The organism is Pseudomonas sp. TH39(2020), assembly GCF_016650715.1.
GTDB classification, from domain to species: Bacteria; Pseudomonadota; Gammaproteobacteria; order Pseudomonadales; family Pseudomonadaceae; genus Aquipseudomonas; species Aquipseudomonas mandelii_C.
This window is the reverse complement of the sequence record NZ_JAEKFF010000003.1, coordinates 228,235-285,905: the sequence shown is the minus strand read 5'-3', so window position 1 is coordinate 285,905 and position 57,671 is coordinate 228,235. Positions and strand designations below refer to the sequence as shown.

Here is a 57,671-nt window from a genome sequence, read left to right as displayed (position 1 = left end):
GCTGACGCTTCAATCAGCTCTCGCAACGATGCAACTGCGCTTCTCCCCTGCCCTTGAATAATGTTTAGGCCAAACCACGCCCAATTGATTTGCGGCGAGTGTTTCAGGCCCGGCACACCGATTTCAGTTCGCTTTACCGACGAGGAAAACAACAATGTCTCAAACCACCGACCGTCTCTGGGGTGCTCGCTTCAAAAGCGGCCCGTCCGAAGCCCTGGCGGCCTTGTCCCGTTGCCCCGAGCGCTACTTTCGCCTCACCCCGTATGACCTCGCCGGTTCCAAGGCGCATGCCCGTGAATTGCAGCGCGCCGGGCTGTTGAACGAACAAGAAGCCCACACCATGCTTGACGCTCTGGAGCGCATCGGCGATGACTTCCGCGCCGGCAGCATCGCTCCGACCCTGGACGACGAAGACGTCCACACCTTCATCGAACGCCTGCTGACCGAACGCCTCGGCGCCCTCGGTGGCAAGCTGCGCGCCGGCCGTTCACGTAACGACCAGACCGCCAACGACCTGCGCCTGTTCCTGCGTGATCACGTCCGCACCCTGGCCGTTGAAGTCCTGGCCCTGCAACAAGCGCTGGTGGATCAGGCCGAGCAACACATCGAAAGCATCTGCCCGGGGTTCACTCACCTGCAGCAGGCCCAGCCGATCGTTTTCGCCCACCACTTGCTGGCCCACGCCCAATCCATGCTGCGTGACGTGCAACGCCTGGTGGACTGGGACAATCGCACTTCGCTGTCGCCACTGGGCGCGGCGGCCATGGCCGGTTCCGCCATCGCTCGCCTGCCTCAGCAGTCGGCCAAGGAAATGGGTTACAGCGGCGTGTGTGAAAACTCCATCGACGCCGTGGCCAGCCGCGATCACGTTGCCGAGTTCCTGTTCATTGCCAGCATGCTCGGGATCAACATTTCCCGCCTCGCCGAAGAGTTCTGCCTGTGGTCATCGCGGCAATTTCGCTGGGTCGCGCTGGACGATGCCTACGCCACTGGCAGCTCGATCATGCCGCAGAAGAAAAACCCGGACATCGCTGAGCTGGCCCGAGGCAAGGCGGGTCGCTTGATCGGCAACCTAACCGGGCTGCTCTCCACGCTCAAATCCCTGCCACTGTCGTACAACCGCGACTTGAGCGAGGACAAAAACGGCGTGCTCGACAGCGTCGATACCCTGTTGCTGGTGCTGCCAGCCATGGCCGGGATGGTCGCGACCATGAAGGTCAACGTCGAAGAGCTGCGTCGTCAGGCGCCACTGGGCTTCACCCTCGCCACCGAAGTCGCCGACTGGCTGGCCATGCGCGGCGTGCCGTTCAAGGAAGCCCACGAAATCACCGGTGCGCTGGTCCAGGCCTGCGAGAAACACGACATCGAATTGTGGGAAGCCTCGCCGGCGCTGTTGGCCGAAATTGATCCGCGCCTGACCGCAGAAGTGCGCGAGAGCCTGACCCTCGAAGCCGCCATCGCCGCCCGCAGTGGCTGGGGCGGCACCGCACCGCAACAAGTTCGCGAGCAGATCGGCCGGTTGAAAACCGCCCTGGCCGCGCAACACGAATGGACCGAGAACTATCAAGGTTTCCGGCTCTGAGCCAGGACACAAAACCTGTGGGAGCGAGCCTGCTCGCGAAAGCGGTGTGTCATTAAACATTGATGTCGTCTGACACGACCTCTTCGCGAGCAGGCTCGCTCCCACAAGGGAATGTGGTTGGCCTGAATGAACAAGTGTACGGAGAAACAACATGAGCCAGACTCAGGCAGAACGACTCCAGGCGGAGCGCAAACTGGCGGAAAACCAGTTCGATATCACCCAGTACCACCATGTGCCACGGCGTTACTACGGACGGATTTTCTTCGCCACCGTGATCGTCATTGCGATCCTCGGGTTGGTACGGGCCTTCGCCGAAGGCAAGATCGAGTGGTCTTACATCGGCCAGTTCCTCACGTCCCAGGCGATCATGTGGGGTTTGCTCAACACCATCGTCATGGCGGTGCTGGCGATGGTGCTGGGCATTGTGTTCGGGGTGATCACGGCGATCATGCGCATGTCGGCCAACCCGATCCTGCGCTACGTGGCGGTGACCTACACCTGGCTGTTTCGCGGCACGCCACTGATTCTGCAACTGCTGTTGTGGTTCAACCTGGCGCTGATTTTCCCCACCATTGGCATCCCCGGCCTGTTCGAAATGGACACCGTGAGCCTGATGACGCCCTTCGTGGCCGCCCTCCTCGGCTTGAGCATCAACCAGGGCGCCTACACCGCCGAAGTGGTGCGTGCCGGCCTGCTGTCGGTGGACACCGGGCAGTACGAAGCCGCCAAGTCGATTGGCATGCCGCGCCTGCAAGCGTTGCGCCGGATCATCCTGCCGCAAGCCATGCGGGTGATCATTCCGCCGGTCGGCAACGAGTTCATCGGCATGGTGAAGATGACTTCGCTGGCGAGCGTCATCCAGTACTCAGAACTGCTCTACAACGCGCAGAACATCTACTACGCCAACGCCCGGGTCATGGAGCTGCTGATCGTCGCCGGTATCTGGTACCTGGCCACGGTCACCGTCCTGTCCTTCGGTCAAAGCCGTCTGGAGCGTCGTTTCGCTCGCGGCGCCGGCAAGCGTTCTTGAGGAGTTCAACATGAGAAACATCGTCAAGGCCGTGAGCCTGAACAAGTACTACGACCAGTTCCACGCGCTCAAGGACGTCAACATCGAAGTCGAGCAAGGCGAAGTGCTGTGCATCATCGGCCCGTCCGGCTCCGGCAAAAGCACCTTGCTGCGTTGCATCAACCAGCTGGAAAAAATCGACAAGGGCGGCCTGTGGGTCGATGGCGAACTGGTGGGTTACCGCGTCGTCGGCAACAAACTGCACGAGCTCAACGAGTCGCAGATCGCCCGTCAACGCCTGTCCACCGGCATGGTGTTCCAGCGTTTCAACCTGTTCCCGCACATGACCGTGCTGCAAAACATCATCGAAGGGCCGTGCCAGGTGCTCAAGCGTTCGCCCAAAGAGGCGCACGAAGAAGCCGTGGAATTGCTCGCTCGTGTCGGCCTGGCCGACAAGCGCAACAGCTACCCGATCGAACTCTCGGGTGGTCAGCAACAACGGGTGGCCATAGCCCGCGCATTGGCCATGCGGCCCAAGCTGATGCTGTTTGATGAACCCACTTCGGCACTCGACCCGGAACTGGTCGGTGAGGTGCTGTCGGTGATGCGCGACCTCGCGCAAACCGGCATGACCATGATCGTCGTCACCCATGAACTGGGCTTCGCTCGCGAAGTCTCCAACCGCATGGTGTTCATGGACGGCGGGCAGATCGTGGAGGCTGGAAGCCCCGAAGAAATACTAATAAGTCCGCAAAACCCGCGCACCCAAAGCTTCATTTCTGCCGTTCGAACCTAAGCGCCGTTTGGCGCTCACAACACTCATAAGAGAACGACCATGAAGAACCTAGTTATTCCAGCAGTACTCGCCGGCGTTATGGCTTCCGGCTTCACCTGGGCCGCCGAACTACCGGCCAGTATCAAAGCAAAAGGCGAGGTCGTGGTAGCGATCATGCCGAACTACCCGCCGATGGACTTCAAGGACCCGGCCACCAACACCCTCACCGGGCTCGACTACGACCTGGGCAACGCCCTGGCCGAACGTCTGGGCGTGAAGATCAAATGGCAGGAAACCGGCTTCGAGCAAATGATCAATGCGCTGACCACCGACCGCGTGGACATGGTCATGTCGGGCATGACCGACACCGCCGAACGTCAGGCCAGCGTGACCTTCGTCGACTACTTCACCAGCGGTCCGCAGTTCTACACCTTGCAGAAGAACAAGGATTTCAACGAGATCGTTGATTTGTGTGGCAAGAAAGTCGGCACCAGCCGCCGCACCACCTTCCCGGCGGAAATCGCCGAGTGGAGCAAGGCCAACTGCGAAGCCGCCGGCAAGCCTGCGATCAACGTGATCGGCACCGAAGGCTCGGCCGATGCCCGCGCACAATTGCGTCAGAGCCGTATCGACGCGGCCATGCAGGGCAGCGAGACCTTGTCCTACCTGAAGACTCAGGAAAAGGACATGTACAAAACCGTGGGCCTGCCGATCTCCAAGCAGTTCACCGGGCTGGGCGTGAGCAAGAAAAAGCCTGAGTTGAGTGAGGCGGTGAAGGTCGCTTTGCAGAGCATGGTGGATGACGGCAGCTATCAGGCGATCCTGAAGAAGTGGGATCTGGAGTTGGGTGCGATCAAGACTGTGACCATTAACGCCGGGAAGTAATCCGGCACCCAAATCCATTGTGGGAGCGAGCCTGCTCGCGAAGGGGCCCTGTCAGTCAATATTGATGTTGAATGACACACCGCATTCGCGAGCAGGCTCGCTCCCACAGGGGTCGGTGTTTATTTATAAATAGTTGGAGCGCCACGATGTCCTCCTCGCCACAACCCACCTGGCCCAACCAGCACAAAGCCTGCCTCGCCCTGGCCTTCGACCTCGACGGCCCGACCGGCGATGCGATGCTGAATGGCTCGATCTGGCGCAAACCCGAGTACTTCGGTTTCGGCGGTTACGGCCCTTACCGGGCCTTGCCACGAATCCTCGATGTGCTCGATGAGTTCCGGATCCCGACGACGTTCTTCGTCCCGGCCTGGGTCGTGGAGAACTGGCCGAAACAGTGCCAGGCGATTGTCGAGCGCGGGCATGAAGTGGCCTACCACGGCTACAAACACGAATCCTTTTACGCCCTGACGCTGGAACAGCAAAAGGACGTGATGAAGAAATCCCGCGAGATGTTCTGGAAGCACCTGAGCATCCGCGCCGAAGGCTTCCGCACCCCGTCCGGCGACTGGCGGGCCGAAACCCCGGCAATGCTGGTGGAAGCCGGCGTGACCTACTCCAGCAGCATGCGCGGTGATGACCGGCCGTACCTGGTGAAAGTGCCGGGCCACGACACGCCGCTGGTGGAAATCCCCGGTCGCTGGGAAATGGACGACTACGCCTCCCTCGCCTACACCCGCGCGCCGGACTTCCCTTCCGGGCTGGACCGCACCGCCAGCTATGCGCTGACCCTCGATAACTGGTGCCGCGAATACGACGGCGCCATGGACGAAGGGTTGTGCCTGACCACCCTGTTCCACCCCAAGATCACCGGCAAACCGGGACGCATCCTGCTGCTGGAAAAACTCTTCGAACACATGCGCCAGCGCGATGACGTGTGGTTCGCCACCTGCCGCGATGTCGCCCAGTGGTGGCTGAAGGAGCATCACCATGGCTGATTCCACTGTCTGGCCCAAAGGCTACCGCTGCGCCGTGGTACTGACCGTCGATTACAACGACATCCACGGCATTCTCACCCAGGCCCCGGAGGTCGCCGGGCGCGACAAGACGCTGTCGGTCTGGCGCTATGGCACCCAACGCGGCGTAAACCGTTTGCTCGGTTTATTCGAAGAACTGGGGGTTTCCAGCAGCTGGTTTGTTCCCGGTATCGTCGCCGAGGAAAACCCCGGGCACATTCGGGCAATCCAGGCCGGTGGACATGAGATTGCCTGCGCTGGCTATCGCCATCAGCACTACGACACCCTGAATCTCACAGAGCAAAGCGCCGAGATTGCCAAAGGCTGTGAGGTGTTGACCGCGCTGACTGGCCAGCGTCCAACAGGCTTTCGCATCCCGGCCGGCAACGGTGCGCCGGGCTTCATCGAAGCGTTGAAGGATCACGGCATTCGCTGGTCATCGTCGTGGCGCGGCGATGATTTGCCATTCGCTCATCCGACGGCATCCGACGTCATCGAGTTGCCGTTGCACTACGAACTGGAAGACGAACCCTACTTCGCCTTCAACCTCAGCCCGGCCGTGCCGCCGGCGCAATCGCGGATCGCTTCTTACAGTCACACCCTGGGCAACCTGCAAATGGACTTTGCCGGGTTTCACCGGTTCGGGTTGTGTTATGTGCTGCGGCTGCACCCGGAGATCATTGCGACACCCGGGCGGATTGGCGTGTTGCGCGAGTTGCTGGAGGGGATTCAACAGCACGATGACGTATGGATTGCCACGGGCGCTGATGTCGCTCAGTGGTGGGCTGAATCGGCGCTTCCGGTGACTGAGGACCATCCGGCGACTGTGTATGAGCGGCATTATCGGGATTACCTTTCATGAGTGAGCGAATGCAGCGACTGGCGCAGTTCTGCGTCGACACCCGATTCGAAGACTTGCCGCCCGCACTGGTGGCACAAGCCAAGCGGCACATACTCGACACCTTCGGCGCGACGCTGGCCGGGGCTGGCAGCGATGTCGCGAAACAGGCACGCCAGGTGTTCGAGGGTGAAGGCGGGAGCACACTGATCTGGGGCACCGATCAGCGAACCGGCGCGGCTCAGGCCGCCATGCTCAATGGCGTCGCCGCCCATGCCCTGGAACTGGACGACACCGGTGGCTGCGACCATTCCGGCGCAGTGGTGCTGCCCGCGGTCATGGCGGCGGTGTCGATGTCTGGAAAACCGGTGAACGGCCGGGCGTTGATCACGGCCGTGGTGATCGGCTACGAAATCGGCCGCCGGGTGCTGGAAGCCTGCGGCAGTTATTCAGCCCACAACGGCGCCGGCTGGCACTCCACCGCCACCTGCGGCGTGTTCGGCGCGGCGGCGGCCAGTGCGCGAATTCTCGGACTGGATACCGCGCAAACCGTCTCGGCGCTGGGCATTGCCGGCAGTTTCAGTGGCGGGTTGTGGGCGTTTATCCACGACGGTTCGCACAGTAAAAAACTTCACAGTGGTCGTGCCGCCGAGGGCGGATTGCTGGCAGCACGATTCGCCCAACAAGGCATCAGCGGACCGACTCGGTTATTCGATGATGTCTGGGGCGGGTTTCTGAAAACCCTGGCCGGTGTGAACGCACAACCCGACGCGCTGGATGCCGAACTGGGCGTTGTATGGAAACTCGCTCGCTGCTCGATCAAACCTTACGCGGCGTGCCGCGGAACGCATTCGGCAATCGATGCGCTGGGCTTGTTGCTGGATCAGCTGCAGGTCAACGCGGATCAGGTCGAGGATGTTCGGGTGTCGTTGTGCGGGTTTCTGCAGGACATGTGCGGCGGTCGCGACGCCAGCACCCTGGCGGCGGCGCAGATGAGCCTGCCGTATGCCCTCGCCGCGCGGCTGGTCCATGGACATTGCCGGTTGCAGGCATATGACGATGAACAACGAGCCGATCCACGGATTGCTCACTGGATGTCGCGCATCCGTCTTGAAGTGGACCTGCAACTGTCAGAGGATGGCGAGCCCGTCGTCAGCCTGCGGACCGTGGACGGTCGGCAGGCGAGCCTGTGTGTCGACCCGCCACTGGGTGCCCCGCGTAATCCGTTGAGTGATGCGGCGCTGGAAGAGAAGTTTTTCAGTCTGGCGGTGCGGGTGATGCCGCGGGAGCAGGCGCAAGAACTGCTTGAGCAGTTGTGGCGAATTGAAGAATTGGAATCTATAGAGGCTCTGGGTGCATGGCTTGGGGGCTTGGGTGGTCGTTAAAACCACCCCTCACCCCAACCCTCTCCCCAAGGGGGAGAGGGAAAGGGGGCTGATCTTCATGCTCTTCAAACCTGAGTTCGACTCGGAATTCCAGGTCGGTGTAATTCGAAAAACACCTCGATCAGTCCCCTCTACCCTCTGGGGAGAGGGTTAGGGTGAGGGGTGGATCCCAAGCCAAATACCAAAATAAGGACATCCGCACCACCGTGGCCACTTACTCACTCGTTATCCGCCGGTTGATGATCGTTTCGCTGACCATCGTCGTCAGCCGCGCCATCACCAGCCCGTTGCTCACGTTGTTCCTGAGCAACAAACTCGGCCTCAACCAACAGGATGTCGGCTTGCTGCTGGGCATCGCGGTGTTCATCGCCACCCTGCTCGCTCTCTATGGCGGTTACATCATCGACCGCCTCGAGAAACGCCGACTGCTGATCCTCGCGATGCTCTCCAGCGCCATCGGCTTCGTGCTGCTGACCTTCGCCGACAACCTCTACCTGACCACCGCCACCCTGGTGATCACCGAAACCGCCTCGGCGCTGTTCCTGATCGGCTCGAAGGCAATCCTCAGCGAAAACCTGCCCATGGGCCAGCGCGCCAAGGCGTTTTCCCTGCGCTACACCTTGACCAACATCGGCTACGCCACTGGCCCGATGCTGGGCGTGGTGATTGCCGGTGTGTATCCGATTGCACCGTTCCTGATCGCCGGCGGCATCGCGTTCTTCAGTATTTTCCTGATGATCGGAATACCGAAGGACTCGGCGCCGACACCCGCCATCGGCCAACCGCAGAGTTTTCTCAAGACGCTGGTCACCCTGAAAAACGACCGCACGTTGATCATGTTCACCTGCGGCTGCCTGCTCAGTACCGTGGTCCATGGCCGCTTCACCCTGTATCTGTCGCAATACCTGCTGGTGACCCACGACTCCAAACGGGCACTGGAAACCATGGCCGCCCTGCTCGCCTGCAATGCGATCAGCGTGATCTTGCTGCAATACCAGATCGGCCGTTTCCTCAAACGCGAACAATTGCGTTACTGGATCGCGGGCGGCACCAGTCTGTTCATCGTCGGGTTGATCGGTTTCAGCCTGGCCGACAGCCTGGTGTCGTGGTGCGTGGCCATGTTCATCTTCACCCTCGGTGAAATGATCATTTACCCCGCCGAATTCCTCTTCGTCGACACCCTGGCCCCGGAAGAGCTGCGCGGCAGCTACTACGGCGCGCAAAACCTCGCGGCCCTCGGCGGCGCCCTGAGCCCGGTGATTTGCGGTTTCCTGCTGATGCACACCCCCGCACCAACCATGTTTTATGCCCTGAGCGCGCTGACCGCCATGGGCGGTTTTCTGTGTTTCATGAGTGGTCGCCGAGTGGCCTTACAGCAAAATTAATGCACTAAAACTGCATTAATATGAATTTGTCAGCATCAGGAATGGACGGCACACTGTGTCCCGTTCCTCCCCCAATAGTTGGAACAACTTCAAGGGCTTTCTGGGTATCCCAGCTAAGCCTTTTTTTTGCCTCGTTTTTTTCAACGGATCGTCTGCCTCATGTTCGCTCGCTGGTTTCCTGCCGCCATCAACACCCGCCCCTCCGAATGGAGCCGCGCCGCCATCGGCATGTCCTTGGGCACGATGTTCAGCGTCTGGCTCTGCAGCCAGGTATTCGGCATGCCAGTGGCGCAGCATCTGATCGGTCCGCTGGGCGCATCGGCCGTGTTGCTGTTCGCCGTGTCCTCCGGTGCCCTCGCCCAGCCCTGGTCGATTCTTGGCGGCTACCTCAGCGCCGGGGTGGTTTCGCTGCTGGTCGCTCACGTGCTCGGACGAACCCTCGGCAGCGCTTGCCTGGCGGCCGGCATGGCGCTGATTCTGATGTGCTGGCTGCGTTGCCTGCACCCACCGGCCGGGGCCTTGGCGCTGCTGTTGGTATTGGCAGACCCGGCGACCATTGCCCTGGACTGGAAAGCCCTCGGCCCAGTGATGCTCAGCGGATCGACCATGCTGCTCAGCGCCCTGGCCTACAACAACCTGACGCGCATTCGTTACCCAAAACGCGCCAGCGAACCAGTGTCCAGGGTGCCGGCCGACCACCCGCCCACCGACAACCAGGCGATCACCGCCCAGGACCTGAAACTGGCCCTGGCGGACATGGAAGCCTTCTTCGACGTCACCCCTGAAGACCTCGAACAGCTGATCCATGCCAGTGAGTTGCATGCCAAACGGCGCAGTATTGGTGAAGTCCTTCGAAGCAGAACCTGACAGCGCCCCGGTCCTTGTAGCAGCTGCCGAGCCTGCGAGGCTGCGTTATGGCAAAGGATTGATCAGGCTGCGGACAATTGCCTTGCAGGCACTGCCAGACTCACCGCGCGCACCGATGAACCGGCACTCAACCCCAAACTCCTCGCAGTCTGTGCATCGACTATCAACGTACCGGCAGCCACCCGAGCCGGTGCCGCGGTAATCCGGCACTCGGCGAATTGACGGTTATGAATCAGGTAAGTCGCCGCCTGCTCCCCCGGAGTGCCGATGCTCAGTTGTAGCACCTGACTGTCACGCACCGCGCGGATGTCGCCGGTGGCGCATTCGATCAGCGGGCCGCCATCGAAGATGTCGATGTAGTCGCGGTGCTCGAATCCTTCGGCCTTGAGCATGCCCAACGCCGGTTCGGTATTGGGGTGAACACGACCGATGACCGTTCGCGCCGCTTCCGGCAACAGGCAGGTCGGCAGCGGAAACTTGGGCATCAGCTCGGCGATGAAGGTCTTGTTACCCAGCCCGGTCAGGTAGTCGGCATCGGCAAAGTCCATCTTGAAGAAGTGCCGGCCCAGGCCTTCCCAGAACGGTGAAACGCCCTCTTCGTCCGAGTAGCCGCGCATCTCGGCGATGACTTTCTCCCCGAAATACTGACGAAATTCCGCCAGAAACAGGAACCGTGCCTTGGACAGCAAGCGCCCGTTCAGACCGCTGCGGTGATCGGCATGCAGAAACAGCGAACACAGTTCCGAATGACCGGTCATGTCGTTACCGAGGAACAATGTCGGCAGCTGCTGATTGATCCCGAGGTTTTTCGAGGCCGCGACAAACAGGCCCAGCCGATAGTTGTACCAGGGCTCACGCAGGCCGACAGCACCGGCCAGTGCGCAAATGCCGATGGCTTCATGCTGGTCATTTTCGAGCACAAACAGGTAATCGGCATCGGCGCGCTTGGCCTCGCCTGCGAACGTTTTCGCGGCCCACTCCAGACGCTGACGCAGACGCCCCGCGTCGGCCGGCAAGGTGGTCAAACCGGTTCCGGCGCTATGGGCCAGGGCTAACAGTGCCGGCAGGTCTGCCGGTGTGGCTGGACGAACGATCATCGCATTTACTCCTGGGTTGCCAGATGTTTGGACAGAAAGACCTCGGCCAACATGCAGCGCGCGCTGCCGCCGCCGATGCGTTCGATGGTGTCGATATTCACGGGGAGTGGCGTGGTGTGGGTTTCGATCAGGCGACGCTGAGCGGCATCCAGCGATTGCCAGGCCGTGCGCGACATCACCAGCAAGGGTTCGCCCGCAGCGTTGTGGACTTCCAGCATGTTGCCGGCGAAAGATTCCAGTTGCGCCCAGTTCAAGGCAATCACCTGCTTGCCGCTGTCTTCCAGGCGTTTACGCAGGGCCAGGCGTTCGACCGGCTGAGTGACCGACGCCAGGCACGCTACGGCCAGGCGCGTGCCGACACTCATCATCACGTTAGTGTGGTAAATCGCGACGCCCTGGCGGTCCACTGCATTGAATGCGCACAGCTCGTAACCCAAATGACTGACCACCTGGTCCAGGGCACGGGTATGGGTGCGGGTGGAATAACCGGCGTAGCAAATCCGCTGCTGACGATCCAGCACCATGCTGCCGGTGCCTTCGAGGAACACTTCCTGCTGTTCGAGGCTGGAAAGGTCCAGCAACTGCTCGACCCGGTACTCGTCCCTCAGCCAGTCGAGCACGCCTTTGTCACGCTCCAGACGCCGGTTGTGGCCCTGCATCGGGTACAGCACCAAGGTGCCGTCGGGATGGCTGCTCCACCAATTATTGGGGAAGATCGAATCCGGGGTATGCGGTGCTTCGCGGTCGTTGTGCACCATGACTTCGACGCCGTGGCTGCGCAGCGCGGTAACGTAACCATCGAACTCTTGCAGGGCCTTTTGCTGAACGTCTTCGCTGACGTCGGCCGGTTGCTGGAAACGGTTGTTCGCCGCCGTGTCCTGATTGAAGGAGAAACGTGTCGGGCGAATCATCAAAACGGTATTGGTGGTTTGCATGGGCACAGATTCAATGAGGGTTAAGAGGTACTCATTGTCTGTTTCGCAGGTTGAAAAACCCGGTTGATAAGTGGCTGCGGCGTGATGAAAACGGCTGAAAAACGTGTGTGGCTCAGCCGATTCGGTGAGTGCCGAAAAGCAAAAGATCGCAGCCTTCGGCAGCTCCTACATAGACCGCGTGAAAACCCGATCCTGTAGGAGCTGCCGAAGGCTGCGATCTTTTGATCTTGATCTTGCTTCTATTCCATCGTGGTCTTGACCATCGCCAATTCCGGATGGCTGACCAACTTGTCGATGTGCAAATCCGGGTCATCGAACCAGACTTCGGTCAGCACCCGATAGTGCTCCATGTCCCGGCAACGCATGCGCAAGCTGTAGTCGAACGCACCGCTGATCAACCGACATTCCAGCACCTGCGGGCAGGCGCGGACCTTGGCTTCGAACGCCTTTTGTGCCGCCCGCCCACTCTGGTTCGACAACGCAACCAGTACCAGCAACGACAAGCCTGGCGTCAGTTTCTTTTCATCGAGAATCGCGCCATACCCACGAATGACCCCGAGCTGTTCGAGTTTGCGCACCCGTTCCAGGCAGGGCCTGGGGGTAAGATGCACACGTTCGGAAAGCTTTTGATAAGTGATGCGCCCTTCGTGGCGCAGCACTTCGATGATTGCCTGATCGATACGATCAAGCACGATCGACAGATCGCGGATATCCGCCATGTACGTCTTGCCTCACTTCAAACGACCCGATAGAAATTGCTGCAAACGTTCACTTTTTGGCTGGTCGAGGATCGTAGCATCACCCTGCTCCTCGACCTTTCCCTGATGCAAGAACAACACCTGGCTGGAAACCTGCCGGGCAAACCCCATCTCGTGCGTCACCATCAACATGGTACGGCCTTCTTCGGCCAGCGCCTGAATTACCTTGAGCACCTCACCCACCAATTCCGGATCGAGTGCCGAGGTCGGCTCGTCGAACAACAGAATCTCCGGTTCCACCGCCAGGGCACGCGCGATCGCCACCCGCTGTTGCTGTCCACCGGACAGAAATGCCGGGTATTGATCGGCCACTCGTTGCGGCAGACCGACCTTGTCCAGATAGGCCCGCGCACTCTCTTCGGCGGCCTTGCGGCTAATCCCCAGCACCCGGCACGGCGCCAGCACGATGTTCTCCAGCACCGTCAGATGGCTCCACAAATTGAAATGCTGGAACACCATTGCCAGGCGCGTGCGCAAACGCTGCAATTGCGCCGGATGCGCGACGCGCATGCCACCGGCACCCGGGCGGGTGATGACGCGCTCGCCGTCCAGCTCAATGGCGCCTTCATCCGCGCGCTCCAGAAAGTTGATGCAGCGCAGCATCGTGCTTTTACCCGAACCGCTGGCGCCGATCATGCTCACCACATCGCCTGCCCGTGCATTCAACGAGACGCCCTTGAGCACTTCGTTGTCACCAAAACGTTTATACAGATTTTCAACCGTGAGTTTGTACATGTCAGCACTCCTGGAGCGGCGCGCCTGGCGGCACCGCTCTGGATAAAAAATGGGGTTCAGTGAGTCGGGCCGAGAAAACTCAGCCAGCGCTTCTCTGCCAGGCGGAAGGCTCCGACCAGACCGAACGACAGTGCGAGGTACAGCAGGCCGGCGATGCCGAAGGCCTGGAAGGTCATGAAAGTCGCGGCATTGGCGTCCCGGGCGATTTTCAGGATGTCCGGAATGGTGGCGGTGAACGCCACAGAGGTCGCGTGCAACATCAGGATCACTTCGTTGCTGTAATACGGCAGTGCCCGGCGCAATGCCGAAGGCAGAATCAGCCGCAGGTAAAGGCGCCAGCCACTCAAGCCATAAGCATGGGCGGCCTCGATTTCACCGTAGGGAATGCTGCGAATCGCCCCGGCGAAGATTTCCACGGTGTAGGCACAGGTGTTGAGCGTGAACGCGAGCAAGGTGCAATTCATCGCATCGCGGAAAAATGCTTCGAGCAGCGGTTGCGAGCGCACCACCGCGATGCCGTAGATCCCGCTGTAGCAAATCAGCAACTGGATATACAGCGGCGTACCGCGAAACACATAAGTGAACAGCTGAACCGGCCAGCGCAGCAGGCCCCAGCGCGAGGTGCGCATGATCGCCAAAGGCAACGACAGGAAGAACCCCATCACAATACTCGCCACCAGCAACCACAAGGTCATGGCCAACCCGGTGAGGCTGTAGCCGTCGCTGAACAGAAAGGGTTTCCAGTATTCGGCAATCAACTCGATCATCGTGCCATCCCCCGCACACCCTGGTTATAGCGCCGTTCCAGCACGCGCAAAACGTAGTTCGAAGCACTGGTGATCAGCAAATACAACGCCGCTGCCAGCAGCAGGAAATCGAGCATATTGAAGGTGCTTTTACCGGCTTCCTGCGCGACTTTGACCAGGTCGGACAAACCGATGATCGACACCAGCGCCGTGGCCTTGAGCAGTACCAGCCAGTTATTGCCGAGGCTCGGCAAGGCGAAACGCATCATTTGCGGGAACACCACGAAGCGAAACCGCTGCCAGCGATTCAGCCCAAAGCACGCGGCGGCTTCCTGCTGGCCACGCGGCACGCTCAAAATCGCCCCGCGAAAGGTCTCGGTGAAATAGGCGCCGTAGATAAAGCCGAGGGTGATGACGCCAGCCACAAACGGGTCGATTTCCATGTAGGGCCAGTCCATCGCCTCGGTCAGGCCACTCAGCCAGCCTTGCAGGCTGTAGAAAATCAGCAGCATCAGCACCAGGTCCGGTACACCGCGAATCAGCGTCGTGTAGAAGGTCGCTGGCAGGTTCAACAGCTTCAGCGGCGACAGTTTCGCCGCCGCGCCGAGCAGGCCCAGCGCCATGCTCACCAGCAGCGAGAGCGCTGACAATTTCAGAGTGACCCAGGTGCCGTGCAGCAACAAAGGGCCATAGCCTTGCAGGGCCGAGAGATCGACCCCGATCAGATTCAGGAAGGAGTTCACGTCAGTCACCTGTCTTGAGGCGCCCGCGCTCAAGCGCTGCGCCTGTTACCAGGACGCAGCCTTCGGGGCGCGGGGATCAGTTGTTGTAGAGGTCCAGATCGCCGAAGTGTTTCTGCTGGATCTGCGCGTAGATACCCTTGTCATGCAGGGCTTTGATGGCGGCATTGAGCATGCCTTTGAGTTCTTCGTTGTCCTTGCGCACGCCGATGGCGATGTCGGATGGGACCAACGGGTCGCTGATGCCTTCACTGTTCTTGAAGTCAGCCCCTTGGGGGGAAGTCAAGAAGCTCATTTGCGCCTGCATCTTGTCCTGGATCGAGGCGTCGAGGCGACCAAATACCAGGTCGGCGTAGACCTGATCCTGATTCTGATAGGCCCGCAGTTTCACGCCGCCGGGTGCCAGTTTGGCCTTGGCGTAGGTTTCCTGAATCGTGCCCTGCATGTAACCGATGGTCTTGCCCTGCAGCGACTCGGCAGTGGGCAACAGGCCGGAATCCTTGCGAGTGACGATGGCGGTCGGCCCGGCGTACAGGCGATCAGTGAAGTCGATCTGTTTTTTACGCGTATCGGTCACCGTCATCGACGACTCGATGGCATCGAACTTACCCGCCTTGAGGGCGGGAATCAGCCCGTCGAAGTCATTGCTGACCCACACGCATTTCACCTTCAATTCGGCGCAGATCGCGTTGCCCAAATCCACGCCAAAGCCCTGCACGCCGCCATCGGCGGTGGTGGACTCAAAAGGCGGGTAGCTCGGGTTGACGCCGAATCGCAGCTCTTTCCATTCCTTGGCACTGGCGCCGGTGGTGCAGCACAGCAATGCGATTGCCGGCAAGGTCAGCCATTTGATGTTGATCATCTTCTTGAGTCCCGGATTATTTGGATTTATCGCGGTCTGGCGCCTGCGCCTAACCACACTTTTTGACAGGGGCAGAGAGTCGATGCGGTATTCACCGCAGCCGTATTTGTTGTTGTTTTCGACCGGCCCGAGCCAGTCGTCGGAGTGCAGTCCGTTCCACGCGCATCGTCGCGAGCGCTTGAAATGGACCGTCAGAATGCCAATTGCCAGGCCGGTGCAGGTGTCGTAAGTCCCTGTTCTGACAGCCCAACTGCGCTGAACGAAGGCCTTTCACAGCCGATTCTGTCGTCGGTTATCCGATGGAGCGGAAGATCAAAAGATCGCAGCCTGCGGCAGCTCCTACGCAATCAATGTTCATCCGCAATATCGCGGTGAGACACGGCTCTTTAGGAGCTGCCGCAGGCTGCGATCTTTTGATCTTGCTTTAAGGCAAAAACGCAAACTAACCCTGCACATATGCCGGTTGTACATCACAAATTTGCACTGGTACGATCCAGCATCGCTCGCGCGCGAGCTTCTCTATAAAGAACAATAAAAGCAGGGAGTTAGTGATGACTGCTCAGGTTTCATCGAAGGGGACTTCGTCCATGGATGCCACGCAAAACGAAGTGCTGGCCGAGGTTCGCAACCACATCGGTCACCTGACCCTCAATCGCCCCGCCGGCCTCAACGCCATTACCCTGGACATGGTGCGCAACCTGCAGCGTCAGCTCGACGCCTGGGCGCTGGATCCGCACGTACACGCGGTGGTATTGCGCGGTGCCGGCGAGAAGGCGTTCTGTGCCGGCGGCGACATCCGTTCGCTGTACGACAGCTTCAAAAACGGCGACACGCTGCACGAAGATTTCTTCGTCGAGGAATACGCCCTCGACCTCGCGATTCACCATTACCGCAAACCTGTACTCGCCTTGATGGACGGTTTTGTCCTGGGTGGCGGCATGGGCCTGGTGCAAGGCGCTGACTTGCGGGTAGTCACCGAGAAAAGCCGTCTGGCAATGCCGGAAGTGGCAATCGGTTATTTCCCGGATGTCGGTGGAAGCCATTTCCTGCCGCGCGTTCCCGGTGAACTGGGGATTTACCTCGGCGTCAGCGGCGTGCAGATCCGTGCGGCCGATGCGCTCTATTGCGGCCTGGCCGACTGGTACCTGGAAAGCGACAAACTGGGCATTCTGGACGAGCAACTCGATCAGCTCGAATGGCATGAAACACCGTTGAAGGACCTTCAAGGTCTGCTGGCGAATCTCGCCGTGCAACAACTGCCGGCTGCTCCTTTGGCGGCGTTGCGCCCGGCCATCGATCACTTCTTCGCCCTGCCCGATGTGCCGGGTATTGTTGAGCAACTGCGTGAAGTAACGGTCGCCGACAGCCACGAGTGGGCCACGACCACCGCCGACCTGCTGGAAAGCCGTTCACCGCTGGCCATGGGCGTGACCCTGGAAATGCTCCGTCGCGGCCGGCATCTGAGTCTGGAAGACTGCTTCGCCCTTGAGCTGCACCTGGACCGTCAGTGGTTCGAGCGCGGCGACCTGATCGAAGGCGTGCGCGCCTTGCTGATCGACAAAGACAAGAAACCGCGCTGGAACCCGCCGACCTTGCAGGCGCTGGACGCCGAGCACGTCGCGAGTTTCTTCACGGGTTTTGACCAACGCGGGAGCTGAGCCATGCACGATATCGAATTGAGCGAAGAGCAAGTGATGATCCGCGACATGGCCCGGGACTTTGCCCGCGGCGAAATCGCGCCCCACGCACAAGCCTGGGAAAAGGCCGGCTGGATCGATGACGGTCTGGTGGCGAAGATGGGTGAACTGGGCCTGTTGGGCATGGTGGTGCCCGAAGAATGGGGCGGTACCTATGTCGACTACGTCGCCTACGCCTTGGCCGTGGAAGAGATTTCGGCCGGTGACGGCGCCACTGGCGCACTGATGAGCATTCACAACTCCGTGGGCTGCGGTCCCGTCCTCAACTACGGCACTGAAGAACAGAAACAGACCTGGCTGCCGGATCTGGCCAGCGGTCAGGCCATCGGCTGCTTCTGCCTGACCGAACCCCAGGCCGGCTCCGAAGCCCACAACCTGCGTACCCGCGCCGAACTGCGCGATGGCCAGTGGGTGATCAACGGCGCCAAGCAATTCGTCAGCAATGGCAAACGGGCGAAACTGGCCATCGTGTTTGCGGTGACCGATCCGGACCTGGGCAAGCGCGGCATCTCGGCATTCCTGGTGCCGACCAATACAGCGGGTTTCATCGTTGATCGCACCGAACACAAAATGGGTATTCGCGCCTCCGATACCTGCGCGGTGACCCTGAGCAACTGCACGATTCCCGAAGCCAACCTGTTGGGTGAGCGCGGCAAAGGACTGGCGATTGCCCTGTCGAACCTCGAAGGCGGCCGCATCGGCATCGCGGCGCAGGCGCTGGGCATTGCCCGCGCGGCATTTGAAGCGGCGCTGGCCTACTCACGGGATCGGGTGCAGTTCGACAAACCGATCATCGAGCACCAAAGCATTGCCAACATGCTGGCCGACATGCACACCCGGTTGAACGCGGCACGACTGTTGATCCTGCATGCCGCGCGGTTGCGCAGTGCCGGCAAGCCGTGTCTGTCGGAGGCTTCACAGGCGAAGCTGTTTGCATCCGAGATGGCCGAGAAAGTGTGTTCGTCGGCGATGCAGATTCACGGCGGGTATGGGTATCTGGAGGATTACCCGGTGGAGCGTTACTACCGGGATGCGCGGATCACGCAGATTTATGAAGGGTCGAGCGAGATACAGCGGATGGTGATTGCTCGGGAGTTGAAGCACTACCTGGTTTGAAGCCCTGAAAAGCTTCGCGAGCAGGCTCGCTCCCACAGTGGATCTCCAATGTTTATGAGATCCCTTGTGGGAGCGAGCCTGCTCGCGAAGGCGTCGGTGAGGACGCTACATTACTTGCCTTGGAATTCGGCTTCACGCTTGGCAATAAACGCCGCCATCCCTTCCTTCTGATCCTGCGTCGCAAACGCAGCATGGAACACCCGACGCTCAAAGCGCACACCTTCCGACAGGCTCACTTCAAACGCGCGGTTGACGCTTTCCTTGATCATCATTGCAATCGGCAACGACTTCCTGGCAATCAGCGCCGCGACTTTCAACGCTTCTTCCAGCAACTCATCGGCCGGAACAATCCGCGCGACAATCCCGCAACGCTCCGCTTCCACCGCATCGATCAGTCGACCGCTGAGGCACATTTCCATGGCCTTGGCCTTGCCCACCGCGCGGGTCAGGCGCTGGGTGCCGCCCATGCCCGGCAGTACGCCGAGGTTGATTTCCGGCTGACCGAATTTGGCGTTGTCGCCGGCCAGGATGAAGTCGCACATCAGCGCCAGTTCACAACCACCGCCCAAGGCGAAACCGTTGACGGCGGCAATGATCGGCTTGCGGCGGTTAGCCACGCGATCGCTGTCGCTGAACAGGTCGTCGAGGTAGATCTGCGGGTAGGTCAGTTCGGCCATTTCCTTGATGTCGGCGCCGGCGGCGAAGGCCTTTTTCGAGCCGGTCAGCACGATGCAGCCGATGTTCGAATCGGCCTCCAGGCCATCGAGGGCCTGGTTCAGCTCGCTGACAATTTGCGCGTTCAACGCATTCAGCGCTTGCGGACGGTTCAGGGTGATCAGGCCCACACGACCGTGGGTTTCCAGCAAAATCGTTTCGTAACTCACAGATGACTCCTTCTTAAAGATTGCGCGAAATAACCATGCGCTGAATATCGCTGGTGCCTTCGTAGATCTGGCAGACCCGCACGTCGCGGTAGATCCGTTCCAGCGGGAAATCGTTCAAGTAACCGTAACCGCCGAGGGTTTGCAAGGCCGCGGAGCAGACTTTCTCAGCCATTTCCGAGGCGAACAGTTTGGCCATGGACGCTTCGACCAAGGCCGGTTTACCGCTGTCTCTTAATGCCGCAGCGTAATGCACCATTTGCCGGGCCACGGCAATTTGGGTTGCCATGTCCGCCAGGCGGAACGCGACCGCTTGATGCTCGATGATTGGTTTGCCAAAGCTTTCGCGCTCGCGGGCATAGTCGCGGGCCGCTTCGAACGCAGCACGGGCCATGCCGACCGATTGCGATGCGATGCCGACACGGCCGCCTTCGAGGTTGGCCAAGGCGATTCGATAACCTTCGCCCTCCTCGCCCAAGCGGTTGGCCACCGGCACCTTCACGTCTTCGAACAGGATCTGGCAGGTGTCGGAGGCGTGCTGGCCGAGTTTGTCTTCGACCCGCGCAACTTTGTAGCCCGGCGAATCGGTCGGTACGATCAATGCGGTGATGCCACGCTTGCCGGCACTCGGATCAGTCACGGCGAACACGATCACCACCCCGGCGTTCTGCCCGGAGGTGATGAACTGCTTGCAGCCGTTCAACACGTAGTGATCGCCTTCCAGACGCGCGCGGGTTTTCAGGCCGCTGGCGTCGGAGCCGGCCTGCGGTTCGGTCAAGGCAAAAGCCCCGAGCATCGAGCCGCTGGCCAACGGTTTGAGAAAGCGTTCTTTCTGGTCGTCGTTGCCGTACTTGAGAATCGGCACGCAACCCACCGAGTTGTGCACGCTCATGATGGTCGAGCATGAGCCGTCGCCGGCCGCGATTTCTTCCAGGGCCATGGCGTAGGCCAGGTAGCCGGTATCGCAACCGCCCCACTCTTCCGGCACCAACATGCCGAAGAAGCCCAATTCCGCCATTTCGCCGATGGCTTCCTTGGGGAAGCGATGTTCGCGATCCCACTCGGCGGCGAACGGTTTCAGCCGTTCCTGGGCAAACTGCCGGGCCGCGTCGCTGATCTGAAGTTGTTCGTCAGTCGGGAGCATAGTGATTCCTTAGTACAGGCATTCAACGGCCATGGCCGTGGCTTCACCGCCGCCGATGCAGATTGCTGCAACGCCGCGTTTCAGGCCTTTCTGGCGCAGGGCCGAGAGCAAGGTCACGAGGATCCGCGCGCCGGACGCACCGATCGGGTGGCCGAGGGCGCAAGCGCCGCCGTGAACGTTGACCTTCTCGTGAGGGATTTCCAGTTTGGTCATGGTGACCAGACTGACCACGGCGAAGGCTTCGTTGACTTCGACCAGATCGACTTCGGCCAGGGACCAGCCGGTTTTCTTCATCAGCTTCTCGATCGCGCCCACCGGTGCCACCGGGAACAGGCCCGGGGTGTCGGCAAACGCCGCGTGGCCGTGAATCACCGCCAGCGGTTTCAGGCCGCGCTTTTCAGCTTCGGATCGGCGCATCAACACCAGTGCCGCAGCACCATCGGAGATCGAGCTGGAGTTCGCCGCCGTCACCGTGCCGCCGTCGCGGAACGCCGGTTTCAAGGAAGCGATCTTGTCCAGTTTGGCTTTCGGTGGCTGTTCGTCGTTGCTGATCAGCACCTGCTCTTTGCCGACGGTCACGGTGAGCGGCACGATCTCGTCTTTGAAGCTGCCGTCCTTGATCGCCTGCTGTGCGCGGGTGGTCGAGGCAATGGCAAACGCGTCCTGGGCTTCACGGGTGAAACCGTTGGTTTCCGCGCAATCCTCGGCGTAGGTGCCCATCAGGCGACCTTTGTCGTAAGCGTCTTCCAGGCCGTCGAGGAACATGTGATCCAGCACACGACCGTGGCCCATGCGGTAACCGCTGCGGGCGCGGTCCAGCAGATACGGCGCGTTGGACATGCTTTCCATGCCGCCGGCGACAACCACATCGGCGCTGCCGGCCACCAGCATGTCGTGGGCCAGAATGGCCGCTTCCATGCCCGAACCGCACATCTTGTTCAGGGTGGTGCAGCGGGTCGATTTATCCAGCCCGGCGCCCAATGCAGCCTGGCGCGCCGGCGCCTGGCCGAGGCCGGCGGACAGGACGCAACCGAACAACACTTCTTCAACCGAGTCTGGCGCCACACCGGCGCGTTCGACGGCGGCGCGAATCGCCGCAGCGCCGAGTTGCGGTGCGGTCAGGCTTTTCAGTTCGCCCTGAAAACCGCCCATCGGGGTGCGGACGGCGCTGACGATAACAATGGGATCGTTAGAAATAGTCATGACAAATCCTCCTTATTTGGCGGCCATGCGCAAGGCGCCGTCGAGACGGATCACCTCGCCATTGAGCATGCTGTTTTCAATGATATGCCTGACCAGCCCGGCATACTCGCCTGGTTTGCCCAGACGCGGCGGAAATGGCACGCCAGCCGCCAGCGACGCGCGGACTTCCGGGGTCATGCCGGCCATCATCGGGGTTTCGAAAATGCCGGGGGCGATGGTCATCACGCGGATGCCGAAGCGCGCCAGTTCACGGGCGGCGGGCAAGGTCAGGCTGACGATCGCGCCTTTGGAGGCGGCATACGCGGCCTGGCCGATCTGGCCGTCATAGGCTGCAACCGAGGCGGTGTTGATGATCACGCCGCGCTCGCCGTCAGCATCTGCTTCGGTTTCGGCAATCGCCGCAGCGGCCAGGCGCAGCATGTTGAAACTGCCGATCAGGTTGACGTTGATCACCTGGCTGAAATTGGCCAACACGTGTGGGCCGTTCTTGCCGAGGATCTTCTCACCGCGCACGATGCCGGCGCAGTTGACCAGACCATTGAGGCCACCGAAGGCTTTGACCGTCGCCTGGACGGCGGCTTCGGCCGCGGCCTCGTTACTGATATCCGCCACCACGCTTTGCGCGCCGAGCCGTTCAGCCTGGGCCGCAACGGCTTCGGCGTTCATGTCCACCAGCATCACTTTGGCACCCGCCGCGACCAGCATTTCAGCGGTGGCCGCACCGAGGCCGGATGCACCGCCGGTGACGAGAAAAACCTTGTTTTCGATCTGCATCATTGTTTCCTTGGATTCAAGCTGAAACGTTCTTCGCGGCGGCCTCTTGAGCCTTGGCGATTTCCTGGTTGCGCAAGATAAAGCGCTGCAATTTGCCGCTAGGGGTTTTCGGCAATTCGCTGACAAATTCGATTTCACGGGGGTACGAGTGCGCGGCCAGCCGCTTGCGTACGTGTTGGCGCAGTTCTTCGGCCAGTTCCGGCGCTGCGCGGTATTGCGGGCTAAGCACAACGAAGGCTTTGACCAGTTCGGTGCGTTCCGGATCGGGTTTGCCGACCACGGCCGCTTCGACCACTGCGGGGTGTTCGATCAACGCGCTTTCCACGTCGAACGGACCGACGCGATAACCGGAGGTGGTGATCACGTCGTCGCTGCGACCGACGAAGCTGATGCTGCCGTCCGGGTTCCACTCGACGGTGTCGCCGCTCAAGTAATAGTTGCCGACGAAGGCCTTGGTCGGTGCGCCTTCGTAACCGGCGAACCAGCACATCGGCGATTGGGTGCGATCGATGGCCAGAATGCCCGGCTGACCGACGCCGAGTTCTTTGTACTCGTCATCCAGCACCACGATGCGGTGGCCGGGCGAGGCGAAACCGGCGGCACCCATGTGGATCGGATGCTCCAGGCCGTGGTGATTGCACAGCACCATGCCCAGTTCGGTCTGGCCATAGTGGTCGTGAATGACCACGCCGAGGTTGTCGGCGAACCAGCGGATCACTTCCGGGTTCAGTGGCTCGCCGGCGCTGCTGACGATGCGCAGCTTGCCCTTGATCGACTTGGCAAATTCGTCGCCACCGGCGATCAACAGGCGATAGGCCGTCGGTGAGCCGGTGAGGTTGGTGATGCCGTATTTGTTGATCACCCGGCAGGTGCTTTCGAGGGTGAACGGGCCATCGTAAAAGGTGATCGGATGCCCCATCGCCATGGGACCTGTGACACCGAAATAGATGCCGTAGGCCCAACCCGGATCGGCGACGTTCCAGAAAGCGTCTTCAGGACGCAAGTCCACGGCGTCACGGGTGTAGCTCTGGAACGCGACGATGGCCTTGAGCGGAACGGACAGCGCTTTCGACGGACCGGTGGTGCCCGAAGTGAACATCAGCAGGAACGGGTCTTCGCCCGTCAGCAGGACCGGTTCGCACTCAGAAGAATAATTGGCCAGTTCGGCCCAGAAGCTGTAATCGCCGCGGACGATGCCTTGGCCTTTGGGGCCGGCGACGGTGACGATGGTCGGGCAGTCGGCGACTTCAGAGAGTTTGGAACGATTGCCCGCGTCGGTGACCACCACTTTGGCCCCGGAGGAGCTGAGGCGGTGTTCGATGGCTTTCGGGCCGAATGCCGTGAACAGCGGCTGGTAGACCGCGCCGATGCGCCAGGTGGCGAATACGGTGATCAGCAATTCGATGTTACGTGGCAGGAGACCGGCAACCTTGTCGCCTTTTTTCACGCCTTGGGCCAGCAGGAAGTTGGCTAAACGCGCAGCTTTGTCCTGCAAGTCGCTGAAGGTGTAAGTCGCGCTGGCGCCATCGCGACCTTCCCAGAACAGCGCGATGCGCCCCGGCAAGGCATGCCGGTCGCAACACTCGACACAGGCGTTGAGGGCAGTCAAATCGCCCGCGAGTGCGGCGTCGACGGTGTGCTGATAATTGAACTGTGATGTAGCAGACAAATAATCGCGCATTGCCAGAATCCCTTTGTATTTTTATTAGGCTTGGGGAACCTTGAATAACAGGGAAATACTCGCTCTGCGGGGGCGCGGGACAATGGTCAAAGCTATCAAGTTGCGTGACTGGTTTGGCCAAGATCCGAGAGGTGTGGCGCCTGCTCGCGAAGAGGCCCGCGGCATTACTGCCCAATCCGGATCAGTGCGCTTCGTTGAGGATCAGGCTGCGGTAATGCCCGGGATTTGACCCCGACCACTTGCGAAACGCCTTGTAGAACGAGCTGGTATCGGCAAACCCCAGCCTCGCAGCGATCTCGGCGAAGCTGATGGTCGGTTCTGCCAGCCAGACAATCGCCAGCTCCTTGCGCACGCTGTCCTTGAGCCCCTGGTAAGTCTGGCCCTCTTCGGCCAGGCGCCGACGCAGGGTGGAAGCCGACATGCACAGCTGTTGCGCCAGGGGTTCGGTTTCCGGCCAGTGCTCGGCGGGCAGTTGCCGCAAATCGTGCTTGATCCGGCTGGCCAGGCTCTCCGGGTCCCGGTACTTGACCAGAATATTGGCCGGCGCATGGGCCAGGAAACGCTTGAGTTCTTCCGGGCTGCGCTTGATCGGCAAGTCCAGGCACTCGGCGGAGAAAATCATCCGCGTGCGCGGCCGGTCGAAACGCAGGTTCTCGGAGAACATCACCTGATAGTCATCGCAGAAGTCAGGCTCCGGGCAGCGCAACTCGATGGCCAGGATCGGAATCCGCCGCCCCGCCAGCCAGCAGGCGACGCCATGCACGATCATCCAATAAGTGAAATAAGTGAAGGCGCGGCGCGGGTCCTGATCGTCTTCGAGCAGCACAATTTCCGCCAGGCTTTGCTGACGAACCAACTGCGCCGGCAGGTGTTCGAGCATCAACGACAAAAAGCTCAAACCCGAGGTCAGGCCGGCGGCCAGGCTCGGCTGGACCATAGAGCAACGGCAAAGAAACTCCAGGCTGCCGGATTTGAGTTTGCGCGGGTCCATGCCAAAAAACTCATCGTCCCCACGTCGTGCCAGTAAACGCCACAGACGCGCATAAGCTGTGGCCGGGACGCGTGCATCGCTGCTGTCGAGCAGTGCCGGATCGATGCCGACTTTGCTCATTACCTCGTCAGTGGCGGCTCCCGGGGCGCAACTTTGCAACAGTGCTTCACGCACCAGTTGAATGGAGATGGTGTCTTTTTCCGACATTGAGCGATGTGAGCCTTGTTATTTGACTGCCGGCATCTTAGCGCAGAACCCTGTGGGAGCGACGGTGCGGCGATCCGACCTGCTCGCGAAGGCATTTTGGCGGGCGACGCACCTACCCCGCCATGCTCACAAAATCCGATAGAGCAATCGCTCGATCCGCACCCGACTCACGCGCTTGAGAAACTTCGCCACCCCCGCCGGGTATTCCAGCAGCGTTTCCAGTTCCTGGTAACGCTCGATGCGGCGGGTGTTCTCGAAAATCTCCGCCAGCTCTTTACGACGCGGCTCCAGCAGTTCGCCTTTCGGATCATCAATCAGCAAGGCGTTTTCCAGATCGAGACGGAACGCCCGCGGGTTGAGGTTGTTGCCGGTCAGCAAGGTGTAGCGTTGATCGATCCACATGCCCTTGAGGTGATAGGTGTTGTCGCCGTCACGCCACAGATGCAGGTTCAACTGGCCGCTGTCGACGCTGCGATGATGACGCTTGGCGAAACGCCGCAGACTGATCTCGTAAAGGTACGGCAACGCCGAAATCACCTTGAACGGTTCGCTCGGCGGGATGTAGAAGTCGTTGGCCGTCTTGTCGCCGACAATGATGTCGATCTTCACGCCCCGCGCCAGTGCCCGGTTGATTTCCCGGGTGACGGGCAGCGGCAGGTTGAAGTATGGCGTGCAGATGGTCAGTTGATGCTGAGCGCTGGCGATCAATTCGCAAATCACTCGACTCAACGGGTTGTTCTTGCCGACACCGAGCAATGGGCTGACCGACAAACCGTCCTTTTCCGTGGTGCCTGTCGTGGTGTCGTATGCCGCGTGCTTGAGGCGGCTGCGCAAGTCGCCGATGTCGTTGCGCAGGCTGCGGGTGGTCGGCAGGTTCGGCAAATCGAGACGATGCACTGCTTTGGAAGCGATCAGACCGTGCTGGACCAGGTGCTGCATCGAATCGGCCAGCGCGCTGTTATTTAGCAGGTGATAACGGTCGTAGCGGTACTTGTCGAATTTGTGCAGGTAAACGTTGTTCAGGCTCGCGCCGCTGTAGATCACACAGTCATCGATCACGAAGCCTTTCAAATGCAGCACGCCAAACAGCTCACGGGTCTGCACGGGAACGCCGTACACCGGCACTTCACTGGCATGAGTGCGGGTGGTTTCCTGGTACCAGGCTGAGTTGCCCGGCTGCTTGCCGGCGCCGATCAAGCCGCGCTGGGCGCGCAACCAGTCAACGACCACCACCACGTCCAGTTCCGGACGCGCCAGTTTGGCCGCGTGCAAGGCATCGAGAATTTCCTGGCCGGCTTCATCCTGTTGCAGATAAAGCGCGACGATATAGATGCGCCGGGTGGCGCTGGCGATTTTTTCCAGCAGGCAACGGCGGTACTCGGCAGCGCCGGAAAGAATGGTGACGGCATCGGCGGCCAGCGGAAAACTGCGCAGTTTGGGCAGCAGAGAGCGTTTGAAAAGCGACGGCATAAGGCTCGCAAAAAGGTCGAATCCGAAGAACCCGAGAGCTTACACCATGGATTGCCTTGGGTCTTGTGAGTGTCTGTAAAGGCCCCTTCACGAGCAGGCTCGTTCCCACATTGAAATGCATTCCCCTGTGGGAGCGGGCTTGCTCGCGAAGGGGCCTATACAGACGACGAAAATATCTGCTTGACCACGGAGAACGATCGTTCTACTGTGCGCCACATGAACGAAATGACCAGCAACGACACACGCGACATCATTCTGGATGTCACCGAAAAGTTGATCTACAAAAGTGGCATCGCTGCCACCGGGATGGATCTTCTGGTGAAAACCGCCGGCGTCTCCAGAAAAAGTATCTACCGCTACTTCGCCAACAAGGAGGAGCTCACCGTCGCGGCCCTGCAACGCCGTGATGTGCGCTGGATGCGCTGGTACAGAAGCGAAGTCGACCAGGCTGAAACACCGGTCGACCGGCTGCTCAACCTGTTTACCGTACTCAAGGCCTGGTTCGCCTCCGAAGGCTTCCGTGGCTGTGCATTCATCAACACCAGCGGCGAAACCGGCGACCCGCAAGACCCGGTTCGCCTGGTTGCCAAAGACCACAAACAGAAGCTGCTCGACTACGTGCGCGAGCTCTGCACCGAACATGGCGCCACAGACCCGGAGAAGCTGGCCAAACAGCTGCTGATCCTGATCGACGGTGCCATTACCGTGGCGTTTGTCATGGGTGATCACAGTGCCGCCGATAATGCGCAATGCATGGCGCGAAAGTTATTGGACCTGTAACACTTTAATCAAGCCCGACAACTTGCTAGAACTTTACTTTGATAGGGAGACTATGAATGTCTAATGCCGAAGTTCGTCCGCCATTGCCACCATTCACCCGTGAATCGGCCATCGAAAAAGTACGCTTGGCCGAAGACGGCTGGAACTCCCGCGACCCGGAACGGGTGTCGCTGGCCTACACCCTGGACACCAAATGGCGCAACCGCGCCGAGTTCGCCTACAACCGCGAAGAAGCCAAAGGTTTCCTGACGCGCAAATGGGCCAAGGAACTGGATTACCGTCTGATCAAAGAACTTTGGGCCTTTACCGGCAACCGCATCGCCGTGCGTTATGCCTACGAATGGCACGACGACTCGGGCAACTGGTTCCGTTCCTACGGCAACGAAAACTGGGAGTTCGACGAGAACGGTTTGATGGCCAATCGGTTTGCCAGCATCAACGACATGCCGATCAAGGTAAGCGACCGCAAGTTCCACTGGCCGCTGGGCCGTCGCCCGGATGATCATCCAGGCTTGTCCGACCTGGGCCTGTAACTTCACCGAGATCCAATGTGGAACGAGCCTGCTCGCGATAGCGGACTATCAGTCAACATTGATGTTGAATTTGTTGACGCCATCGCGAGCAGGCTCACTCCTACAGGGGTTTGGGGTGTTCAGGCGACCGCGGTTTGCAGTTTCACCTGCGCTTTTGCTTCCAGTTCACGCACCAACGGCAACACCCGCTTGCCGAAATACTCCACCTCTTCCTGGAAGTGCAGAAACCCCGCCAACACCAGGTCCACGCCCACCGCTTTCAGCGCAACGATCCGCTCGGCAATCTGCTGCGGCGTGCCGATCAGGTTGGTCTTGAAACCATCGTTGTACTGCACCAGATCCTCGAACGTTGACTTGGCCCAGTTACCCTCACCCTCAGGTGACGCCCTGCCCGCCTGCTTCGCGGCATCGCCAAACGCATTCACCGCCTCCGGGTCCGCCTGATCGATGATTTGCGCCAGCACGGCTCGCGCTTCTTCTTCGGTGTCGCGGGCAATGACAAACGCGTTCACGCCGACTTTCACCGAATGATTGTTCACCGCCGCCTTGGCGCGAATGTCATCGACCTGGGCCTTGATGCCTTCCGGGGTGTTGCCGTTGGTGAAGTACCAGTCTGAAACCCGCGCCGCCATGTCCCGAGCCGCGCGAGAACTGCCACCCTGGAAGATTTCCGGCTGACCCAGTGGTTTCGGTTTGAGGCTGTAGTTGTCGAAGCGGTAGAAGTCGCCGCGAAAGCTAAAGTTGTCCTGGCTCCAGATGCCCTTCAGCGAGCGGATGAATTCTTCGGAGCGGCGATAACGCTCGTCGTGTTCCAGCCAGTGTTCGCCAATCGCCTGGAATTCACCCTTGAACCAGCCACTGACAATGTTCACCGCCACCCGGCCGTTAGTCAGCTGGTCGATGGTTGCCAATTGCTTGGCCGCCAGCGCCGGTTGCCAAGGGCCGGGCAGGATGGCGGCGATCACTTTCAGTCGGGTGGTGGCGGCCAGCAGCGCATGGCTGAAGGCGACGGATTCGTGCTGGTACTCGGCACCGTAACCGGCGGTGAAGCGGATCTGCGTCAGGGCGTATTCAAACCCCGCCTCTTCGGCCAGTTGCGCCAGTTTGCGGTTGTAGTCGATGCCCCAGTGGGTGCGTTGCTCGATCTTGCTGACCACCAGCCCGCCGCTGACGTTCGGCACCCAGTAGGCAAATTTGACGGCTTGCTGACTCATTGGCATGTCCTCGGGACTTTAGGGATGTCCTAAGGCAAGAGCAGCAACCGTGCCAGCGCGCAAACCGCGGATTAACGGGACATTCACAATGGTGTGCTGTGAGCGATCAGGGCGATTTGCTGATGGACTGTTGGCGGAGCAACAGTTGGACGCGATTGAGCGGCGACTTCACGGCGTAAATCCTGGCCGCGCGCTCCCGGCATGGACCGTGCAATCCCCTTGGCGGGCAACTTTTTTTAGCCGAGCCCAGGAGCCGTCCCATGACCGAACACCAGGTAATCAATCCCCTGTCCATTGGCACCGACTATGAAGCGCTGGCCGCAAGGTTCCGGCCGATTTTCCAACGCATCGCCGCCGGTGCCGTTGAGCGCGAACAGTCCCGCAGGCTTCCGTACGAACCGATTCAGTGGCTCAAGGACGCCGGTTTCGGCGCCGTACGGATTCCGGTTGAATACGGCGGTGGCGGCGCCTCCCTGCCACAACTGTTTGAGCTGCTGATCGAATTGGCCGAAGCCGATTCCAACGTGCCTCAGGCCTTGCGCGGGCACTTCGCCTTTGCCGAGGATCGCTTGAACTCGGCGCCCGGGCCGGCGCGGGATCTGTGGTTCAAGCGCTTCGTAGACGGTGACATCGCCGGCAATGCCTGGACCGAAATCGGCAGCGTGGCGATTGGCGATGTCATCACTAAAGTCTCGCCTCACGGCGATCAGTGGAGGCTCAACGGCGAGAAGTTCTACAGCACCGGCAGCCTGTTTTCCGACTGGATCGACGTGTACGCGCAACGCAGCGACACCGGCGGCGACGTGATTGCCGCGGTCCGAACCCGCCAACCGGGCATCGTGCAGAGCGACGACTGGGACGGTTTCGGCCAGCGCACCACCGGCAGTGGCACTTCACGGTTTATCGATGCCGACGTGGAGGCCGAGAACATCATCGACTTCGCCACCCGCTTCAAATACCAGACCGCGTTTTATCAGTTGGTGCTGCTGGCAACCCTGGCCGGGATCGGTCGTGCGGCGTTGCGCGATGTGGCTCATCAGGTGCGTGAACGCAAACGCATCTACAGCCATGGCAATGCGCAGCATGTCAGCCAGGATTCGCAGGTGCAGCAAGTGGTCGGTGAAATCGCGGCACTGGTGTATGCGGCCGAGGCGAGCGCCTTGAGGGCTGCACAACCGGCGCAGCGGGCTTATCTGGCGCGCTTCTCGGGTGATGAGGCCTTGGAGCAAGAAACGAATGTCGCGGCGGAAATCGAATCGGCCAAGGCTCAGGTGGTGGTGTCGGAGCTGATCCAGCGAGCGACCTCGCAACTGTTCAACGCACTGGGGGCTTCGGATACTCGCGTGGGTAAATCGCTGGACCGGCACTGGCGCAATGCGCGGACGGTGTCGTCGCACAATCCGGTGATCTACAAGGCGCGGATTGTCGGGGACTGGGCGATCAACGGGACCGAGCCACCGTTTGTGTGGCAGATCGGCAATGGGCCACAGCCAAAGTGATGTGTTGTTTGGGCTGACGCCATCGCGAGCAGGCTCGCTCCCACATTGATCTGTGCAACGCCGCAAATCCCCTGTGGGAGCGAGCCTGCTCGCGAAGAGGCCAGACAGGTCGCCGCTAGAGTTGGATATAGGTAAGATATCGGCCCTTCCCCGCAGCCCCGTTCTGCACCCCGCCGAATAAGCCGATTCCATGCCTTTCGAACTCAGTGTTGACCTCACCACCCTGGCCATTCTGGCCCTCGTCGCTTTCATTGCCGGTTTCATCGACGCCATTGCCGGCGGCGGCGGTCTGTTGACCACCCCGGCGCTGCTGACCGCTGGCCTGCCGCCGCATCTGGTGTTGGGCACCAACAAACTCAGTTCGACGTTTGGCTCGGCCACCGCCAGTTTCACCTTCTACCGACGCAAGCTGTTCCATCCCAAGCAATGGATGCACGCCATTGTCGGCACGCTGGTGGGCGCGTTGACCGGTGCCGTGGTCGCTCACTACCTGCCGGCCGAATGGCTGAACAAGATGCTCCCGGTGATCGTTTTCGGCTGCGGCGTCTATCTGTTGTTTGGCGGCACGCCGAAAGCACCGCTGGACAGCGACGCACCGATCAAGAAAAAGTGGCAATCGACCCAAGGCTTCGGCCTCGGGTTTTACGACGGCGTGGCCGGTCCCGGCACGGGTGCGTTCTGGACCGTCAGCACGATGCTGATGTACCCCATCGACCTGGTGAAGGCCAGCGGCGTGGCGCGCAGCATGAACTTCGTCAGCAACATTGCGGCGCTGTCGGTGTTCGTGTTTTCCGGGCAGGTGGACTGGATCATCGGCCTGAGCATGGGCCTGTCGGTGATGGTCGGGGCATTTTTTGGGGCTCGCACCGCCATCAGCGGCGGTGCGAAGTTCATTCGCCCGGTGTTCATCACCGTGGTACTGGGCTTGACCGTGCGGTTAGCCTGGCAACACTGGTTCAGCGTGGCCTAAGCGGCGCGCTACATAGACGTCGATCAGGTAACGGGCAATCGATTTTGACGCCGGCAACGGCGGCAGCCCATGAACGTTGAACCACTGGGCGTCTTCGATCTCGTCTTCCTGACACACAATCTCGCCACCGGCGTATTCGGCATGGAAACCCAGCATCATCGAATGCGGGAACGGCCAGCACTGGCTGCCCATGTACTGGATGTTCTTGACCTCGATCTGCACTTCTTCACGGACCTCGCGAATCAGGCAGTCTTCGGCGGACTCGCCCGGTTCGGCAAACCCTGCCAACGTGCTGTAGACCCCGGTGACAAAGCGCGGCGAACGCGCCAGCAGGACTTCATCGCCCCGGGTTACCAGTACGATCATGCTCGGCGAAATGCGCGGGTAGCTGCGTAAATCACACGGCTCGCAATACATCGCCCGTTCCCGGGTCACCTGGGTCATCGCCTGCCCGCAGTTACCGCAAAAGCGGTGTTCGCGGGCCCAGGTGCCGATTTGCGCGGCATAACCGAGCACCTTGTAAACCGTATGGTCGCCTTCGAGCATGAAAGCCCGTAGCCCCTTCCAGTTGCAGCCCGGCACGTCGCTGTGACTGCGCAGCTCCAGCAAATAGACCGGTTCGCCGTCCAGGTGACCGATGCCATGTTCGGCAAGGATCGACAGGTCCTGACGCTTGAGCCATTCACGCGGGAACAGCGCGCCATTGTCATCGAACAAAAAGCCTTCGGGGCTGCGCGCTACCGCCCAGCCGCCGGGTTGGTCGGTGTCCAGTACTGCAGTGGTCCAGCGTGAAGTCATTTTTAATCAGTCCAGAAATTCGGGTTTCTGTTTGCTCATATGGGCGGCCATGGCCACGCGCAGATCGGTGGATTGCAGCATGGCGGCGTTCCAGGTGGCGACGTATTCGAGGCCGTCATCGATGCGATGGTCGCGCATGTAGCTGATCATCTCTTTGGTGCCGGTGATCGCAATCGGTGACTTGCTGGCGATTTCGCGGGCTATGCCCATGACACCGTCGAGCAGGCTGGCGGTGTCGCTGTAAACGCGATTGACCAGGCCCATGCCACGCGCTTCTTCGGCACCGAACGTGCGACCAGTGTAAGCCAGTTCACGCAGCATGCCGTCACCGATGATCCGCGGCAAGCGTTGCAAAGTGCCAACGTCGGCCGCCATGCCGATGTCGATTTCCTTGATCGAGAATTGCGCATCTTCGGCGGCGTAACGCATGTCGCAAGCCGAAATCAAATCAATGGCGCCCCCCAGACAATAACCCTGAACCGCAGCCAGTACCGGCTTGCGGCAATTGTCGACGGCATTGAATGACGCTTGCAGGGCGAGGATCTTGCGGCGCAGCAGGCGCGCGTTGCGCCCCACGTCCTTGCCCAGTTCATTGGCCACGCCGGCCAGCATCATCAGGTCGATGCCGGAGGAAAAATGCTTGCCTGCACCACTGAGCACCACCACCCGGACTTCGTCAGTGTCGTCGACCCACTGGAAAATCTCGATGATCTCGCTCCAGAACGCGGCATTCATCGAATTGATCTTTTCCGGCCGGTTGATCTGAACATGGGCGATTTTATCGGCCAGTTCGACGGTGAACGCAGTGTACTGAGACATGGCAGTGATCCTTTACCGGCAGAAAATGAGGCCCGAACTATACCAAGGCATCAGGGCCGGCCGTAAGGCAGCGGTTAAGCCAAAGACGGGACTTGCCAGCTGCGCACCACAACAGTGCGCGAGCATTGCCGCGCTTCGCACATTCATGTGACATCTCGAATATTTTTTGAGGCAAAAAGGTAAAAAAACATGCCCTTCGTCGGTGCGTTCCTCCCTCCAAGCGGTACGTCCGTACCTCTTTAAACCGATTGTCGAACAATTTTGCCATCTGGCCTCCCCCGCTCTAAGTTCTGGCCTAGACTCAGTTCCGCGGGTCGAAACCGGCCGGTCACAAAGCGGAAAGAAAGTCGAAACTTTTGCCGGTCGTGACGGGTCAGGTTAAAGGGAGGTGCGTTGCGACTGGTGCAATCCTTGCAACGATCTCTACAGCCATTCTGCTTCATCGTATTGGAAGCGCTTGCTCACCGATGCGTAGCGCGTTTGCGCCCGGCCACAGGAATTGGCCACGAAACACCGTTTGTGCCAGACCTAAGAATTAGATCAACAACACGGGAGATTCATATGATCAGTGCGGCTTTAGATATTCAGGGAGAACGTGCTCATCAGCAGGTCGGCGAAACGAGCGCCGTGAGCGCCCCCAGTCACCAATCGATCAGCGTCCCCGGCACCAAGACGCTGGTACCGGTGGCCAGTCAGAATCCCAACAAGAAAAAAGTGCTGTTCGTCACCTCGGAGATCGCCGATCTGGTGAAAACCGGTGGTCTGGGCGACGTTTCCGCAGCGCTGCCGCGAGCCATGGCTCACTTGCACGATGTGCGCGTGTTGATCCCCGGTTACCCGCAAGTGCTGCACAGCGAAAACCCGATTCATATCATTGGTGAGCTCGGTGGTCACGCCGCGTTGCCCCCCTGCAAGATCGGGCGCATGGACATGCCCGACGGTCTGGTCATTTATGTGTTGATTTGCCCCGAGCTCTACGAGCGCGAGGGTTCGCCTTACGGTGCCAACAACGGCCGCGACTGGCCGGACAATCACATCCGTTTCGCCCGCCTGGGCCTGGCAGCCGCCGACATCGCCGCCAATCTTGCACAAATTCACTGGTGCCCGGACCTGGTGCATGCCCATGACTGGCCGGCCGGTCTGGCACCCGCTTACATGCACTGGCGTGGACAGCGCACCCCGACGCTGTTCACCATTCATAACCTCGCCTACCAGGGCGTGACCAGTCTTGGCTCGTGCCCGGAACTGGGTATTCCCCTGCATGCCTTGCAACAGGAAGGCATGGAGTTCTACGGCAAGATGTCGTTCCTCAAGGCCGGCATGGCTTATTCGAGCCACATCACCACCGTCAGCGCCACCTATGCCCAGGAAATCACCACCCCGGCCTTCGGCTGCGGTCTCGACGGTTTTCTTTCCGCCAAGACCCAGCAAGGTCTGCTCAGTGGTATTCCCAACGGCATCGATGAAAGCTGGGACGCGGCCACCGACCCGCACCTGTTCTGCCCCTTCAAAATTGGCGATTGGGAAGGCAAAGCGGTCAACGCCGCCCACGTGCGTGACCTGTTCGGCCTGGAAGATTCCGACGGTCCGCTGTTCGCCGTGGTTTCGCGACTGGTCTATCAGAAAGGCCTGGACCTGACCGAAGCCGTCTCCGAGTACATCGTCAAGTCTGGCGGGCAGATCGCGATCATCGGTCGTGGCGAGCCGGAAGAAGAACAAGCCATGCGTGAACTGGCCCTGCGCTTTCCAGGCCAGATCGGCGTGCGCATCGGTTTCAACGAGACCGACGCCCGTCGCATGTTCGCCGGCAGTGACTTCCTGCTGATGCCTTCGCGTTACGAGCCTTGCGGGCTGAGCCAGATGTACGCTCAGCGCTTCGGTTCGTTGCCGGTGGCACGCAACACCGGGGGTTTGGCCGACACCATTGAAAACGGCGTGACCGGTTTCCTGTTCGACGAATCCACGGCCGAAAGTTACGAGGAAGCCCTGAGCCGGGCCTTCAAGGTATTTGCCTTCCCCGACCTGCTCAATGCCATGCGCTGCCGGGCCATGGCCGCGCCTTTCAACTGGTGCAAGGCGGTCGAACCGTACGCCGAACTCTACGAAAAACTGGTGACCAAGGCGCTGGGTAAATCGGGCAAACATTAAGAGGTTTTCAAAGATGCCGTTACGGACCCTTGAGACCTGGCCCCACGGCGCAGTCATGCTGGACGCAGAGCACACGCGTTTTGCCTTGTGGGCGCCAGATGCGTTTTACGTCAGTGTCGAACTGGAAGATGGACAGTCCTTGCCACTCCTGCCCCAGGCAGATGGCTGGTTCGTGATCAACACCCGCTGCCCCGCCGGCACGCGTTACCGCTACAACATCGACGGTGAGCTGGAGGTGCCCGACCCGGCCTCCCGCGCACAGGCCGGCGATATTGACCGCCACAGCGTGGTGGTCGATCCGCTTGCGTATCAATGGCAACACAGCGCCTGGCTCGGGCGGCCGTGGAATGAGGCGGTGATCTACGAATTGCACGTCGGTGCGCTCGGCGGCTTCAGCGAAGTCGAGCAGCACCTGGTGCGCCTCGTGGAGCTGGGCATCAGCGCGATCGAATTGATGCCGCTGGCGCAGTTCCCCGGTGACCGCAATTGGGGTTACGACGGGGTTCTGCCCTACGCGCCCCAAGCCTCCTACGGCACTCCCGAACAACTCAAACACCTGATCGACACCGCCCACGGCCATGGCCTGGCGGTGATTCTCGACGTGGTCTACAACCACTTCGGCCCGGACGGCAATTACCTGCATCGCTACGCCAAGGGCTTCTTCCGCGAAGACAAGCACACCCCCTGGGGTGCGGCCATCGACTTCCGGCGGCGCGAGGTGCGGGACTTCTTCATCGACAATGCGTTGATGTGGTTGCTGGAGTACCGCTTCGATGGTTTGCGCCTGGACGCGGTGCATGCCATCGAAGACCCGGACTTTCTTCAGGAACTGGCGCAAAAGGTTCGCCAGCAAACCGATCCGGGCAGGCATGTGTGGCTGACCGTTGAGAACGAACACAACCAGGCCAGTCTGCTGGAAGAAGGCTTCGACGCGCAGTGGAACGACGACGGCCACAATGCCTTGCACGTGCTGCTGACCGGCGAAACCGACGCCTATTACGCCGACTACGCGCAAAACCCGACTGAACAACTGGCTCGCTGCCTGAGCCAGGGTTTTGTGTTTCAGGGCCACGTGACCCGCCACGGTACAACCCGCGGTGAGCCCAGCGGTCACTTGCCGCCCAGTGCTTTCGTGCTGTTTCTGCAAAACCACGACCAGATCGGCAACCGCGCCTTGGGCGAACGATTGCATCAACTGGCCAACCCCGACGCGCTCAAGGCAGCCACCGCTTTACTGCTGTTGTCACCGATGATCCCGCTGATGTTCATGGGCGACGAGTTCGCCGCCGAGCAACCGTTCCTGTTCTTCACCAGCCATCACGGTGAACTCGCGGAGCTGGTGCGCGAGGGACGACGTAACGAGTTTGCCGCCTTCAGCGCGTTTGCTGATCCGCACAAACGCGAGCAGATTCCCGACCCGAACGCGCGCCAGACCTTCGAGGCTTCACGCCCCGAGCTGACATCAACCCGAAAGTCCGCCATGCACGACCTGTATCGCCAGCTGTTGCAGATCCGCCATCAGCAGATCATTCCCCGCCTGCCCGGTGCTCAAGCACTGGGCGCCGAGGTGCTGGCCACAGGCGCAGTAACGGCGCGCTGGCGACTGGGCGATGGCAGTCAGCTGCGCATTGACCTGAACCTCAGCGACACACCTGTGGTCCACTCCCCACAGACCGACGCTTCGTTGTTGTTGTTCGAATACCCGCCACAGTCAGCCGGTCTGTTGGATCAGGGCACACTTGCCCCGTATTGCGCGTTAGTCAGCCTCACGGCCGCAGCCCCTTTGCTACCCCCGGATGGAGAGCGCCAATGAGCGATGCGCAACTGGAAATACTGGCCAGCCGAGCTGGCCTGGCAGTCGACTGGATCGACGCCAACGGCCGCCCACAAAAAGTCGCTCCATCGGTGTTGCGTAACGTCCTCACCGGACTCGGCCACCCGGCCGGCAGCGCTCAGGAAATCGACGCCAGCCTGCTGGAACTGCAACAGGTGCAACAGACCCGACACTTGCCGCCGCTGCTGACCGCAGACTTCGGTGTCGGCCTCAGCCTGGCGCATTACTTTGAGCCCGAAACACCGTGCGAAATCCACCTTGAAGATGGCTCGCGACTTCATTTGAAACTGGATGCCGAGGCGATACTGCCCGGCCTGGTCCCGGTCGGTTATCAACACGTCAGCATCGACGGACAGGAATTTACGCTGGCCGTTGCACCGGCTCGCTGCTACAGCGTCGGCGATGCCGTCGACAGCCCGATCCCGCGCGCCTGGGGCCTGAGCGTGCAGTTGTACTCGCTGCGTCGTCCGGGCGATGGCGGTTTCGGCGATACCCAGGCGCTGGAAGACCTTGCCCGAGTCGCCGGCGAACGCGGTGCCGAAGCACTGGCGATCAGTCCGCTGCATGCGATGTTCGGCAGCGACACCCAGCGTTACAGCCCGTACTCGCCTTCCAGCCGTTTGTTTCTCAACAGCTTGTATGCCGCACCGGGCGCCATCCTGGGTGATCGAGCATTGCGGAGCGCGATAGATGCAACCGGCCTGGCGGCAGAACTCAAGCATCTTGAAGCCTCGCCGTTGATTGATTGGCCGGTGGCGGCCGAAGCCAAACATCGTCTGTTGCAGGCGTTGTACGAAGGCTTTGTGCAGGGCGAACACCCGTTGCATGCCGACTTCAGCAGCTTCCGCCACGCCGCTGGCGAAGCCCTGGAAAACCACTGCCGCTTTGAAGCCATTCAAGAGGCCCGCGCCGCCAAGGGTGAAAGTCTCGACTGGCGGCATTGGCCCGAGCAATGGCAAAACCCGCGCAGCGCGGCCCTCGCCGAATTCGCCGAAGAAAACGCCGGGCGCATCGGCTTCTTTGCCTTCTGCCAATGGCTGATCACACGCTGCCTGGAACGCGCACAAACCGCCGCCCGCAGCGCCGGCATGAGCATTGGCCTGATCGCCGATCTGGCGGTGGGTGCCGATGGCGGTGGCAGTCAGGCCTGGAGTCGTCAGGACGAATTGCTCGCCTCGCTGACCGTGGGTGCACCACCGGACATTCTCAACCGCACCGGTCAGGGCTGGGGGATTTCTGCGTTCTCTCCCGAAGGTCTGGTGCGTAATGGCTTTCGTGCCTTCATCGAAATGCTCCGGGCCAATTTTGCCCACGCCGGTGGCCTGCGCATCGATCACGTCATGGGCCTGCAACGGCTGTGGGTGATCCCCAATGACGCGTCACCCGCCGACGGCGCCTACCTCTATTACCCGGTGGACGACCTGCTGCGTTTGCTGACCCTCGAGTCCCATCGTCATCAAGCCATCGTCCTCGGTGAAGACCTCGGCACCGTAGCGGATGGTCTGCGAGAAAAGCTCATCGCCCGCTCGATCCTCGGCATGCGGGTGCTGCTGTTCGAACAGGACAACGCCCACTTCAAACCGATTCTCGACTGGCCGGACAACGCTCTCGCCACCACCAGCACCCATGACCTGCCGACACTCAATGGGTGGTGGCATGGTCGCGATATCGACTGGAACGCCCGTCTGGGCCTGGTTGACGCCCCGGGTGAAATCGAATGGCGCCACCACCGTGAACGCGAGCGTGAAGGCCTGCGTCGGGTGTTGAGCGAGGACCCGCAGAACTTTCGCGAAGAGTCCCACGAAACTGATCAGGTGCTCGACGCCGCGATACGTTTCCTCGGTCATACCCGTGCGCCGCTGGTGTTGCTGCCGCTGGAAGATGCCCTGGGCATCGAGCAGCAAGCCAACTTGCCCGGCACCACCGACACACACCCCAACTGGTCCCGACGCCTGCCTGGCGACAGTGAAACCTTGCTCGATGACCAGGACGCCGCCCGGCGCCTGGAACTGCTCGCCTGTGCGCGGCTTCAGGCGGCCGAGCGTGACCAATGAAGCAAACGCTTATCCAACCGCTACGGGCCACCCTGCGGCTGCAGTTCCATAAAGACTTCACGCTGGACGACGCGGTGCCGCTGGTGCCGTACTTCGCCAGCCTCGGCATCAGTCATGTGTATGCATCACCACTGCTGAGTGCCCGCGCCGGTTCCATGCATGGCTACGACGTCGTGGACCCGACCACGGTCAACCCGGAGCTGGGCGGCGAAGCGGCGCTGCGGCGTTTGGTCAGCGCATTGCGCGAGCTGAACATGGGACTGATCCTCGACGTCGTCTCCAACCACATGGCCGTCGGCGGTGACGATAATCCCTGGTGGCAGGATTTGCTGGAATGGGGACGCCTGAGTCCTTACGGCGAGTTCTTCGATATCCAGTGGCATTCGCCCGACCCGTTGATGGAAGGCCAGTTGCTGTTGCCCTTCCTCGGCAGCGACTACGGCATCGCCTTGCAGGACGGCACCCTGCCCCTGCGCTTCGATGCGCACAAGGGCGCGTTTTATGTCGAGCACTATGAGCATCACTTCCCGATCTGCCCGACCCATTACGGCGAACTGCTCAGAACCGATGACCCGCTGAGCGCCGAATCGCTCAAGTCGCTGGCAGACCGTTTCAGCACCTTGAGCTACCAGACCGACGCCCACAGTCTGGCGATGCCGCTTAAAACAGAGTTGCGTGAACTGGCCAGCGATCCGGCAATTCTGCAGGCCATCCAGCAAAACCTCAGCGCTTACGACTCGCTCACCACCGAAGGTTTCCAGCGCCTGCACCAGTTGCTTGAACAGCAAAGCTATCGCCTGGCCAGTTGGCGCACGGCGGCAGATGACATCAACTGGCGGCGTTTTTTCGATATCAACGAACTGGGCGGCCTGCGGGTCGAACGCCCGGCCGTGTTCGAAGCCACCCACGCGAAAATCTTCGAGCTGGTTGCCGAAGGCCTGGTTGACGGTCTGCGCATCGACCACATCGACGGCCTCGCTGACCCTCGGGGTTACTGCCGCAAACTGCGGCGGCGGGTCGACAGCCTGTCGCCGGATCGGCACCTGCCGATCTACGTCGAGAAGATCCTCGGCGAAGGTGAAACCCTGCACCGTGACTGGTCGGTGGATGGCACCACCGGTTACGAGTTCATGAATCAGCTGTCGCTGCTGCAACACGCACCCGAAGGCGCCGACACTTTGGCCGAACTGTGGAATCGTTACAGCGAACGGCCCGCCGATTTCCGTCAGGAAGCGCAACTGGCCCGCCAGCAGATCCTCAACGGCTCCCTCGCCGGAGACTTCGAAAGCGTCGCCCAGGCCCTGTTGCAAGTGGCCCGGGATGACCTGATGACCCGCGACCTGACCCTGGGCGCGATTCGTCGGGCGTTGCAGGAACTGATCGTGCATTTCCCGGTGTACCGCACCTACATCAGCCCCCGTGGGCGGTCGGCTGAAGACGATGTGTTTTTCCAGCAAGCCATGGACGGTGCCAGGCAAACCCTCGGCGAGGCCGACTGGCCAGTGCTCGATTGCCTGGCCCGCTGGCTCGGTGGTGAATCATGGCGCAAACGCCCGTTGGGCCGGCCGCGCAAGATGCTCAAGCATGCCTGTGTGCGTTTTCAGCAACTGACTTCCCCGGCGGCGGCGAAGGCTGTGGAGGACACCGCGTTCTATCGCTCGGCGACATTGTTGTCGCGCAATGACGTGGGCTTCAGCACCGAACAGTTCAGCGCGCCGGTGGCCGATTTCCATGCGGCTTGCCTCAACCGTCTCGACGAGTTCCCCGATAATTTGCTGGCCACCGCGACCCACGACCACAAGCGCGGCGAAGACACCCGCGCGCGCCTGGCGGTGCTGAGTGAGCGCAGTGCCTGGTACGCCGAGCAAGTCCCGCTCTGGAGGACCCTCGCCCGCCCCCTGCGCGACGACGACCAGATGCCGACTGCGGGCGATGAGTTGATCCTCTATCAAGCGATCCTCGGCAGCTGGCCGCTGGATTTGCGCAGTGACGATCAAGCAGCGCTGGAGAACTACACTCAACGGGTGTGGCAGTGGCAACAGAAAGCCTTGCGCGAAGCCAAGTTGCAAAGCAGCTGGAGCGCGCCGAACGAGGCTTACGAACAAGCGGTTCAGCAATTCCTGCAACGTCTGCTTCTGAGCCCCGAAGGTGAACTGTTACGCGCTGCGCTCAGCAAAGCGGCCAAGAGCATCGCCGTCCCCGGCGCACTCAATGGGTTGGCGCAAACCTTGCTGCGCATGACCGTGCCGGGGGTGCCAGATCTTTATCAGGGCAACGAGTACTGGGACTTCTCGCTGGTCGATCCGGACAACCGCCGGCCGGTGGATTACGCCAGCCGTCAGCAGTCGATGCAGACGCCATTGGCACTGCCCGAGCTGTTGGCTGACTGGCGGGACGGGCGCATTAAACAAGCGCTGATCGCTCAGGTGTTGAACCTGCGGCTCGAGCACACCGAGCTGTTTCGGCGAGGGACGTATCAAGCCCTTGAAGTCGTCGGCAGCCAGGCTCACCGGGTGCTCGCATTTGCTCGCTCGCTGGAAGGAAAACGCGCCATCGTGATCGTGCCGATACGCTGCGCCGAACTGCTGAAAAACAGTGCCGAACCCCGGATTGACGCGCCGCTGTGGGGCGATACACGGGTCAAATTACCGTTCACCGTCCCTGATGAAAATTTGAAGGGACTTTTTTCAAGCACAGCAGTCACACCCCAAAGGGAGCTGAACATCAGCGCCGCGCTAGGGGATTTCCCAATCAATGTTTTTATCCAAACTACCCCTTGAGTTCAGTTCAGGAGCATTGCGATGAGCACTAACGATAAACGCATCCGCGAATTCGCCTATCAGATCTGGGAATCGGAAGGAAAACCCGAGGGCCAGGACGCTCGCCACTGGGAGATGGCCCGCAAACTGGCTGAAGCCGAAGCCTTGGCACCGAGCAAATCGGCAAAAGCGGCTGGCAGCAAAACCGCCGGCACCAAGGCCCCTGCCAGCAAACCCAATGGCAAGGCGGCGGAGCCAAAAACCAAAGCCAAGCCCGCCGCTGCCTCCAAGGTCATCCCGCCGGGCGAAAAAGCCAACGAGAAAAAGCCTCGAGCAGCGCGTAAACCGCCCGCGGTCTGACGCCTCTCACTTTTGTCCTGATTGACCTCGTGGCGAGCCTTCTCGCCACCGAGGGCTCGCTCGCCCTCAAAAAAAACCAGAGCCAAGAACTATCCCCCCCTTTGCAGGAGCACCAATGACCAGTCCAAAAAAAGCCGCGCCAGAACCTCTCGTCGAGGCCTCGCGAATCCGTGAAGGCTTGCCCTTCCCGCTGGGCGCGAACTGGGATGGCCTAGGGGTCAACTTCGCCTTGTTTTCCGCCAATGCCACCAAGGTCGAGCTGTGCATCTTCGATGATGCCGGCGAGGTCGAACTGGAACGCATCGAACTGCCGGAATACACCGACGAGATCTACCACGGCTACCTGCCCGACGCGCATCCCGGGATGATCTACGGCTACCGTGTCTACGGCCCGTACGATCCGGCGAACGGTCATCGCTTCAACCACAACAAACTGCTGATCGACCCCTACGCCAAACAACTGGTCGGCCAGTTGAAATGGTCCGAAGCGCTGTTCGGCTACACCATCGGCCACCCCGACGCCGACCTCAGTTTCGATGAGCGCGACAGCGCGCCCTTCGTGCCCAAGTGCAAGGTGATCGACCCCGCCCACACCTGGGGTCACGACCATCGGGTCAGCGTGCCGTGGGACAAGACCATCATTTATGAGACTCACGTGCGCGGTATCAGCATGCGTCACCCCTCCGTCCCCGAGAATGTGCGCGGCACCTTCGCCGGGTTGATGGTCGATGATGTGCTGGAACACATCCGCAAACTCGGCGTGTCGACCGTGGAATTGCTTCCGATTCATGCCTTCGTCAACGACCAGCATCTGTTGCACAAAGGCATGACCAATTACTGGGGCTACAACAGCATCGCGTTCTTCGCCCCGGATCCGCGTTACCTGGCCAGCGGCAAGATCGCCGAATTCAAGGAGATGGTCGCACACCTGCACGAAGCCAATCTTGAAGTGATCCTCGACGTGGTCTACAACCATACCGCCGAGGGCAACGAACAAGGCCCGACCCTGTCGATGCGCGGCATCGACAACGCCTCCTACTACCGCTTGATGCCCGAAGACAAGCGCTTCTACATCAACGATTCCGGCACCGGCAACACCCTGGACCTGAGTCACCCGTGCGTGCTGCAAATGGTCACCGACTCCCTGCGCTACTGGGCTTCGGAAATGCACGTGGACGGTTTCCGCTTCGACCTGGCGACCATTCTCGGGCGTTACCACGATGGCTTCGACGAACGTCACAGCTTTCTTGTGGCCTGCCGCCAGGACCCGGTATTGCGCCAGGTGAAGATGATTGCAGAAGCCTGGGATTGCGGCCCTGGTGGCTATCAGGTCGGTAACTTTCCGCCTGGCTGGGTCGAGTGGAATGACAAATTCCGCGACACCGTGCGTGCGTTCTGGAAAGGTGACGATGGCCAACTGGCGGACTTCGCAAGTCGCATGACCGCTTCCGGCGAGATGTTCAATCAGCGTGGCCGGCGGCCGTACGCCTCGGTGAACTTCGTCACCGCCCACGACGGTTTCACCCTGAACGACCTGGTGTCGTACAACGACAAACACAACGAAGCCAACGACGAGAACAATCAGGACGGCAGCAACAACAACCTGTCCTGGAACCATGGCGTCGAAGGCCCGACCGACGATCCCGAGATCAATGAGCTGCGTCAGCGCCAGATGCGCAATTTCTTTGCCACGCTGCTGCTGTCCCAAGGCACGCCGATGCTGGTGGCCGGCGACGAATTCGCCCGCACCCAGGAAGGCAACAACAACGCCTATTGCCAGGACAGCGAGATCGGTTGGGTCAATTGGGACCTGAGCGAAGACGGCAAGGCCCTGCTCAAGTTTGTTAAACGGCTGATCAAGTTGCGCCTGGCCTACCCGATCCTGCGTCGCGGCCGGTTCCTGGTGGGCAATTACAACGAGGACATCGGCGTCAAGGACGTCACCTGGCTCGCGCCGGATGGCAGCGAAATGTCCATCGAACAATGGGAGGAAGGCCATGGCCGCTGCCTCGGCATGCTGATGGATGGCCGCGCCCAGGAAACCGGTATCCGCCGCAAAGGCGCCGACGCCACCTTGCTGTTGGTGGTCAACGCGCATCACGACATCGTCAATTTCCTGCTTCCGGAAGTGCCCGACGGCGGTTTTTGGACCTGCATGATCGACACCAATCAACCGTCGATCCGGGGCCAGGAACGCTTCGAGTTCGGTCGCGAATATTCAGTCACTGGCCGTTCGCTGCTGCTGTTTGAGTTGCAGCGTGAGGAAGAAGAGTGAAATGGACCTTCAAGGCTTTCTCCAGCATCAGCCCGCGGATTTCGCCGACACTCAAGCGTTAGGGCGGTGCCTGCGAGCGTTGGTGGAGGCGGGTCTGGATCAGCTTCCGCTGCCCGGCGGTGGCCAGACACTGGAGCGGTTTCAGCGTCTGGCCGAGGTCGGCGGGCATGATCTGGGGTTGTGCAAGTTGTACGAAGGCCATACCGACGCCCTGGCGATCATCCAGCAACTGGGTGGCTCGCCTACGCCTGGCAGCACGTGGGGCATGTGGGCTGCCGAACCACCACAAGCGCGGGTGCGCGTCCGTCCGCAGGGGCATATGGTCGCACTGAACGGGCGCAAGGCCTGGTGCTCGGGCGCAACGGTGTTGAGTCATGCGTTGCTCACGGCATGGGATCATCACGACCGGCAGCAATTGGTGGCGGTGGCGCTGGATCAACCCGGCGTGACCGTTACGGATCAGGGCTGGCAAGCCGTCGGAATGGGTGCCACTGGCAGCGTCGAGGTGCTGTTCGAAGGTGCCGAAGCACAAGCCATTGGCAACCCCGGCGATTACCTGCAACGTCCAGGCTTCTGGCAAGGCGGAATCGGCATTGCCGCTTGCTGGTACGGCGCGGCACAGAGCATCGCCGAACGCCTGCGCAGCCATTGCGCTCAACGTGAAGAACCCCACGCCCTCGCCCACCTGGGCGCGGTCGACAGCGCACTGCATGCGGCCGCCGAGGTATTGCGGGTCAGCGCATTGATGATCGACGCCGCTCCGCTGGACGACACCGAACTGCTGGCCCGGCGCGCCCGGGCGGTGGTGGAACACGCCGCCGAACAGGTCATGCTGCACGTCGGCCACGCACTCGGTGCCGGCCCCTATTGCAAAGATCGACAGTTCGCCCGACTGATCGCCGACCTGCCGGTATTCCTGCGCCAAAGCCACGCCGAACGGGATCTCGCCGCGCTTGGGCAACAGGTTCTGACGGAGACATGGATGTTATGAAAACCAACCCGATTGTCGGCCAGGGAACGCCTCTGCATTTATGGCAAACCTCAAGCCATCTGGCGCAGTTGCCGGTGACCGACATCCTGACGCTGGTGCCGGAAGGCTCGCGCGCCGTGATCATCGCCCCCCATCCGGATGACGAAGTGCTGGGTTGCGGCGGCTTCCTGCAATTGCTCGCCGCAGCTGGCCGGCCGCTGCAACTGATTTCAGTCACTGATGGCAGTGCCAGCCATCCTGGTTCCGAGCGCTGGCCGGTGGAACGCCTGAGCGTGGTCCGCCCGCAGGAATCGGCCCAGGCCTTGCGCCGTCTCGGCCTGCCGTTGCACAGCCTGAAATGGCTGCGCGGTGGCTTCGCCGACAGTCAGGTGGCGGCACGGGAAGCCGAGTTGTGCGAGTTCATCGAACGTCATCTGCGGCCCAACGATGTGGTGTTTACCACGTGGCGTGAAGACGGCCATTGCGATCACGAGGCTGTGGGTCGCGCCAGTGCCGAAGCGGCGAAACGGGTCGGTGCGACGCTGCATGAGCTGCCCGTCTGGACCTGGCACTGGGCAACCCCCGAAGACAGTTTCGTGCCTTGGCACCGGGCGCGAAAGATTCTATTGGCCCCGGCGCTGGTGGCGCGCAAACGTCACGCCATTCATGCCTTCGCCAGCCAGCTGGAGGGCGACCCGAAAACCGGCTTGCCACCGGTGCTGGCACCGTATGTGCTGGACCGGTTACTGCAACCGTTTGAAGTGGTGTTTGTATGAGCGTCGAGGATCGCTATTTCGACGGTTTGTTCGCCGGCAACGACGATCCCTGGGCGTTCCGCCAGCGCTGGTACGAACAGCGCAAACGCGCCATAACGCTGGCCGCGCTGCCCCGACCGCACTACCGCGCGATCTTCGAACCCGGTTGCGCCAACGGGGAACTGAGCGCTGATCTGGCCACTCGCTGCAATCGCCTGTTGTGTTGCGATACCGCAGCCGCCGCCGTGGCGCTGGCTCGCACTCGCCTGAGTCTGTTCGACCATGCCGAAGTCCGTCAAAGCCGCCTGCCGAGTGATTGGCCCAACGAGCAGTTTGACCTGATCGTGCTCAGCGAAGTCGGCTATTACCTGGACGCCGAAGACCTCAAGTGCCTGATCGAACATGCCGCCCGGTCACTGACTGCAGACGGCCAGCTCCTGGCCTGCCACTGGCGCCCACCGATCGATGGCTGCCCGCTCAATGCCCGACAGGTCCATGACCTGCTCCACGAACAGTTGCACTTGCCGCGCCTGGTCCTGCATCAGGAGGCCGATTTCCTGTTGGAACTCTGGAGCCGTGAACCGCGCTCCGTAGCCGCGCTGGAGGGCTTGCGATGATTGGCATTTTGATCCCGGCGCATAACGAAGAAGCGTTGATCGAGCAGTGCATACGGGCCGCCCTGCGCGCCGCGTGCCATGAACGGCTGGGGGGTGAAACGGTCCTGGTGCTGGTGGTGCTCGACAGTTGCACTGACCGATCCTCAGAGATTGTCGACAGTTACCCAGTGCACAGCCTGGCGATCGAGGCGCGTAACGTCGGTCTGGCGCGCGCCGCGGGTGCACGGTTTCTACTGGATCGGGGGGTGCGCTGGATTTCCTGCTCCGACGCCGACAGCCGGGTCGCCAAGGACTGGCTGGTGGCGCAACTGGACCTCGGTGCCGACGCAGTGTGCGGCACGGTGACGGTCGATCAGTGGACCGCGGCCTTCGATGAGTCAGCACAGATTCGCTATCACCAGCGTTATCAGGCCCGCGACGGACACCGGCATATCCATGGTGCCAACCTGGGCATCAGTGCCGATGCTTACCGGCGTGCCGGTGGTTTCGCACCGCTGGCCAGCGACGAAGATGTGCAAATGGTGCGGCAACTCGAGCGCTGCGGGGCGAATATTGCCTGGAGCCAGCGTCCGCAGGTGCTCACCAGTGCCCGACTGGACAGCCGCGCACGGGGAGGATTTGGCGATTTCTTGCGGGAAATGGCGCAGCTCGGATAAAAAAACGTACCGGATGGGACATCGAGGCGACGAATAGCGCGACATGAGCAATACTCTGTTCGCGGCAATCCAGGGTTTGGAGCGCTGCACATTGCTATCAACGAGAACAAGGACGTAGCCCCATGAAAACCGTTTCCATCAACGAAACCAGCCTGCCAGTACAAATCTGGAACAGCGCCCCGCAACTGGACAACATTCCTGTCATAAGCACTCAGACCCTGGTCCCCGCCGGCGCACGCGCCGTGGTGATTGCTCCACACCCCGGCGATGAAGTCGTGACCTGCGGCGGCCTGTTGCAGTTGCTCACCGCATTGGGTCATCCCCTGCAATTAATCTCGATGACCGACGGCAGCGCCAGTCATCCGGGCTCGCAACAGTGGTCGGAGAAACGCTTGAGCGTGTTCCGCCCCCAGGAAAGCCTCGAAGCCTTGCGCCGGCTCGGGCTGCCGATGCACAGCCTCAAATGGATTCGTGGCGGCTTCACCGACAACGCCCTGGCCGAACGGGAAGTTCAGATGACTCAATTCATCGCCCGTTATTTACGCCCTGGGGATGTGGTGTTCAGCACCTGGCGCGAGGATGGCATTGTCGACCATGACGCCGTGGGCCGGGCCAGCGCCAAGGCCGCGGCCATGGTCGGTGCGGCATTCAACGAAGTACCGGTCTGGGCCTGGCACTGGCCAACGCGTGATCGAGGGCTCATCCCGTGGCATCGCGCGCGCAAGGTTCGCCTGGACACCTGGACCGTCGCGCGCAAAAGCCACGCTACCCACGCCTATGCCAGCCAGCTCGACGGCGAGCCGGCCATCGGCCTCGCCCCGCTGCTGCCCCCGGTGCTTCTGGAACGGATACGGTTGCCCTACGAAATTGTCTTCGTCTGACATAAGCCTGTAGCAGCTGTCGAGCCTGCGAGGCTGCGTCCGGCTGCGAAGCAGTCGTAAGACCCGGCAACGCGGTGTGTCAGGCAAACTCCATGTTCTGGATGACGACTGCTACGCAGCCGGACGCAGCCTCGCAGGCTCGACAGCTGCTACATTTTGGTGTGAAGGCTGCTTGCGACGAATCCCACTGAACTGCCCGCCGCTGTATCAGTCGCATACATAAGCAGCCCTGATTCAGAGGAGTGAACGTGACCAGTGATTCCAAGTGGCAGGCCGTCGAATCATCTCCATTGAACACACCCCTGGCGATTCATCGATTGAGAGTGCTGACGGTCAACACCCACAAGGGTTTTACCGCACTCAACCGACGTTTCATTCTCCCGGAACTGCGTGAAGCGGTACGCAGTACGTCGGCGGACCTGGTGTTCCTGCAGGAAGTCGTCGGAGAACACGACCGTCATTCCACTCGCTACAACGATTGGCCGCAAACCTCACAATACGAGTTCCTGGCCGACAGCATGTGGAGCGACTTCGCCTACGGTCGTAACGCGGTCTACCCCAACGGTCACCACGGCAATGCCCTGTTATCGAAATACCCGATCCGCGAGCACCGCAACCTCGACGTCTCGATCACCGGCCCCGAACGCCGCGGCCTGCTGCATTGCGTACTGGATGTGCCGGGGCACACTGAAGTGCATGCGATCTGCGTTCACTTGAGTCTGCTGGAAAGCCATCGCCAACTACAGCTCCAGCTACTCTGCCAACTGCTCGAATCGTTGCCCGACGATGCGCCGGTGATTATCGCTGGCGACTTCAACGATTGGCAGTTGCAAGGCAATACCGCCCTGTCCCGTCGCGACTACCTGCATGAAGCCTTCGAGCGCCACCACGGTCGCCCGGCGAAAACCTATCCGGCGCGCTTTCCGCTGCTGCGCCTGGACCGGATCTATCTGCGCAATGCCAGCAGTCATGAGCCGCGGATACTGGGGCACAAGCCCTGGACGCATTTGTCGGATCACTTGCCGTTGGCGGTGGAAGTGCATCTTTGAAACGCTCATTAGTTTCATAGACTACTGTGCCGGCCGCTTTCATGCGTTTAGCGGACGCGTTTAAAGACACCCGCTGTTACGTCCTAACGGCTACAACGCCTTGCGTCGTTACCTACGCGTGCGCCAGAATCCGCTGGCTTGTGCGCTTTGACCCCGGCCTCTATCGTTTACCTGCCACTGCTCATCAGTGGTCGGGTTTAGTCGCCCGGTGGTTATCGGTAAGGTGCATAAGCTCCATTCAGTCAGGTCGTTCTATGCCTGTACTTGATGGTGGTTGTGCGCAGGGCGCCCTTGGGCGCGCCGGGCTTGCTGATTCCACCGGTCGACTAACCTGCGTACAGCCGCCACCCTCTTTTAGTCGAGAGCGGTAGCGGCCCTAACTCTGGAAATCAGATCTATGTTCAAAGTAACGCCGAATCCCCCGCACACGGGTCCAGTACCCTACGACGCCTTTATTGATCTTGACCCCAAGAAAATGAGAGAGGCGGCCGACCGCGCACTCCGCTTCTACCTCAACCCCGGGGCGACAAAAACGCAGATACCGCCCTACAAGCCCAGCACCATTTTCACCATCGACGCAGCGGTGGATGACGAAACGTTGCTCGTCGAGGCCTGCGAATCGTTGGCATCAGCCAGCGCCATGGTCAACGATCTCGCCGACGTAACGGACGGCCCGCGACGGCAAACGATGCTGGTGCTGCAACGGATGATCATGTTGGGTGAGTTAGCGGTCAATCGGGTTTTGGATAACCACAAGCCTGGGTAGTCGCCAGGCAGGTAGCGAGGGCGCTTGCGCCCTCACTATTTAGAAGCATTCAAAGGTCTCATTCGACTCCCACGGTGCCTGGACCGGTCGCCTCGGCGCTCGACTCAAAGACCGCTACCAAGTCAGTGGACGACCACTGGAACCTTTGTATGGCGGAGTCGACTACACCAGCAATATCGACAGCAATCAGCTGCGCGCGACGGCTGCAAATGTCGGTGTCAGGGTGAGTTGGTAGACCGGTAGCCCACTATCAAAAACGCTCTGGAATGCGGATTTCTTGACGATTTTTCGAACAAACAAGAACTTAGATGTGCGGCGTAAATCAGTCACTTGCAAGTCCTAAAATACACATACCACTTATCGGCCATTTTCTTGACGCGATGTCAAGGGTCTTCTTAGCTACACGTTACTACCCCCGGAAATACACCAGGGGCAAACCCCAAGACACCCGCAAAATCGGGCGGCCAGAGGCTTGCCCCACTACATTCGGTCGCCCCTCATTCGGGGTAGGAGAGAGACGCCAGAGCGAGATACCGCATGCGATTGCAAGGTAGACCTCCATGAAAACTTCATTCACCCAACAAGAGATCAAAGTTACTTTTTGCACTGTCTCGAGCTCACTCCTTCTGTGCTCGTCCATGGAAGTACAGGCAGGGCCGGCAGAGGATGTAACCTTGCCATGGTACCGCCAGGATGTTCCGGTCATGGCCTTACCCGCCGTCACGATCGCCGCCCCCTACCTTGGCCGCTTCAGCACCGCCTCCGACACACGAAGTTCGCACCTGACCATCGAGGACGCTGCGCCTTCGGCCTGGGATCAGATGTATGGACAGGCCTCGCGGCAGGCGCAAACCGATGTCCTGGCTCAGGGATTTGCTATCCCTGGCAGTAGCGAATTCAAAGGTCCGGCGATCCTGACTCTGCAAAGCGGTAGCGGTCATACCCAGCGGGTCGGACTGGTTGGCGGCATCACTCAGTTACAAGGCGACAGCAACGGGCTGCTGGCCGGTCCCGCCCTTGCTGACCCCAGCCACGACACCCTCAACCTCGAAGGCCAGAGCCTCGGTGCCTACTGGAGCCTGACCGGGCCCCAAGGCTGGCACGTGGATTTGACGGCCAGCGGCGGCCGGGTCAACGGTTATACCCGCAATGACCAGGGCGCCCGACAGGCAACCGAGGGCAGCGCGGTGACGCTGTCGGTGGAAGGTGGTTTCCCCATTGGTCTGAGCGATAACTGGGTAGTTGAACCCCAGGCGCAGTTGATCAATCAACGCATTACCCTGGACACCCCGTATGCCGGGTCTGGCAATGCTTCGTCCAGCGATCTGACGTCCTGGAGCGGCCGGGTCGGTGCCCGGTTGAAAGGTAGTTACGACATCAACGGGCTGGGGGTCGAACCCTACGTGCGAACCAACTTGTGGCACACGGTGTACACCGGTAATACCGTGACCCTGGATCAGGTCGACAAAATCAGTAGCAGCCGCAATTCATCGACCGTCGAAGTGGGTTTGGGCCTGGTGGCCAGAGTGACACCCACCGTGAGTTTTTATGTCAGCGCCGACTACAGCAGTGATGTGGATCAGAATGATTTGAACGGGTTGATTGGGAGTTTGGGTGTGCGGATGCGGTGGTGAGCGTCTGACCTCAGGAGGCGTTTTGTTTCGGCTGACGCCTTCGCGAGCAGGCTCGCTCCCACATTGGATTGATGTCGTACACAAAACCAATGTGGGAGCGAGCCTGCTCCGGGCGGCGATCCGACGAAGGGAGCGACTCGGTTTTAGATCAACCCTCCGGACGCAGCATCAACACCGCCAGCGGCGGCAGGTTCAATACCAACGAGAGTGCCTGGCCATGGCTCGGCTCGTCCTCGGTAAACGCCCCGCCGCTGTTGCCATAGTTCGAACCGGCGTAAGTGGCAGCATCGCTGTTGATCACCTCGGTCCAACGCCCGGCAAACGGTACGCCGATGCGATAACCCTCACGCGGCACCGGCGTGAAGTTAGCCACCACCAACACCGGCCGCCCCTCCCTGCTCCAGCGCATGAAGGCATAAACGCTGTTGATGGCGTCATCACCGATCAACCACTGGAAGCCTTGCGGCGCGTCGTCCTGATCATGCAGCGCCGGTTCTTCGCGATACAGCCGATTAAGATCGCCGACGAGCTTCTGCACACCTTTGTGTTCCGAGTACTGCAGCAAGTACCAGTCGAGTTGCTGATCGTGGTTCCACTCACGCCACTGACCAAACTCGCAGCCCATGAACAACAGTTTCTTGCCCGGATGCGCCCACATGAAACTGAGGTAGGCGCGCAGGTTGGCGAATTTCTGCCAGCGGTCGCCGGGCATCTTGTCGATCAGCGAGTGCTTGCCGTGTACCACTTCGTCGTGGGAGATCGGCAGGATAAAACGCTCGGACCAGGCATATACCAGGCCGAAACTCAGTTCGTTGTGGTGATGGGCGCGGTACACCGGGTCCTGCTGGATGTAGTGCAGCGAATCGTGCATCCAGCCCATGTTCCACTTGTAGTCGAAGCCCAGTCCGCCCTGTTGCGTGCCCTGGCTGACACCCGGCCATGCGGTGGATTCTTCGGCAATCACCAGCGCGCCAGGGGCTTCGAGGTCGACCACGTCATTGAGATGGCGCAGGAAGTCGATGGCTTCGAGGTTTTCCCGACCGCCGTGACGGTTTGGCACCCATTCGCCGGCCTTGCGCGAGTAATCGCGATACAGCATCGAAGCCACGGCATCGACCCGCAGACCGTCGACGTGGAAATGTTTGAGCCAGTGCAGCGCCGAGGCCAGCATGTAACCATGCACTTCGGTGCGACCCAGGTTGTAGATCAGCGTGTCCCAGTCCTGATGGAAACCTTCCTGCGGGTTGCCGTATTCGTACAGCGCAGTGCCGTCGAATTGCGCCAGGCCGTGGGTATCGGTCGGAAAATGCGCTGGCACCCAGTCGAGGATCACGCCGATGTCGGCCTGATGGCAGGCATTGATGAACGCGGCGAAATCATCCGGCGTACCGTAGCGGGCGCTCGGGGCGAACTGCGACAGCAACTGATAGCCCCAGGAACCACCGAACGGGTGTTCCATGATCGGCATCAGCTCGATGTGGGTAAAACCCAGATCCTTCACGTAAGGAATCAGCCGCTCGGCCAACTCATGCCAGGTGTACAGGCGCGCAACTTCGCCCAAATCGTCCAGCTCACATTGCCAGGACCCGGCATGCAATTCGTAGATCGACAGCGGCGCACTCACCCGATGACGGTCGCCCCGGGATTGCATCCACTCCTGATCCTGCCAATCGATGTTCAGCGGCGAAGCGACTTTTGACGCGGTGTCCGGCGGCAGCGAGGTGGCCAGCGCCATCGGGTCGGCCTTGAGCGGCAGAATGCCGTGGGTACCGAGGATTTCGTATTTGTACGTTTCCCCCGCTTGCATGCGCGGGACGAAAATTTCCCAAACGCCGGTCGGATGACGCAGGCGCATCGGGTGCCGGCGACCGTCCCAGTTGTTGAAGTCCCCCACCACCGACACCCTTTTGGCGTTCGGTGCCCACACGGCGAACCGCACGCCATCGACACCGTCGACCGTTTTCAGCTGCGCGCCCAGGCAAGCGCTGAGATCGCGGTGATTGCCTTCGGCGAACAGGTACAAGTCCATCTCACCGAGCAACGGGCCAAAGCTGTAAGGGTCCTCGGCAATTTGTTCGCCGCCGGCCCACCGGGTTCGCAGCAGATACGGCTGCGCCCGATCGAAATGGCCGACGAACAGCCCCGGTGTCTGGGTGGCCTCAAGGTTGCCGAGTTCTTCCCCGGAGTCCTTGGCCAGTACCTGCACGCTCAAGGCGTCCGGCAAATAGGCCCGAATGAATTGCCCGCCGGCACCATCGCCGTGGGGGCCGAGAATTGCAAAGGGGTCGTGATGTTCGGCGCGTACCAGCGCGTCGATGTCCCGCGATCTGGGCAGCAACGCTTCTTTAGCGTGACCCTGTTCCTTGTTCGAGAAACTCATGACTACTCTCCACCAAGATCGGAAAAGGGTTTAAGCCCACTCAATAACCCATACAAACCGTGCAACGGCACGGACAACCATGTGGGGCGATTTTCTGCCTCATAGGCCACTTCATACGCTGCCTTCTCCAGGCCGAACAACGCCAATGCGGCGTCCTCGCCTTCCGGATCTTGCCATGCATGAGCAAGACTAGCTGCCGCCAGCCGATAAGCGTCGACAAATGCTTGTCTTGCTTCATTTAAATAGCGATCGGCGACACGTTGACGAGCGGCTTGGGCATCGGCGGTGTTGTCGACGTTGTGCACATTGATCGCCATCGCCGCAGCGTAGTCAAAAGAACGCAATACGCCACTGACGTCTTTGTACGGGCTGTGTTTGCCCCGTCGCTCATGCAGTGGCCGCGCCGGCTCGCCTTCGAAGTCGATCAAGTAGGCGTCGCCCTTGATCACCAGCACCTGGCCCAGGTGCAAGTCGCCGTGGACACGAATGCGCAGACCACCAACGGCTTTTTTGCCCAGCTCCTGAACATGGCTGAGGATGGCTTTTTTGTTGTCCAGTAAACGAGTGACCAAGGCTTTGTCTGCCGGGTTCAATTCGCTTTGATGCTGTTTGAGCAATTTCAGCGCGTGCTCCAGTTGCGCCGACACGTCTTTAGCGCAGGCCAGGGCATCTTTCTGGGTGGTGACTTTCGGGGCGAAATCCGGGTTGTCGCTGGGCGCCGCCAGCAGCTGATGCATTTCACCGAGACGCTGACCGAGCATGCCGGCGAAGTCTCTCAGTTCGCCCAAGGCGTTGTAGTGTTGCTCCTGCTCGGACATGGCGTCGGCCAGTTCGTCGCGCAGCGCCCGTTCGAGGTTGTTCTGGGTCCATTCCCAGGCGTCACCCTGATTGCTCAAGTAGCCTTGGGCAATCATCAGCAGACTTTCCTCACCCGCCGGATCGCGGCGAACCACTGAACCCAGCAGCGGCGAGATATTGCTGAAACCGGCGTGAGTCAGGTACGCGCTCATTTCCAGTTCCGGGTGCACGCCAGACGCGACCTTGCGGATCAGTTTGAGCACCAGGCTGTTGCCGATCACTACCGAGCTGTTGGACTGCTCGGCTGACAGGTAACGCACTTCCGATTCACCGGTCAGGCCGAGTTTCCCCAGTTCCCACGTCGGCTCAAAGCAGATATCGCCCGCACTGGATGGCAATACGGTATTACTTTGCATGCCTTGCAATACCGCATGCACAAAGGTGTCGAGGCTGAAGGCATCGGTGATCAAGCCGACCTGACGCACGCGCCGGACCCGAGACAAGGCCAGTTGCTGAGGCAACGCGGCACCCACCTGATCTTCGGAGATAAAGCCGAACGGCAGCTGATAGCGATTGGTCTGGCCGCCACTGGTGACATCGATTTCACTCAACAGCACCGGATGTTGTGGATCGCCGAAGCGCACGCCGTAAGCGATGTTGACCTGTTCAATGGCCGCGTCCTTGCCGGCAAACCAGCGGCGATTCTGTAGCCAGCTCGGCAAGATGCCCTGCTCCAGCGTGCCGCGGGACGGCGCTTCGAGCAGTTCTTCCATGCGTTTCTTCAGCACCAGCGTGGTGAAGTCCGGCAAGCTTTGCGCCGGTTCCACGTGCCAGCTCGGCATCTGGTTTTCTGCTGCCAGGCCGAACCAGTAGAAGCCGTAAGGCGCCAGGGTCAGCAGGAAATTCAACTGGCCGATCGGCGGGAAGGCGTTACCGCCAAGCATTTCCACCGGCACCATGCCGGCATAAGCGGATAAATCCAGCTCCGCCGCTTGCGCACTGCGCGATACGTTGGCCACGCACAGAATGATTTCGTACTTGCCATCCGGCCCGGTGAATTCCCGGGTGTATGCCAGAATCCGCCGGTTGCTCGGCGAGAGCATTTTCAGTGTGCCGCGACCGAAGGCCTTGGACTGCTTGCGCACGGCGAGCATGCGCCGGGTCCAGTTCAGCAGCGAATGCGGGTCGCCGGCCTGGGTTTCAACGTTAACCGACAGGTAACCGTATTGCGGGTCCATGATCGGTGGCAGCACCAGGCTGGCCGGGTCGGCGCGGGAGAAACCGCCGTTACGGTCAATCGACCACTGCATCGGCGTGCGAACGCCGTCGCGGTCGCCGAGGTAGATGTTGTCACCCATGCCGATTTCATCGCCGTAATACAGGGTCGGCGTACCGGGCATCGACAGCAGCAAACTGTTCAGCAACTCCACACGACGACGGTCGCGCTCCATCAACGGCGCCAAGCGGCGGCGAATGCCAAGGTTGATCCGCGCCCGACGGTCGGCCGCGTAGTAATTCCACAGGTAATCGCGCTCCTTGTCGGTGACCATTTCCAGGGTCAGCTCATCGTGGTTGCGCAGGAAAATCGCCCACTGGCAGTTGGCCGGGATCTCCGGGGTCTGGCGCAGAATGTCGGTGATCGGGAAACGGTCTTCCTGGGCCAGCGCCATGTACATGCGCGGCATCAGCGGGAAGTGGAACGCCATGTGGCATTCGTCGCCGTTCAGGCCCTTTTTGTCGGTATCACCAAAGTACAACTGCGTGTCTTCCGGCCATTGGTTGGCCTCGGCCAGCAGCATGCGGTCCGGGTAATTGGCGTCGATTTCGGCACGGATCTGCTTGAGGACGTCGTGGGTCTCGGGCAGGTTTTCGTTGTTGGTGCCGTCGCGTTCGATCAGGTACGGAATCGCGTCCAGACGCAGACCGTCGATGCCCATGTCCAGCCAGTAGCGCATCACCGAGAGCACGGCTTTCATGACTTGCGGGTTATCGAAATTCAGGTCTGGCTGGTGAGAATAGAAGCGATGCCAGAAGTACTGGCCGGCCACCGGGTCCCAGGTCCAGTTGGATTTTTCGGTGTCGAGAAAGATGATGCGGGTGCCGTCGTACTTTTGATCGTCATCGGACCAGACGTAGAAATCCCGTGCCGCCGAACCTTTCTTGGCCTTACGCGCACGTTGAAACCAGGCGTGCTGGTCCGAGGTGTGGTTGATGACCAGTTCGGTAATCACCCGCAGGCCACGTTTGTGGGCTTCCGAGATGAACCGCTTGGCGTCGGCCATGGTGCCGTAGTCGGAATGCACCCCACGGTATTCGGCAATGTCGTAGCCGTCATCGCGCCGTGGC

48 protein-coding genes and 1 pseudogene (1 of these 49 running past the window's edge) are annotated in these 57,671 nt (G+C 60.6%); 30 read left to right on the top strand and 19 right to left on the bottom strand.

Annotated features, from left to right (window positions below; genetic code table 11):
* The first annotated feature begins 154 nt into the window (after nucleotides 1–154).
* From argH to JFU47_RS03670, 9 genes are all read left to right on the top strand, one after another.
* Nucleotides 155–1,582, top strand: coding sequence for an argininosuccinate lyase (gene argH, locus JFU47_RS03710; protein ID WP_201180998.1), 1,428 nt, complete (start codon nucleotides 155–157; stop codon nucleotides 1,580–1,582).
* A 151-nt stretch (nucleotides 1,583–1,733) separates the two neighbouring features.
* Nucleotides 1,734–2,612, top strand: a complete 879-nt coding sequence (locus tag JFU47_RS03705) for an amino acid ABC transporter permease (protein WP_140894968.1) — start codon at nucleotides 1,734–1,736, stop codon at nucleotides 2,610–2,612.
* A gap of 10 nt (nucleotides 2,613–2,622) precedes the next feature.
* Nucleotides 2,623–3,387 carry an amino acid ABC transporter ATP-binding protein gene (locus JFU47_RS03700; protein ID WP_140678894.1) on the top strand — a complete coding sequence of 255 codons (765 nt, stop codon included), beginning with the start codon at nucleotides 2,623–2,625 and terminating at the stop codon, nucleotides 3,385–3,387.
* Nucleotides 3,388–3,426: 39 nt separating this feature from the next.
* Nucleotides 3,427–4,251, top strand: a complete 825-nt coding sequence (locus JFU47_RS03695) for an ABC transporter substrate-binding protein (protein ID WP_201180995.1) — start codon at nucleotides 3,427–3,429, stop codon at nucleotides 4,249–4,251.
* Between the two features lie 146 nt (nucleotides 4,252–4,397).
* Nucleotides 4,398–5,246, top strand: a complete 849-nt coding sequence (locus JFU47_RS03690; protein WP_201180993.1) for a polysaccharide deacetylase family protein — start codon at nucleotides 4,398–4,400, stop codon at nucleotides 5,244–5,246.
* Nucleotides 5,239–6,126: a polysaccharide deacetylase family protein gene (locus tag JFU47_RS03685; RefSeq protein ID WP_201180991.1), complete on the top strand. Its 888-nt coding sequence runs from the start codon at nucleotides 5,239–5,241 to the stop codon at nucleotides 6,124–6,126. Before JFU47_RS03690 ends, JFU47_RS03685 begins: the two co-directional genes overlap by 8 nt.
* Complete coding sequence (locus JFU47_RS03680) at nucleotides 6,123–7,487, top strand: MmgE/PrpD family protein (protein WP_201180989.1); 1,365 nt, start codon at nucleotides 6,123–6,125, stop codon at nucleotides 7,485–7,487. Before JFU47_RS03685 ends, JFU47_RS03680 begins: the two co-directional genes overlap by 4 nt.
* Before the next feature lie 206 nt (nucleotides 7,488–7,693).
* Nucleotides 7,694–8,872, top strand: a complete 1,179-nt coding sequence (locus JFU47_RS03675; RefSeq protein ID WP_201180987.1) for an MFS transporter — start codon at nucleotides 7,694–7,696, stop codon at nucleotides 8,870–8,872.
* A 159-nt stretch (nucleotides 8,873–9,031) separates the two neighbouring features.
* Nucleotides 9,032–9,739, top strand: a complete 708-nt coding sequence (locus JFU47_RS03670; protein ID WP_201180985.1) for an HPP family protein — start codon at nucleotides 9,032–9,034, stop codon at nucleotides 9,737–9,739.
* 62 nt (nucleotides 9,740–9,801) lie between these two features.
* On the opposite strand, the gene astA is transcribed toward JFU47_RS03670, so the two are convergent.
* The 7 genes from astA to JFU47_RS03635 all read right to left on the bottom strand — a co-directional run bounded on the left by astA (nucleotide 9,802) and on the right by JFU47_RS03635 (nucleotide 15,612).
* Entirely contained in the window at nucleotides 9,802–10,836 is a 1,035-nt protein-coding gene (astA, locus tag JFU47_RS03665) for an arginine N-succinyltransferase (protein ID WP_201180983.1), read from the bottom strand.
* A 5-nt stretch (nucleotides 10,837–10,841) separates the two neighbouring features.
* Nucleotides 10,842–11,771: a citrulline utilization hydrolase CtlX gene (gene ctlX, locus JFU47_RS03660; protein WP_201180973.1), complete on the bottom strand. Its 930-nt coding sequence runs from the start codon at nucleotides 11,769–11,771 to the stop codon at nucleotides 10,842–10,844.
* A gap of 239 nt (nucleotides 11,772–12,010) precedes the next feature.
* A complete protein-coding gene (locus JFU47_RS03655) occupies nucleotides 12,011–12,490 on the bottom strand; it encodes an Lrp/AsnC family transcriptional regulator (protein ID WP_007974731.1) in 480 nt (159 codons plus the stop codon).
* 12 nt (nucleotides 12,491–12,502) lie between these two features.
* Nucleotides 12,503–13,264, bottom strand: a complete 762-nt coding sequence (locus JFU47_RS03650) for an ABC transporter ATP-binding protein (RefSeq protein ID WP_008155281.1) — start codon at nucleotides 13,262–13,264, stop codon at nucleotides 12,503–12,505.
* 56 nt (nucleotides 13,265–13,320) lie between these two features.
* Nucleotides 13,321–14,031 carry an ABC transporter permease gene (locus JFU47_RS03645; RefSeq protein ID WP_008155279.1) on the bottom strand — a complete coding sequence of 237 codons (711 nt, stop codon included), beginning with the start codon at nucleotides 14,029–14,031 and terminating at the stop codon, nucleotides 13,321–13,323.
* Nucleotides 14,028–14,753 carry an ABC transporter permease gene (locus tag JFU47_RS03640; RefSeq protein ID WP_140678911.1) on the bottom strand — a complete coding sequence of 242 codons (726 nt, stop codon included), beginning with the start codon at nucleotides 14,751–14,753 and terminating at the stop codon, nucleotides 14,028–14,030. Before JFU47_RS03640 ends, JFU47_RS03645 begins: the two co-directional genes overlap by 4 nt.
* A 76-nt stretch (nucleotides 14,754–14,829) precedes the next feature.
* On the bottom strand, nucleotides 14,830–15,612 hold the full coding sequence (locus JFU47_RS03635; protein WP_207202844.1) for a transporter substrate-binding domain-containing protein: 783 nt from the start codon (nucleotides 15,610–15,612) through the stop codon (nucleotides 14,830–14,832).
* A 551-nt stretch (nucleotides 15,613–16,163) separates the two neighbouring features.
* Here JFU47_RS03635 and JFU47_RS03630 point away from each other — a divergent pair.
* Complete coding sequence (locus tag JFU47_RS03630) at nucleotides 16,164–17,270, top strand: enoyl-CoA hydratase/isomerase family protein (protein ID WP_201180971.1); 1,107 nt, start codon at nucleotides 16,164–16,166, stop codon at nucleotides 17,268–17,270.
* 3 nt (nucleotides 17,271–17,273) lie between these two features.
* On the top strand, nucleotides 17,274–18,425 hold the full coding sequence (locus JFU47_RS03625) for an acyl-CoA dehydrogenase family protein (protein WP_140894976.1): 1,152 nt from the start codon (nucleotides 17,274–17,276) through the stop codon (nucleotides 18,423–18,425).
* 110 nt (nucleotides 18,426–18,535) lie between these two features.
* Here JFU47_RS03625 and JFU47_RS03620 read toward each other — a convergent pair whose 3' ends face one another.
* From JFU47_RS03620 to pssA, 7 genes are all read right to left on the bottom strand, one after another.
* Complete coding sequence (locus JFU47_RS03620) at nucleotides 18,536–19,309, bottom strand: enoyl-CoA hydratase (RefSeq protein WP_201180969.1); 774 nt, start codon at nucleotides 19,307–19,309, stop codon at nucleotides 18,536–18,538.
* Between the two features lie 13 nt (nucleotides 19,310–19,322).
* Nucleotides 19,323–20,450, bottom strand: a complete 1,128-nt coding sequence (locus tag JFU47_RS03615; protein ID WP_201180967.1) for an acyl-CoA dehydrogenase — start codon at nucleotides 20,448–20,450, stop codon at nucleotides 19,323–19,325.
* A 9-nt stretch (nucleotides 20,451–20,459) separates the two neighbouring features.
* Nucleotides 20,460–21,653, bottom strand: a complete 1,194-nt coding sequence (locus JFU47_RS03610) for an acetyl-CoA C-acyltransferase (protein WP_201180965.1) — start codon at nucleotides 21,651–21,653, stop codon at nucleotides 20,460–20,462.
* A gap of 12 nt (nucleotides 21,654–21,665) precedes the next feature.
* Nucleotides 21,666–22,427 (bottom strand): SDR family NAD(P)-dependent oxidoreductase, encoded by a 762-nt coding sequence (locus tag JFU47_RS03605; RefSeq protein WP_140894979.1) that lies wholly within the window; start codon nucleotides 22,425–22,427, stop codon nucleotides 21,666–21,668.
* 16 nt (nucleotides 22,428–22,443) lie between these two features.
* The gene (locus JFU47_RS03600) at nucleotides 22,444–24,108 is read right to left on the bottom strand and encodes an AMP-binding protein (RefSeq protein WP_201180963.1); all 1,665 of its coding nucleotides are present in this window, start codon (nucleotides 24,106–24,108) and stop codon (nucleotides 22,444–22,446) included.
* A 181-nt stretch (nucleotides 24,109–24,289) separates the two neighbouring features.
* A complete protein-coding gene (locus JFU47_RS03595) occupies nucleotides 24,290–25,306 on the bottom strand; it encodes an AraC family transcriptional regulator (protein WP_201180961.1) in 1,017 nt (338 codons plus the stop codon).
* A gap of 126 nt (nucleotides 25,307–25,432) precedes the next feature.
* Nucleotides 25,433–26,776: a CDP-diacylglycerol--serine O-phosphatidyltransferase gene (pssA, locus tag JFU47_RS03590; RefSeq protein ID WP_140678929.1), complete on the bottom strand. Its 1,344-nt coding sequence runs from the start codon at nucleotides 26,774–26,776 to the stop codon at nucleotides 25,433–25,435.
* A gap of 216 nt (nucleotides 26,777–26,992) precedes the next feature.
* On the opposite strand from pssA, the gene JFU47_RS03585 reads away from it, so the two are divergent.
* Together JFU47_RS03585 and JFU47_RS03580 are read left to right on the top strand one after the other, a co-directional pair.
* Nucleotides 26,993–27,556 carry a TetR/AcrR family transcriptional regulator gene (locus JFU47_RS03585; protein WP_201180959.1) on the top strand — a complete coding sequence of 188 codons (564 nt, stop codon included), beginning with the start codon at nucleotides 26,993–26,995 and terminating at the stop codon, nucleotides 27,554–27,556.
* A gap of 56 nt (nucleotides 27,557–27,612) precedes the next feature.
* Entirely contained in the window at nucleotides 27,613–28,089 is a 477-nt protein-coding gene (locus JFU47_RS03580) for a nuclear transport factor 2 family protein (protein WP_201180957.1), read from the top strand.
* Nucleotides 28,090–28,208: 119 nt separating this feature from the next.
* On the opposite strand, the gene sfnG is transcribed toward JFU47_RS03580, so the two are convergent.
* Nucleotides 28,209–29,303, bottom strand: coding sequence for a dimethylsulfone monooxygenase SfnG (sfnG, locus tag JFU47_RS03575; RefSeq protein ID WP_446739627.1), 1,095 nt, complete (start codon nucleotides 29,301–29,303; stop codon nucleotides 28,209–28,211).
* A gap of 260 nt (nucleotides 29,304–29,563) precedes the next feature.
* Between sfnG and JFU47_RS03570 the strand changes: the two genes are divergently transcribed.
* A complete protein-coding gene (locus JFU47_RS03570; RefSeq protein WP_201180947.1) occupies nucleotides 29,564–30,802 on the top strand; it encodes an acyl-CoA dehydrogenase family protein in 1,239 nt (412 codons plus the stop codon).
* 190 nt (nucleotides 30,803–30,992) lie between these two features.
* The gene (locus JFU47_RS03565; protein ID WP_140678939.1) at nucleotides 30,993–31,772 is read left to right on the top strand and encodes a TSUP family transporter; all 780 of its coding nucleotides are present in this window, start codon (nucleotides 30,993–30,995) and stop codon (nucleotides 31,770–31,772) included.
* Here the strand turns inward: JFU47_RS03565 and nudC are convergent.
* Both nudC and JFU47_RS03555 read right to left on the bottom strand, forming a co-directional pair.
* Nucleotides 31,740–32,570, bottom strand: coding sequence for an NAD(+) diphosphatase (gene nudC, locus JFU47_RS03560; RefSeq protein WP_201180945.1), 831 nt, complete (start codon nucleotides 32,568–32,570; stop codon nucleotides 31,740–31,742). The two genes, JFU47_RS03565 and nudC, sit on opposite strands and share 33 nt — an antisense overlap.
* A 6-nt stretch (nucleotides 32,571–32,576) precedes the next feature.
* Nucleotides 32,577–33,389 carry a crotonase/enoyl-CoA hydratase family protein gene (locus JFU47_RS03555; RefSeq protein WP_201180943.1) on the bottom strand — a complete coding sequence of 271 codons (813 nt, stop codon included), beginning with the start codon at nucleotides 33,387–33,389 and terminating at the stop codon, nucleotides 32,577–32,579.
* Between the two features lie 561 nt (nucleotides 33,390–33,950).
* On the opposite strand from JFU47_RS03555, the gene glgA reads away from it, so the two are divergent.
* The 15 genes and pseudogenes from glgA (at nucleotide 33,951) to JFU47_RS03485 (ending at nucleotide 52,147) form a co-directional block, all read left to right on the top strand.
* On the top strand, nucleotides 33,951–35,537 hold the full coding sequence (gene glgA / locus JFU47_RS03550; RefSeq protein ID WP_201180940.1) for a glycogen synthase GlgA: 1,587 nt from the start codon (nucleotides 33,951–33,953) through the stop codon (nucleotides 35,535–35,537).
* A 13-nt stretch (nucleotides 35,538–35,550) separates the two neighbouring features.
* Nucleotides 35,551–37,350 carry a malto-oligosyltrehalose trehalohydrolase gene (treZ, locus tag JFU47_RS03545; RefSeq protein WP_201180938.1) on the top strand — a complete coding sequence of 600 codons (1,800 nt, stop codon included), beginning with the start codon at nucleotides 35,551–35,553 and terminating at the stop codon, nucleotides 37,348–37,350.
* Nucleotides 37,347–39,425 carry a 4-alpha-glucanotransferase gene (gene malQ / locus JFU47_RS03540; protein WP_201180924.1) on the top strand — a complete coding sequence of 693 codons (2,079 nt, stop codon included), beginning with the start codon at nucleotides 37,347–37,349 and terminating at the stop codon, nucleotides 39,423–39,425. The genes treZ and malQ overlap by 4 nt, the downstream gene beginning before the upstream one ends.
* On the top strand, nucleotides 39,422–42,205 hold the full coding sequence (locus JFU47_RS03535) for a malto-oligosyltrehalose synthase (protein ID WP_201180922.1): 2,784 nt from the start codon (nucleotides 39,422–39,424) through the stop codon (nucleotides 42,203–42,205). The genes malQ and JFU47_RS03535 overlap by 4 nt, the downstream gene beginning before the upstream one ends.
* Nucleotides 42,206–42,226: 21 nt before the next feature.
* The gene (locus JFU47_RS03530; RefSeq protein ID WP_140678949.1) at nucleotides 42,227–42,544 is read left to right on the top strand and encodes a DUF2934 domain-containing protein; all 318 of its coding nucleotides are present in this window, start codon (nucleotides 42,227–42,229) and stop codon (nucleotides 42,542–42,544) included.
* A gap of 115 nt (nucleotides 42,545–42,659) precedes the next feature.
* Entirely contained in the window at nucleotides 42,660–44,819 is a 2,160-nt protein-coding gene (glgX, locus tag JFU47_RS03525; RefSeq protein ID WP_140678951.1) for a glycogen debranching protein GlgX, read from the top strand.
* 1 nt (nucleotide 44,820) lies between these two features.
* Nucleotides 44,821–45,810: an acyl-CoA dehydrogenase gene (locus tag JFU47_RS03520; RefSeq protein ID WP_201180920.1), complete on the top strand. Its 990-nt coding sequence runs from the start codon at nucleotides 44,821–44,823 to the stop codon at nucleotides 45,808–45,810.
* Nucleotides 45,807–46,565, top strand: a complete 759-nt coding sequence (locus JFU47_RS03515; protein ID WP_201180918.1) for a PIG-L deacetylase family protein — start codon at nucleotides 45,807–45,809, stop codon at nucleotides 46,563–46,565. The genes JFU47_RS03520 and JFU47_RS03515 overlap by 4 nt, the downstream gene beginning before the upstream one ends.
* Complete coding sequence (locus JFU47_RS03510) at nucleotides 46,562–47,161, top strand: SAM-dependent methyltransferase (RefSeq protein ID WP_201180911.1); 600 nt, start codon at nucleotides 46,562–46,564, stop codon at nucleotides 47,159–47,161. The genes JFU47_RS03515 and JFU47_RS03510 overlap by 4 nt, the downstream gene beginning before the upstream one ends.
* On the top strand, nucleotides 47,158–47,817 hold the full coding sequence (locus JFU47_RS03505) for a glycosyltransferase (protein WP_201180909.1): 660 nt from the start codon (nucleotides 47,158–47,160) through the stop codon (nucleotides 47,815–47,817). Before JFU47_RS03510 ends, JFU47_RS03505 begins: the two co-directional genes overlap by 4 nt.
* Nucleotides 47,818–47,939: 122 nt before the next feature.
* On the top strand, nucleotides 47,940–48,698 hold the full coding sequence (locus JFU47_RS03500; RefSeq protein ID WP_201180907.1) for a PIG-L deacetylase family protein: 759 nt from the start codon (nucleotides 47,940–47,942) through the stop codon (nucleotides 48,696–48,698).
* Nucleotides 48,699–48,946: 248 nt separating this feature from the next.
* Nucleotides 48,947–49,747: an endonuclease/exonuclease/phosphatase family protein gene (locus JFU47_RS03495; protein ID WP_123364443.1), complete on the top strand. Its 801-nt coding sequence runs from the start codon at nucleotides 48,947–48,949 to the stop codon at nucleotides 49,745–49,747.
* 397 nt (nucleotides 49,748–50,144) lie between these two features.
* Entirely contained in the window at nucleotides 50,145–50,513 is a 369-nt protein-coding gene (locus JFU47_RS03490; protein WP_201180905.1) for a DUF6124 family protein, read from the top strand.
* A gap of 49 nt (nucleotides 50,514–50,562) precedes the next feature.
* Nucleotides 50,563–50,748: pseudogene (locus JFU47_RS32980) on the top strand (hypothetical protein); the annotation flags it as partial.
* 325 nt (nucleotides 50,749–51,073) lie between these two features.
* Complete coding sequence (locus JFU47_RS03485; protein ID WP_201180902.1) at nucleotides 51,074–52,147, top strand: autotransporter domain-containing protein; 1,074 nt, start codon at nucleotides 51,074–51,076, stop codon at nucleotides 52,145–52,147.
* A 148-nt stretch (nucleotides 52,148–52,295) separates the two neighbouring features.
* Here the strand turns inward: JFU47_RS03485 and glgB are convergent, their stop codons facing one another.
* Both glgB and treS read right to left on the bottom strand, forming a co-directional pair.
* A complete protein-coding gene (gene glgB / locus JFU47_RS03480) occupies nucleotides 52,296–54,527 on the bottom strand; it encodes a 1,4-alpha-glucan branching protein GlgB (RefSeq protein WP_201180900.1) in 2,232 nt (743 codons plus the stop codon).
* Between the two features lie 2 nt (nucleotides 54,528–54,529).
* A protein-coding gene (gene treS, locus JFU47_RS03475) for a maltose alpha-D-glucosyltransferase (protein ID WP_201180892.1) crosses the window boundary here: on the bottom strand, nucleotides 54,530–57,671 show its 3' portion. The gene runs 200 nt beyond the window's last position; the window shows 3,142 of its 3,342 coding nt (coding positions 201–3,342); the start codon falls outside the window, past its right edge; it ends in the stop codon at nucleotides 54,530–54,532.

What these genes read in the sequence shown, in the direction of transcription:
- glgB (WP_201180900.1), bottom strand. Translation starts at nt 54,527, where the DNA reads ATGAGTTTCTCGAACAAGGAACAGGGTCACGCTAAAGAAGCGTTGCTG.
- JFU47_RS03705 (WP_140894968.1), top strand. Translation starts at nt 1,734, where the DNA reads ATGAGCCAGACTCAGGCAGAACGACTCCAGGCGGAGCGCAAACTGGCG.
- treZ (WP_201180938.1), top strand. Translation starts at nt 35,551, where the DNA reads ATGCCGTTACGGACCCTTGAGACCTGGCCCCACGGCGCAGTCATGCTG.
- JFU47_RS03510 (WP_201180911.1), top strand. Translation starts at nt 46,562, where the DNA reads ATGAGCGTCGAGGATCGCTATTTCGACGGTTTGTTCGCCGGCAACGAC.
- JFU47_RS03505 (WP_201180909.1), top strand. Translation starts at nt 47,158, where the DNA reads ATGATTGGCATTTTGATCCCGGCGCATAACGAAGAAGCGTTGATCGAG.
- JFU47_RS03670 (WP_201180985.1), top strand. Translation starts at nt 9,032, where the DNA reads ATGTTCGCTCGCTGGTTTCCTGCCGCCATCAACACCCGCCCCTCCGAA.
- JFU47_RS03580 (WP_201180957.1), top strand. Translation starts at nt 27,613, where the DNA reads ATGTCTAATGCCGAAGTTCGTCCGCCATTGCCACCATTCACCCGTGAA.
- JFU47_RS03680 (WP_201180989.1), top strand. Translation starts at nt 6,123, where the DNA reads ATGAGTGAGCGAATGCAGCGACTGGCGCAGTTCTGCGTCGACACCCGA.
- JFU47_RS03595 (WP_201180961.1), bottom strand. Translation starts at nt 25,306, where the DNA reads ATGTCGGAAAAAGACACCATCTCCATTCAACTGGTGCGTGAAGCACTG.
- JFU47_RS03555 (WP_201180943.1), bottom strand. Translation starts at nt 33,389, where the DNA reads ATGTCTCAGTACACTGCGTTCACCGTCGAACTGGCCGATAAAATCGCC.
- JFU47_RS03685 (WP_201180991.1), top strand. Translation starts at nt 5,239, where the DNA reads ATGGCTGATTCCACTGTCTGGCCCAAAGGCTACCGCTGCGCCGTGGTA.
- JFU47_RS03515 (WP_201180918.1), top strand. Translation starts at nt 45,807, where the DNA reads ATGAAAACCAACCCGATTGTCGGCCAGGGAACGCCTCTGCATTTATGG.
- glgA (WP_201180940.1), top strand. Translation starts at nt 33,951, where the DNA reads ATGATCAGTGCGGCTTTAGATATTCAGGGAGAACGTGCTCATCAGCAG.
- argH (WP_201180998.1), top strand. Translation starts at nt 155, where the DNA reads ATGTCTCAAACCACCGACCGTCTCTGGGGTGCTCGCTTCAAAAGCGGC.
- JFU47_RS03655 (WP_007974731.1), bottom strand. Translation starts at nt 12,490, where the DNA reads ATGGCGGATATCCGCGATCTGTCGATCGTGCTTGATCGTATCGATCAG.
- JFU47_RS03585 (WP_201180959.1), top strand. Translation starts at nt 26,993, where the DNA reads ATGAACGAAATGACCAGCAACGACACACGCGACATCATTCTGGATGTC.
- JFU47_RS03535 (WP_201180922.1), top strand. Translation starts at nt 39,422, where the DNA reads ATGAAGCAAACGCTTATCCAACCGCTACGGGCCACCCTGCGGCTGCAG.
- JFU47_RS03610 (WP_201180965.1), bottom strand. Translation starts at nt 21,653, where the DNA reads ATGACTATTTCTAACGATCCCATTGTTATCGTCAGCGCCGTCCGCACC.
- JFU47_RS03520 (WP_201180920.1), top strand. Translation starts at nt 44,821, where the DNA reads ATGGACCTTCAAGGCTTTCTCCAGCATCAGCCCGCGGATTTCGCCGAC.
- JFU47_RS03605 (WP_140894979.1), bottom strand. Translation starts at nt 22,427, where the DNA reads ATGCAGATCGAAAACAAGGTTTTTCTCGTCACCGGCGGTGCATCCGGC.
- glgX (WP_140678951.1), top strand. Translation starts at nt 42,660, where the DNA reads ATGACCAGTCCAAAAAAAGCCGCGCCAGAACCTCTCGTCGAGGCCTCG.
- JFU47_RS03600 (WP_201180963.1), bottom strand. Translation starts at nt 24,108, where the DNA reads ATGCGCGATTATTTGTCTGCTACATCACAGTTCAATTATCAGCACACC.
- JFU47_RS03690 (WP_201180993.1), top strand. Translation starts at nt 4,398, where the DNA reads ATGTCCTCCTCGCCACAACCCACCTGGCCCAACCAGCACAAAGCCTGC.
- JFU47_RS03625 (WP_140894976.1), top strand. Translation starts at nt 17,274, where the DNA reads ATGCACGATATCGAATTGAGCGAAGAGCAAGTGATGATCCGCGACATG.
- JFU47_RS03490 (WP_201180905.1), top strand. Translation starts at nt 50,145, where the DNA reads ATGTTCAAAGTAACGCCGAATCCCCCGCACACGGGTCCAGTACCCTAC.
- JFU47_RS03695 (WP_201180995.1), top strand. Translation starts at nt 3,427, where the DNA reads ATGAAGAACCTAGTTATTCCAGCAGTACTCGCCGGCGTTATGGCTTCC.
- JFU47_RS03615 (WP_201180967.1), bottom strand. Translation starts at nt 20,450, where the DNA reads ATGCTCCCGACTGACGAACAACTTCAGATCAGCGACGCGGCCCGGCAG.
- ctlX (WP_201180973.1), bottom strand. Translation starts at nt 11,771, where the DNA reads ATGCAAACCACCAATACCGTTTTGATGATTCGCCCGACACGTTTCTCC.
- JFU47_RS03650 (WP_008155281.1), bottom strand. Translation starts at nt 13,264, where the DNA reads ATGTACAAACTCACGGTTGAAAATCTGTATAAACGTTTTGGTGACAAC.
- JFU47_RS03530 (WP_140678949.1), top strand. Translation starts at nt 42,227, where the DNA reads ATGAGCACTAACGATAAACGCATCCGCGAATTCGCCTATCAGATCTGG.
- astA (WP_201180983.1), bottom strand. Translation starts at nt 10,836, where the DNA reads ATGATCGTTCGTCCAGCCACACCGGCAGACCTGCCGGCACTGTTAGCC.
- JFU47_RS03500 (WP_201180907.1), top strand. Translation starts at nt 47,940, where the DNA reads ATGAAAACCGTTTCCATCAACGAAACCAGCCTGCCAGTACAAATCTGG.
- pssA (WP_140678929.1), bottom strand. Translation starts at nt 26,776, where the DNA reads ATGCCGTCGCTTTTCAAACGCTCTCTGCTGCCCAAACTGCGCAGTTTT.
- sfnG (WP_446739627.1), bottom strand. Translation starts at nt 29,303, where the DNA reads ATGAGTCAGCAAGCCGTCAAATTTGCCTACTGGGTGCCGAACGTCAGC.
- JFU47_RS03700 (WP_140678894.1), top strand. Translation starts at nt 2,623, where the DNA reads ATGAGAAACATCGTCAAGGCCGTGAGCCTGAACAAGTACTACGACCAG.
- JFU47_RS03645 (WP_008155279.1), bottom strand. Translation starts at nt 14,031, where the DNA reads ATGATCGAGTTGATTGCCGAATACTGGAAACCCTTTCTGTTCAGCGAC.
- malQ (WP_201180924.1), top strand. Translation starts at nt 37,347, where the DNA reads ATGAGCGATGCGCAACTGGAAATACTGGCCAGCCGAGCTGGCCTGGCA.
- nudC (WP_201180945.1), bottom strand. Translation starts at nt 32,570, where the DNA reads ATGACTTCACGCTGGACCACTGCAGTACTGGACACCGACCAACCCGGC.
- JFU47_RS03565 (WP_140678939.1), top strand. Translation starts at nt 30,993, where the DNA reads ATGCCTTTCGAACTCAGTGTTGACCTCACCACCCTGGCCATTCTGGCC.
- JFU47_RS03630 (WP_201180971.1), top strand. Translation starts at nt 16,164, where the DNA reads ATGACTGCTCAGGTTTCATCGAAGGGGACTTCGTCCATGGATGCCACG.
- JFU47_RS03570 (WP_201180947.1), top strand. Translation starts at nt 29,564, where the DNA reads ATGACCGAACACCAGGTAATCAATCCCCTGTCCATTGGCACCGACTAT.
- JFU47_RS03635 (WP_207202844.1), bottom strand. Translation starts at nt 15,612, where the DNA reads ATGATCAACATCAAATGGCTGACCTTGCCGGCAATCGCATTGCTGTGC.
- JFU47_RS03485 (WP_201180902.1), top strand. Translation starts at nt 51,074, where the DNA reads ATGAAAACTTCATTCACCCAACAAGAGATCAAAGTTACTTTTTGCACT.